This window comes from Pseudomonadota bacterium (assembly GCA_018823285.1).
Lineage (GTDB): Bacteria > Desulfobacterota > Desulfobulbia > Desulfobulbales > JAGXFP01 > JAHJIQ01.
In genome coordinates, this window is record JAHJIQ010000066.1 from 57,672 (window position 1) to 110,538 (window position 52,867).

The 52,867-nt window shown below is 54.0% G+C and carries 41 protein-coding genes and 4 tRNA genes (1 of these 45 running past the window's edge); 22 read left to right on the forward strand and 23 right to left on the reverse strand.

Annotation, left to right across the window (positions count from 1 at the left end):
• A protein-coding gene (locus KKG35_15010) for a tandem-95 repeat protein (protein MBU1739440.1) crosses the window boundary here: on the forward strand, positions 1 to 1,593 show its 3' portion. 1,092 nt of this gene lie to the left of the window's left edge; the window shows 1,593 of its 2,685 coding nt (coding positions 1,093-2,685); its start codon lies off the left edge, out of view; it ends in the stop codon at positions 1,591 to 1,593.
• Positions 1,594 to 1,815: 222 nt separating this feature from the next.
• On the opposite strand, the gene KKG35_15015 is transcribed toward KKG35_15010, so the two are convergent.
• Positions 1,816 to 2,457: a hypothetical protein gene (locus KKG35_15015; protein ID MBU1739441.1), complete on the reverse strand. Its 642-nt coding sequence runs from the start codon at positions 2,455 to 2,457 to the stop codon at positions 1,816 to 1,818.
• A 207-nt stretch (positions 2,458 to 2,664) separates the two neighbouring features.
• Positions 2,665 to 2,952 carry a hypothetical protein gene (locus tag KKG35_15020; GenBank protein ID MBU1739442.1) on the reverse strand — a complete coding sequence of 96 codons (288 nt, stop codon included), beginning with the start codon at positions 2,950 to 2,952 and terminating at the stop codon, positions 2,665 to 2,667.
• 200 nt (positions 2,953 to 3,152) lie between these two features.
• Here KKG35_15020 and KKG35_15025 point away from each other — a divergent pair, with 200 nt between their 5' ends.
• The 5 genes from KKG35_15025 to KKG35_15045 all read left to right on the forward strand — a co-directional run bounded on the left by KKG35_15025 (position 3,153) and on the right by KKG35_15045 (position 9,051).
• Entirely contained in the window at positions 3,153 to 4,802 is a 1,650-nt protein-coding gene (locus KKG35_15025) for a response regulator (GenBank protein ID MBU1739443.1), read from the forward strand.
• A gap of 339 nt (positions 4,803 to 5,141) precedes the next feature.
• Complete coding sequence (locus tag KKG35_15030) at positions 5,142 to 5,702, forward strand: hypothetical protein (GenBank protein ID MBU1739444.1); 561 nt, start codon at positions 5,142 to 5,144, stop codon at positions 5,700 to 5,702.
• A gap of 502 nt (positions 5,703 to 6,204) precedes the next feature.
• Positions 6,205 to 6,942, forward strand: a complete 738-nt coding sequence (locus KKG35_15035) for a PilZ domain-containing protein (GenBank protein ID MBU1739445.1) — start codon at positions 6,205 to 6,207, stop codon at positions 6,940 to 6,942.
• A gap of 559 nt (positions 6,943 to 7,501) precedes the next feature.
• Complete coding sequence (locus KKG35_15040) at positions 7,502 to 7,759, forward strand: helix-turn-helix domain-containing protein (protein MBU1739446.1); 258 nt, start codon at positions 7,502 to 7,504, stop codon at positions 7,757 to 7,759.
• Positions 7,756 to 9,051 carry a HipA domain-containing protein gene (locus tag KKG35_15045; GenBank protein ID MBU1739447.1) on the forward strand — a complete coding sequence of 432 codons (1,296 nt, stop codon included), beginning with the start codon at positions 7,756 to 7,758 and terminating at the stop codon, positions 9,049 to 9,051. Before KKG35_15040 ends, KKG35_15045 begins: the two co-directional genes overlap by 4 nt.
• Before the next feature lie 75 nt (positions 9,052 to 9,126).
• Here KKG35_15045 and KKG35_15050 read toward each other — a convergent pair.
• The 8 genes from KKG35_15050 to KKG35_15085 form a co-directional block, all read right to left on the reverse strand.
• Positions 9,127 to 9,220, reverse strand: a tRNA-Ser gene (locus KKG35_15050).
• Positions 9,221 to 9,235: 15 nt separating this feature from the next.
• Positions 9,236 to 9,321: transfer RNA gene (locus KKG35_15055), tRNA-Ser, on the reverse strand.
• Positions 9,322 to 9,925: 604 nt separating this feature from the next.
• On the reverse strand, positions 9,926 to 11,284 hold the full coding sequence (gene radA / locus KKG35_15060; protein ID MBU1739448.1) for a DNA repair protein RadA: 1,359 nt from the start codon (positions 11,282 to 11,284) through the stop codon (positions 9,926 to 9,928).
• 392 nt (positions 11,285 to 11,676) lie between these two features.
• Positions 11,677 to 12,834 carry a radical SAM family heme chaperone HemW gene (gene hemW, locus KKG35_15065; protein ID MBU1739449.1) on the reverse strand — a complete coding sequence of 386 codons (1,158 nt, stop codon included), beginning with the start codon at positions 12,832 to 12,834 and terminating at the stop codon, positions 11,677 to 11,679.
• Positions 12,827 to 13,546: a DNA repair protein RadC gene (radC, locus tag KKG35_15070; protein ID MBU1739450.1), complete on the reverse strand. Its 720-nt coding sequence runs from the start codon at positions 13,544 to 13,546 to the stop codon at positions 12,827 to 12,829. Before radC ends, hemW begins: the two co-directional genes overlap by 8 nt.
• Positions 13,547 to 13,727: 181 nt before the next feature.
• Entirely contained in the window at positions 13,728 to 15,158 is a 1,431-nt protein-coding gene (gene gatB, locus KKG35_15075; protein MBU1739451.1) for an Asp-tRNA(Asn)/Glu-tRNA(Gln) amidotransferase subunit GatB, read from the reverse strand.
• An 85-nt stretch (positions 15,159 to 15,243) separates the two neighbouring features.
• Positions 15,244 to 15,783: a hypothetical protein gene (locus KKG35_15080; GenBank protein ID MBU1739452.1), complete on the reverse strand. Its 540-nt coding sequence runs from the start codon at positions 15,781 to 15,783 to the stop codon at positions 15,244 to 15,246.
• Between the two features lie 13 nt (positions 15,784 to 15,796).
• Positions 15,797 to 16,402 carry a recombination-associated protein RdgC gene (locus KKG35_15085; GenBank protein ID MBU1739453.1) on the reverse strand — a complete coding sequence of 202 codons (606 nt, stop codon included), beginning with the start codon at positions 16,400 to 16,402 and terminating at the stop codon, positions 15,797 to 15,799.
• A 254-nt stretch (positions 16,403 to 16,656) separates the two neighbouring features.
• Between KKG35_15085 and KKG35_15090 the strand changes: the two genes are divergently transcribed.
• Together KKG35_15090 and KKG35_15095 are read left to right on the forward strand one after the other, a co-directional pair.
• Positions 16,657 to 16,732, forward strand: a tRNA-Lys gene (locus KKG35_15090).
• 25 nt (positions 16,733 to 16,757) lie between these two features.
• Positions 16,758 to 16,835 (forward strand) — tRNA-Glu (locus tag KKG35_15095).
• 121 nt (positions 16,836 to 16,956) lie between these two features.
• Here KKG35_15095 and KKG35_15100 read toward each other — a convergent pair.
• Positions 16,957 to 19,314 (reverse strand): hypothetical protein, encoded by a 2,358-nt coding sequence (locus tag KKG35_15100; protein ID MBU1739454.1) that lies wholly within the window; start codon positions 19,312 to 19,314, stop codon positions 16,957 to 16,959.
• 376 nt (positions 19,315 to 19,690) lie between these two features.
• Between KKG35_15100 and KKG35_15105 the strand changes: the two genes are divergently transcribed.
• Positions 19,691 to 20,722, forward strand: coding sequence for a hypothetical protein (locus tag KKG35_15105; GenBank protein MBU1739455.1), 1,032 nt, complete (start codon positions 19,691 to 19,693; stop codon positions 20,720 to 20,722).
• On the opposite strand, the gene KKG35_15110 is transcribed toward KKG35_15105, so the two are convergent.
• Both KKG35_15110 and KKG35_15115 read right to left on the reverse strand, forming a co-directional pair.
• Positions 20,719 to 21,543, reverse strand: a complete 825-nt coding sequence (locus KKG35_15110; protein MBU1739456.1) for an MORN motif-containing protein — start codon at positions 21,541 to 21,543, stop codon at positions 20,719 to 20,721. The two genes, KKG35_15105 and KKG35_15110, sit on opposite strands and share 4 nt — an antisense overlap.
• A 90-nt stretch (positions 21,544 to 21,633) precedes the next feature.
• Positions 21,634 to 22,419: a DUF3108 domain-containing protein gene (locus KKG35_15115; protein MBU1739457.1), complete on the reverse strand. Its 786-nt coding sequence runs from the start codon at positions 22,417 to 22,419 to the stop codon at positions 21,634 to 21,636.
• Between the two features lie 346 nt (positions 22,420 to 22,765).
• Here KKG35_15115 and KKG35_15120 point away from each other — a divergent pair, with 346 nt between their 5' ends.
• The 3 genes from KKG35_15120 (at position 22,766) to KKG35_15130 (ending at position 25,328) form a co-directional block, all read left to right on the forward strand.
• The gene (locus tag KKG35_15120) at positions 22,766 to 24,148 is read left to right on the forward strand and encodes a hypothetical protein (GenBank protein ID MBU1739458.1); all 1,383 of its coding nucleotides are present in this window, start codon (positions 22,766 to 22,768) and stop codon (positions 24,146 to 24,148) included.
• Positions 24,149 to 24,260: 112 nt separating this feature from the next.
• Positions 24,261 to 24,656 (forward strand): GatB/YqeY domain-containing protein, encoded by a 396-nt coding sequence (locus tag KKG35_15125; GenBank protein MBU1739459.1) that lies wholly within the window; start codon positions 24,261 to 24,263, stop codon positions 24,654 to 24,656.
• A gap of 78 nt (positions 24,657 to 24,734) precedes the next feature.
• Positions 24,735 to 25,328, forward strand: a complete 594-nt coding sequence (locus KKG35_15130; GenBank protein ID MBU1739460.1) for an alpha/beta fold hydrolase — start codon at positions 24,735 to 24,737, stop codon at positions 25,326 to 25,328.
• A gap of 288 nt (positions 25,329 to 25,616) precedes the next feature.
• On the opposite strand, the gene KKG35_15135 is transcribed toward KKG35_15130, so the two are convergent.
• The 4 genes from KKG35_15135 to ilvD form a co-directional block, all read right to left on the reverse strand.
• The gene (locus KKG35_15135) at positions 25,617 to 26,606 is read right to left on the reverse strand and encodes a lytic murein transglycosylase (GenBank protein MBU1739461.1); all 990 of its coding nucleotides are present in this window, start codon (positions 26,604 to 26,606) and stop codon (positions 25,617 to 25,619) included.
• Between the two features lie 77 nt (positions 26,607 to 26,683).
• A complete protein-coding gene (locus tag KKG35_15140) occupies positions 26,684 to 27,643 on the reverse strand; it encodes an acetyltransferase (protein ID MBU1739462.1) in 960 nt (319 codons plus the stop codon).
• 199 nt (positions 27,644 to 27,842) lie between these two features.
• Positions 27,843 to 30,191, reverse strand: a complete 2,349-nt coding sequence (gene lptD / locus KKG35_15145) for an LPS assembly protein LptD (protein ID MBU1739463.1) — start codon at positions 30,189 to 30,191, stop codon at positions 27,843 to 27,845.
• 83 nt (positions 30,192 to 30,274) lie between these two features.
• Entirely contained in the window at positions 30,275 to 31,939 is a 1,665-nt protein-coding gene (ilvD, locus tag KKG35_15150) for a dihydroxy-acid dehydratase (GenBank protein MBU1739464.1), read from the reverse strand.
• A 734-nt stretch (positions 31,940 to 32,673) separates the two neighbouring features.
• On the opposite strand from ilvD, the gene KKG35_15155 reads away from it, so the two are divergent.
• The 5 genes from KKG35_15155 to KKG35_15175 all read left to right on the forward strand — a co-directional run bounded on the left by KKG35_15155 (position 32,674) and on the right by KKG35_15175 (position 40,055).
• On the forward strand, positions 32,674 to 33,675 hold the full coding sequence (locus KKG35_15155; GenBank protein MBU1739465.1) for a radical SAM protein: 1,002 nt from the start codon (positions 32,674 to 32,676) through the stop codon (positions 33,673 to 33,675).
• Complete coding sequence (locus KKG35_15160) at positions 33,641 to 35,521, forward strand: Rne/Rng family ribonuclease (protein ID MBU1739466.1); 1,881 nt, start codon at positions 33,641 to 33,643, stop codon at positions 35,519 to 35,521. The genes KKG35_15155 and KKG35_15160 overlap by 35 nt, the downstream gene beginning before the upstream one ends.
• 357 nt (positions 35,522 to 35,878) lie before the next feature.
• Entirely contained in the window at positions 35,879 to 38,620 is a 2,742-nt protein-coding gene (locus tag KKG35_15165) for a PAS domain S-box protein (GenBank protein ID MBU1739467.1), read from the forward strand.
• 231 nt (positions 38,621 to 38,851) lie between these two features.
• On the forward strand, positions 38,852 to 39,610 hold the full coding sequence (locus KKG35_15170; GenBank protein MBU1739468.1) for a hypothetical protein: 759 nt from the start codon (positions 38,852 to 38,854) through the stop codon (positions 39,608 to 39,610).
• Position 39,611: 1 nt separating this feature from the next.
• Positions 39,612 to 40,055 (forward strand): hypothetical protein, encoded by a 444-nt coding sequence (locus KKG35_15175; protein MBU1739469.1) that lies wholly within the window; start codon positions 39,612 to 39,614, stop codon positions 40,053 to 40,055.
• Here the strand turns inward: KKG35_15175 and KKG35_15180 are convergent.
• The 6 genes from KKG35_15180 to KKG35_15205 all read right to left on the reverse strand — a co-directional run bounded on the left by KKG35_15180 (position 40,049) and on the right by KKG35_15205 (position 47,654).
• The gene (locus KKG35_15180) at positions 40,049 to 40,891 is read right to left on the reverse strand and encodes a ribonuclease H-like domain-containing protein (protein ID MBU1739470.1); all 843 of its coding nucleotides are present in this window, start codon (positions 40,889 to 40,891) and stop codon (positions 40,049 to 40,051) included. The genes KKG35_15175 and KKG35_15180 overlap by 7 nt on opposite strands.
• Positions 40,892 to 40,962: 71 nt before the next feature.
• Positions 40,963 to 42,954 (reverse strand): acetate--CoA ligase, encoded by a 1,992-nt coding sequence (gene acs, locus KKG35_15185; protein ID MBU1739471.1) that lies wholly within the window; start codon positions 42,952 to 42,954, stop codon positions 40,963 to 40,965.
• 204 nt (positions 42,955 to 43,158) lie between these two features.
• Entirely contained in the window at positions 43,159 to 44,931 is a 1,773-nt protein-coding gene (locus KKG35_15190; GenBank protein ID MBU1739472.1) for a cation acetate symporter, read from the reverse strand.
• Positions 44,932 to 44,954: 23 nt separating this feature from the next.
• Positions 44,955 to 45,206 (reverse strand): DUF4212 domain-containing protein, encoded by a 252-nt coding sequence (locus KKG35_15195; protein MBU1739473.1) that lies wholly within the window; start codon positions 45,204 to 45,206, stop codon positions 44,955 to 44,957.
• Positions 45,207 to 45,531: 325 nt separating this feature from the next.
• The gene (locus KKG35_15200; protein ID MBU1739474.1) at positions 45,532 to 46,188 is read right to left on the reverse strand and encodes a response regulator transcription factor; all 657 of its coding nucleotides are present in this window, start codon (positions 46,186 to 46,188) and stop codon (positions 45,532 to 45,534) included.
• Entirely contained in the window at positions 46,188 to 47,654 is a 1,467-nt protein-coding gene (locus tag KKG35_15205) for a PAS domain S-box protein (GenBank protein MBU1739475.1), read from the reverse strand. Before KKG35_15205 ends, KKG35_15200 begins: the two co-directional genes overlap by 1 nt.
• 371 nt (positions 47,655 to 48,025) lie before the next feature.
• On the opposite strand from KKG35_15205, the gene KKG35_15210 reads away from it, so the two are divergent.
• The 5 genes from KKG35_15210 to KKG35_15230 all read left to right on the forward strand — a co-directional run.
• The gene (locus tag KKG35_15210; GenBank protein MBU1739476.1) at positions 48,026 to 48,433 is read left to right on the forward strand and encodes a response regulator; all 408 of its coding nucleotides are present in this window, start codon (positions 48,026 to 48,028) and stop codon (positions 48,431 to 48,433) included.
• A complete protein-coding gene (locus KKG35_15215; GenBank protein MBU1739477.1) occupies positions 48,430 to 49,452 on the forward strand; it encodes a hypothetical protein in 1,023 nt (340 codons plus the stop codon). The genes KKG35_15210 and KKG35_15215 overlap by 4 nt, the downstream gene beginning before the upstream one ends.
• Positions 49,445 to 49,675 (forward strand): hypothetical protein, encoded by a 231-nt coding sequence (locus tag KKG35_15220; GenBank protein ID MBU1739478.1) that lies wholly within the window; start codon positions 49,445 to 49,447, stop codon positions 49,673 to 49,675. Before KKG35_15215 ends, KKG35_15220 begins: the two co-directional genes overlap by 8 nt.
• Before the next feature lie 9 nt (positions 49,676 to 49,684).
• Positions 49,685 to 52,396 (forward strand): sensor histidine kinase, encoded by a 2,712-nt coding sequence (locus KKG35_15225; GenBank protein ID MBU1739479.1) that lies wholly within the window; start codon positions 49,685 to 49,687, stop codon positions 52,394 to 52,396.
• Between the two features lie 231 nt (positions 52,397 to 52,627).
• Positions 52,628 to 52,867 (forward strand): hypothetical protein (locus KKG35_15230; GenBank protein ID MBU1739480.1); only part of this gene is annotated, 240 nt, incomplete at its 3' end.

Below are 52,867 nucleotides of genomic sequence, written 5' to 3' on the forward strand. Positions count from 1 at the left end.
GTTACCGATCAGGGCGGACTGCAGGCCCTGGATACCGTGGCCGTCAATGTCCTGTGGGTGAACGAAGCTCCGGTGGCCGATGCCGGAGCTGATCAGAGCGTTCCGGCCGGCGCCACGGTCGTTCTTGATGGGAGCGGCTCTTCCGGAACGGATGATGGGATTGCCTCCGTTCTGTGGGTGCAGACCGCAGGGCCCCAGATCACTCTTTCCGACCCGGCCGCCATGCAGCCTTCATTTATCGCCCCTGTCGATCCGGCAGCAGCCCTGAGTCTGGCCTTTGAACTTATGGTCCAGGATTTTGGCGGTCTGCAGCAAAAAGACAGCTGCCTGGTTGAAGTCCTGCCGAAAAGAAACAATGTCACAATTTCCTGGTCGGCGCCTGCCTCCGGAGAGCCGGTTGTCTCCTTCAGGGTTACTCATAACGGGGTAATGCTTTGTGAAACCTTTGACCCTGCAGCGCGCGAAATCACCTGTCCCGTGACCCTGGCCGATGGCCCGAATGAGTTTGATGTCACCCCGGTTTATGCCACGGCAACGGAAACCGCCCCGGCGGAAGCGCTTCCTGCAGAGGAAACCGCGGTAAGCAGTGAGCCGGTCGCGGTGCTCTTTGCCTCTCTCAGCACGGCAGCCGGGTCCGTGTTCGATTCTCCGGCCGTTGTCAGCGAGCCGGTTGCGGTTGCTTCCGACATCGTGCTCAGCGTGGTTGGCGAGGTCGGTGTGGCTAACAACTCTCCCGTCGCCGATGCCGGACCTGACCAGATCGTAAAAGAAGGCGAAACCGTGATGCTTGACGCGTCAAATTCCTATGATCTTGATGATGATTCCCTGATCTTTGCCTGGACCCAACTGGCCGGCCCCTCCGTCAACCTTTCTGAGCCGTCTGCCCTGCAGCCCACGTTTGCGGCGGTCGATATCGGTATGCACAGCGCCACTCTGGTTTTCCAGCTCAAGGTGACCGATGCCCGGGGGCTGGAGGCAACCGATCTCTCAACTGTCAATGTCGTCTGGGTGAACGAGCCTCCTCTTGCCGCTGCCGGTGCGGATCTGAATGTCTTCGAGGGCGAGATGGTTGTGCTGGATGCATCGGGATCAACGGATAGTGATGACGGGATTGCTGCCTACTCATGGACCCAGATTGGGGGTCCTGAAACACCGCTTTCAGACTACACCGCCATGCAGCCGGTTTTCAGTGCTCCGGCTGGTGGTGATGACGGGGTGAGCATGACCTATGAAGTGACGGTCACCGATTTTGACGGGCTTTTTACCAGGGACACCGTGATTGTCAACAGCTCGTGGGTGAATGAGGCTCCGGTAGCCCATGCGGGTGTAGACCGGAAGGTTTCGGCCGGGGAGATCGTGACTCTGGACGGATCGCTCACCCATGATGCGGATGATGGGATATCCCTGGTCCGTTGGTCGCAGAAAACAGGCGTGCCGGTAACGCTTTCCGACCCGACTGTCCTGATGCCGGTGTTCAAGGCCCCGGCACAGATTACCGAGCCGATGACTCTTGCCTTTGAACTGGCCGTTACCGACCACAGCGGTCTGCAGCACACCGACAGCTGTCTGGTTGAAGTTTCACCCTTGCAGTAAGGAAGGTGGTCACAGGCGGGACGGGAAAGGCTCTTTTCCGGTTCCCGTGAAGAGGGAATACGGCGGAGGGAGCCGATAATCCGAAAAGTCATACTCCGGATGTTTTTCATAATCAACGGCCTGGCCGCGGCAAATAGTCCGCAGTCAGGCCGTTCTCGTTTTATTGCCGGTTCTTACTTGTTCCGGATCAGGGTTCCTGTCCCAATCCGGTTTCTCAACTCCTTAGCAGCAGGAACTCCGTCCCTGTTCCCGGGCTGGTTTGAATGGGAATCCGGTTTCCTGATCCCTGGCAGACTCCGGGGCAGCCGTCAGCTCCGCCTCTATCGTGTACCGGTTTCCCAGGCCGAGATTGTTCTGGATCGTCAATCTGCCCCGCAGTGGAGAATTCAGGAGGCAGATCCAGTATCCCCCAGGGGCGAGTTTGTCGGAGTAGTAGAGCACCCTTTCCGTAAACCGGTCGATGATCGGCCGCAGTGAATCGGCTGAAAGTTGCGGGGTGTTGTCGGTAATGACAACTTTCAGGAGGTGTTTTTCAGGGCGGTCCAGAGGCAGTGTTTTCAGCTGGACAACGAAGACCCCTTCCTTCGGAGTGTTCCAGGAGGAGGTGTTTGCGAAGGCATCGATCATGCGGATCAGGTGCTTCGGGTGTCCTGAAAATACCGAAGGTGAAGAGAGGGCGAGCGAGATATCGCTGAAAAAGCCGTTTTGCCTGGCGCGAAGGGAGATGATGCGATCGATGACGATCGCCAGTTCCCTGATGTCGAAGATTTTCGTATCGGTGGAATTTTTCGCGTCTGGTCCTGCCTGTTGGGTGGGCGGTGATTTCTTTCGTAATGCATACCAGTGTCCAATGGTGGTCTTCATAACGCGGATACTCCCTTGGTGGTGGTGTTTACTCTGTGAACCGGAGTTTTTTTCTGGGGGAAGAGAAATCTGTTCTCCAGGAAAAAGTGTCTCCGCATGGTCCCCTTTCTATATGTACATATAAAAATCTGATTGCCGTCGAATTTCAGCCGAGGACTCTTCGACAGTTCGCCAGGCTCACGGGCAGAGTGAACGGAATCACTTTTTTTACCGGTCTTCCTGAGCCTGTCGAAGCCGGTCATCCTGAGCTTGTCGAAGGATGGCTCCGTTGATGTTCTCCGGCAGGGAGTTTCCCCGGTGCTTCGGACTCGCTTCATTAATAGTAAAGACGGTTCCCCGGCGCAAGAAGGGATTAATGGCCAGCAAATGGTAGGAAAAGTGGTCACTGGCCGGGGAAGCCGAAGATAGAAGGTGTCGCAAAAAGGCGGGACCGGCCCGCAGCGGTGTTCCGGGATTGAAACCGTTTTCCCGGTCAGGGGAGTCTTTTTCCTGCACCTCACAGCTTCTCCGGAATGATATCGGGAAAGGATCGGGTGCCCCGAAACCGCACTCGGCACTCTCCGGGGATTTTTTTTGCAAGAAAATTGGAAATGAGGCCTGAAGCTGTGATAACGTGTTTGATATCAAATGGTGAGAACGTCATAAACCCTCATGCCAGTTAAAAGCAGGCCTGCTCCCCGTAAAGATGAGATGTTATGAGAAATGACAATCAGATTTTATTGGTTGATGATGAGGAGGCGATCCGCAGTCTTCTCAAGGAAATTCTGGAGCCGGAGGGCTTAGTGGTCACGATGGCGGCGGATGGCGAGGAGGCGCTTGCCAAATTCCGGGAGCAGTATTTTGATCTTGTGCTCCTGGATCTGTCTCTGCCCGATATCAACGGCATTGAACTGCTGAAAAGATTCAAAACCGAGCAACCCCTTGTCGGGGTAATCATCATTACCGGCCATGCGGAGATGTTGACCTTTCTCGAGGCATCGCGGCAGGGTGCGGACGATTACCTTCTGAAGCCTTTCGACAGCAAGGAGCTGGTTGTCCGGATCGCGAACTGCATCGAGAAAAAAAGGCATGAGAAGACTCTCCGGATGCATGAAGAGATTCTTGCCGTGAGCGCGGATCTGGTCATCCTGATCAGTCCCGGGCGAAGAATTCTGCTGGCGAACGATGCATTCAGCCGCACAGTACACTGTAGACTTGAAGATCTTGATGCTGAACTGCTGTATGATCTTTTCGGGCAGGAGCTCTATACCCGGGAGATGAAAAAGGCGCTCAGTTATTGTTTCAGGGGCAACAAATGCGAGCACCAGGGGGTATTGGCCGGAAAGGACGGCCGTTCCGGATTTTATCATTTTTCCTACTCACCGGTTGTTGGATCGGACGGCAAGGTGTCCGCCGTCGTCCTCTCCATGAGGGACCTGACCGAATACAACGCGGTGGTGCAGCAGTTGCGGGACAGTGAAGAGCGGCTGCATCTGGCGATGGACATCTCCTCCGACGGAGTGTGGGACCGCAATCTGGTGACCGGCGAGACCGTCTACGGTGAAAACTGGGCCGGACTTCTGGGCTACACCCTGGCCGAGCTGAAAGAGGGCAAAATTACCTTTCAAAACCTGCTGCATCCGGATGACCGGGAAAAGACGATTGCCCTGAGTGAGGAACATATTCGGGGTAAAACCGAGAGGTATGTTGCGGAATTCCGGTTAAGGACCAAAAAGCGGGGCTGGCGGTGGATCCTCGCCCGAGGCCAGGTGGTGGAGAGGGACGCGGGCGGCAAACCCCTGCGTTTCATGGGGACCCACACCGATATAACGAGGCAGAAGGAGCTGGAGTTTCGGCTGCGGGCTTTCGCCGAACACCTGGAAGAGGTGGTTGAAAAGCGCACCCGGGAGCTGGCCCGGAAAAGCGAAAACCTTGAGGAGGTCAACATCGCCCTGACCGTTCTTCTGCGAAAGCGCGACCAGGACAAAAAGGAGCTGGAGGAGCAGATGGTCAGCAATGTCAGGTCGCTGATCGTTCCCTATCTGGAAAAGCTGAAAAATTGCGAACTGTCCGACCGGGAACAAAGTTATCTGGATGCCATTGAAACCAACCTGGACAATATCACCTCTCCCTTCATGCACCGCCTCTCCGTCCATCATCGGGGCTATACTCCGACGGAGATCCAGGTGGCCAATTATATCAAGGACGGCAAGACCTCGAAAGAGATCGCCGAGATCATGAACCTTTCCCCGGAAACGATCAGCAATCACCGGAAAAACATCAGGAAGAAAAGCGGGATCGCCAATAAAAAGGTGAACCTGCGGACGGCCCTGTTGTCGCTGGTTGAATCCCGCTCAAGCCACTGACGTCTTTCAGATCCGGAAGATCAGTCATCGCCTCTTCCCCGTTCGTCCTGCCTCATTTTGCTCCCGGTGGGGAGCGAGTCATGCCCGACGGAGGTGAGCGCTCTCTCCGGAGCGGTTTTTCTGCTCAAGGTGTCCGGTCAATGGTCACTATCCCTCCCCATCACTAGCCAAAAACACCTTCTTATTCTTTCCTTGAAAATCTGTCAGAATGATCACCAAGGTTTCAGGGTGTACTCCGATTTATACGGGGCGCCTGAAACGGGAAAAAAACTGATTGAGGATCAAGCAAAAGAAAAAGGAGAGAAAATGTTACCACACCAAGGAATGCAAAAAAGACGTGTGAAACGAGGATCTGTCCGGAAACAGACGTTTGACATGCGGCAGCTCATTGCCCGCCTCGGTATTCAACTCGGGATGAAAGCGAACGCAAAGGGCTTGTATCTCGATATTTCGTGCGCGGAGAGTATGCCCCGGTATGTCAAGGGAGACCTGCAAAAGTTGCATGACATCATCTCCCGGCTGGGGAACAGCAGCCTTGAAAATACTGAACGCGGCGGTCTCACCATCCGGGTCGAGACCCAGGAGATTCTGGAGGCACAAGATTGCTGGCTGGAGATTTCCCTCACCGATACGAGTTCCGGCCTCATCCATGACCGGATAGAGGACATCCTTACGGAGCAATTGCAGCCAATCAGCCAGGGACGCTCTTTCCTCAAGCAGCCGCAGCATCTTGGGGGACATCTGTTAGCCGATTCCATGGAAATCATTGTTTCCGGCCGCAGTGTTCCCGGCTGGGGCGCCCTGTATCTGGTGCAGGTGAGGTTTCCGGTGGAAGTTCCCTCGCTGAGGCTCTTTGAAGGTCACCATACCTTCAGGGAAGCTGTTGCCGGGCTGCAATGATCCTAAAAAAAAGTGTCCGCGCCGCATCGATTTCCGACTGGAGGCGATGCGGTATCCCGATGATTCACTGACTGCCCTCATTTTATTGTTGCCGGCTCCTGGTGCAGGATGATTTTTTCATTCTGCCTGTTGGCGGGAAAGGAGATGGTCTGTTTTTTTAACGCAACGGGCCGGAGCGGTAAAAGGAGTGAGCTGGTGGAACCGAAAGAGAAGAAAATGTACAAATATCTCGATTCTGAGCAGCATGAGGTTTGGCTTTGCGAGGTATGCAATGAATTGCGGACATTTCTTGTGTTTCGAAGGGATCTGCGTCTGGTTGGCAAGAGTGAACACGCCTCAATCAAGTGTGATACATGTGAAAAAAATGTCTTGGAAGCAGTCCGAAATCCGTGATCGGGATGCGTCGAACAAACTGGTTCTCAGCGGGATGCAGAATCTGATTGCCGCGATGAAAGAGGCCTTTGTGGCTTTTTAATACTTTATCTGTCTGGAGGTGGTCTATATGAGAATGAGGGAAGTCCGGAGCAAAGCAAAAAAGATGGGGATCAACTGTTCAGGAAGAAAGAATGCAGGGATCATCAGGGTCATTCGGAAGGCGGCGGGGAACTCTTTCAGTTTCCAGGGCCGCCCGGCAGAATGGTCTTGGCGTGACTGCCGCCTGAATACACTCAGGGCGGATATGCAGGCGGGTAATTTTCCCCGGCTCAGGAATGACAGGAATATGTATTTCAAAATCAGGACCCCGGTCAAAGATCGGCGTCGTTATCCGCGAGCCCCGGTGAACAACGGCACCGTGGCATTTTACAACAAGAAGGTTCTGGGGCAGATTATTGATATCAGTCTGACCGGGATCTCTTTTTCCTATTATTATGCTGAAGACTCCAGTAGTTCCGGGCCATTTCTACCTCCAGAGGGGACGGTTGACATCGTCAGCATGAATAAGAATTTCTCGCTGTGTGATTTGCCTGTTGCGGTGGCGGTTAATTGTCTGGAGAGCGATCTTCAGGTCCCGGAGTATTCCGTCAGCAAGTGGCGATGTGGCCTTGAGTTTGGGAAAGTCGTCAACGGACAGAAGTTCCAGTTGAAAAATCTGGTGCAGTATTTTACAGGCGCCGATCCGGTCGGGCCGACAAGTGAGCAAGGGGAATTCCCGCCGGGAAATTATGGATACCGCCGCCGCATACATGGCTATGTGACAGATCAGCTTACAGGACGTTGTCGGCGGGGGAAGAATTGCTGAGTCCCGCCTCTCCTTATCATGCCAGAAGATAAGTTTGCCCCCCAAGGGGTGAGAGTGCCCGTCAGGGTGCCTTCCCCGCAGCACGAAGTCTAGTGTCACGTCAACTCTGAACCGTCACATCTTTCTCGTCGTTTTTCGCGCCTCCTGCGTTACCTGTTGGGTTACATAGCGCTGCTATGCAACCCAACAGGTGCCTTGCCGGCACAAAAAATGCCGGAGAAATATTATGACATTTCATCCTTGACGCGACACTAGTGCTGATCTGCTGCGGGGAATCTTCATATGCTGAAACAAAAAAGGCCCGGCAACTTGCCGGGCCTTTTTTTTAAGGAAGTGGCGGAGAGAGTGGCTCTTGTATGTCGAACCTTCATCTCTAACTATCTAATCTGTCTTTTAGTCGGAGTTGAGGAATCGCATATAAATACTATCTTGGCAGTATTTATATGCTGCAATGGCTGGTTCTGGCTATTTATACTGTTTTGGCAGTATTATGGCTTGACATGAAGTGTGTTTGATCTTAGATACTGTCACCATAGTATTTATGGAAATAGGAGGTGCTATGCCTAAAATAGTGAAACCATTGCCGACACCGGTTCAAAACGGACCTTTAGAGGCCAGACTGCTTGGAAAATTCGTCCGGGCCAGACGGACGCAGGCTGGGATGGGAATTCATGAGGCGGCTGCTTTTTGCGGTGTGGCCGTGGATACAATGACCAAGATCGAGAAAGCTTTAGGCGACGTTCAGTTGTCTAGCGTTCTGAAGGTGTGCCGAATGTTGGGAATTGTAATCAAAGTAGAACGGTGGGATGAGAGATGACGGAACAACTTGCCGTATTTATAAATCAGCAGCAGCTCGGCACACTGCTTCTTGAGGGTAAAGAAGACGTTTTCGGATTGGAATACGACCCCCAATGGTTGGCAGAGGGCGGGTATGTTGTTTCCCCGTACTTGAAGCCGGGGAAATGTCAGTCAGAGTCAGTGAAGAGGTTTCTGTCGAATCTTTTGCCGGAAGGGAGGTGGCTGGAAGAACTAGCCGTTGATTGTCGGATTTCGAAGAACAACATTTTTGGCTTGATCGCAGCCATTGGTAGCGAAACCACCGGCGCCCTGACCTTCCATCACGATGGTGGGATTGTTGAACAGGTAGAGACTTCATTCAGGCAGGTTGGAGAAGAAGAGTTGCAGGACAGGTTGGCCAGGCGGCAAGATCTGTCTATAGCCAATTGGGATGGCAAGTCCAGGTTGTCGGTGGCTGGTGTTCAGGATAAATTGCCAATATTGATCAAGCCCGATGGCAAAATGGGATTCGGCGAGGGGGATCTTGCCTCTACCCATATCCTTAAGTTCGGGACCAGGCCGGACATGCATCTGGTGATTAACGAATTTATCTGCATGGAGCTGGCCCGCCTTGTGAGGTTACCGGTAGCCGAGGTTTCTTTGGCCAGGTACGGGGAGCCGGTATTGATTGTCGAACGATTCGATAGAAAATGGACTGGGGATCGGGTAGAGCGGATACATCTGATCGATGGTTGTCAGATGCTCGATTTGCCACCGACATATAAGTACGAGCGCCCTTTTGGGAAAACAGGCGAGGGCGCCAGGATCAGAACCGGGGCGAGCCTCCCTGCTCTATTTAAAGCATGCCGGCTGTGTCGGGTTCCGGCACTCGCCATGAGGGAATTATTAAACTGGGTATTATTTCAATTGCTGATCGGGAATAGCGATGCTCATGGCAAGAATATATCGTTTTTTGTGGGCAGGAGCGGCATGGATGTCGCGCCGGCATACGACCTGGTAAATGTGGAAATTTATGGTGAGCGATATGACCGGGATTTGGCCATGGCGGTCGGTGATACTTTTGATTTCGGGAAGATCCATGCCTACCAGTTGGCTGGGATGTGCGATGAATGCAACCTGCCTCAAAGGCAGATGGCGAGAGCTTTACAGTCTATGGGGAACTTGTTGATCAAGGCTGTTGATGGTTTTGACAAGTTGGATCTGTTTATCGGTGATGAACAAGCATTTGGGCAGGGTTTATTAGATGGTATAAGAACCAACTCTCAGCGTTTCCTGGAAATTGCTCATGAACTTCCGGATGTCCGGCTGTAGGCAATCCCTGGATCTTCATACCGGGCTATAAAAAAAGAAAAGCCCGACGAAAACGCCGGGCCTATCTGGTATACTTGGCGGAGAGAGAGGGATTCGAACCCTCGGTAAGGCTTTTGACCCTACACTCGCTTAGCAGGCGAGCACCTTCGGCCTACTCGGTCATCTCTCCGTTACATAAAAAAAATGGCGGAGGAAGTAGGATTCGAACCCACGGAACTTTCGTTCAACGGTTTTCAAGACCGCCGCCTTCAACCACTCGGCCATTCCTCCGGATTAAAGCATAAAACCATGTACCATTTCCGACCTGGCATGTCAATAATATCGGGCGTGCAAAATGAGCGGAGCGGCGGGATAGTTTTATCACTACAGGGTTTCATTCCCTGCGGCTTGCAATCTTATTCCATTCGCTTTCTGCTGCGGGGGGCATTCCGGCGAATGCCGGAATCCTGATTGAACCGGACACCCGGTCGGATACAGGTGGTATTTCGGATCCGGGATGACGTTTGATCCACCATCTCCCGAAGTCCCGTGCTGTTCGCGTTCTGCTGCGGGGCAGTTCATTTCACCAGTTGGCAGGTTGTGATCTGGGGAAGGTTCGGCAGTGGGCAAAAAGAAACCGGCCAGGGGGGAGACTGGCCGGTTCGGGGGGAAAGAGATAAGAGAGAAATCTTATTTGCTTATATAACTTAGCAAGTGGTGTGCCAACAACGATTTAATATTTTTTATTCAATGATATTAATAGTTTGCACGCTTTTTTGGGGGGGATGCCTCTGTGCTTTGCGGTTCAAAAATTTACACTTTCCTGCTGCTGGCAGGAGAAAGTATAAAAAATTATACTGAGAAGCTGCGATAACACGGGTGAAGTCGGCGCTGATCAGAGAGCGTCGAGAGCTTCCCGGAGAGTGCTCACTGCGAGGACCTCAAGCCCTGCTATCTGTTTTTTCGGTGCGTTTGCCTTGGGTACAATGGCTTTCCTGAAACCGTGTTTGGCTGCTTCCCGCAGTCTTTCCTGGCCGCCCGGGACCGGCCGGATTTCACCGGCCAGACCTGCTTCCCCGAAGGCAACCAGATCTACGGGAAGGCTTTTCCCTTTCAGGCTTGAGACAACGGCCAGCAGCAACGGCAGATCAGCGCCGGTCTCCATGACCTTGATCCCCCCGACGACGTTCACGAAGATGTCTTTGTTGTAGGTGGCAACGTTGCCGTGCCGGTGCAGGACGGCGAGCAGCATGGACAACCGGTTATAGTCGAGCCCCAGCGTTACCCGTCGGGGATTTTCGCCATAACTGTCATCGGCCAGGGCCTGGATTTCCACGAGCATGGGGCGGCTGCCCTCCCAGATAACCATGACCGCGCTGCCCGGCATCTCCTTGTCCTGCCGGGAAAGAAAGATCGCCGACGGATTGGTCACTTCTTTTAACCCCTTGTCGGTCATCGCGTACACGCCAAGCTCGTTGACCGCCCCGTAGCGGTTTTTCACGGCCCGCATGATCCGGAAGCGTGAGTCGGAACTGCCCTCGATATAGCAGACCACGTCAATGATATGTTCGAGGACCCGTGGGCCGGCCAGATCGCCGGTCTTGGTGACATGGCCGATCAGGAAGAAGGCGGTGTTGCTCTGTTTGGCGAAGGCGGTCAGTCGCGCTGCGGAATCCCGGACCTGGGAAACGCTTCCCGGGGCGGAGTTTGAATCCGGCGACTGCATGGTCTGGATGGAGTCGATGACCACCACCCGCGGTTGTTCGGCGACGGCGGCTTCGCAGATTTCCTCGATGCCGGTCTCGGCCAGGAGCAGCAGGTTCGCCTCGGGCAGTTCCAGTCGCCTGGCCCGCATGGTGATCTGCTGCAGGGATTCTTCCCCGGTCACATACAGCACCTTCATTTTTTCTGCCAGGCGGCAGCAGATCTGGAGAAGAATCGTCGATTTGCCGACCCCCGGGTCTCCGCCGATCAGCACCACCGAGCCGGGGACCACCCCGCCGCCGAGGACCCGGTCGAATTCATTAAAACCGGTGGCAAATCTCGGCGCGCTGTCGGTATCGACCTCGGCCATGGTCTTGACCTCGGAGCGTTCACCGGCGTATCCGCGCTTTGCGGGTTTTGCCTTGGTGGCCGAAAAACGGGCCTCCTTGATGGTGTCCCAGGCATTGCATTCCGGGCACTGGCCCATCCAGCGGCCGAAATCGGCGCCGCAGTCGCCGCACATGAAGATGGTGGTTTTGTCTTTTGCCATTTCTTTTTCTGATTACCGCAAGGTTTCTGCCAATGGATCGCGGGGAATTATCCGCCTGCCGGCAGCAAGTTGATGTTCATCACAATCTCAACTTTCTGACTTGTCTAAGATATTGGTTTGCTGTCATAAAATAATCCCAAGCCATGGCGGTATTCCATGATTAGAAGCCAGAATCCAGAAGTCAGGAGCCAGAATGACTGATTTTTTCACCCTTCGGGTATAAGTCTCGATGTCTCACAAGTTCGCTTTCGCCCAGGGGCATAAGTTTCGTATAAGCAGGCACGCTGCTTAACTTAACTAATCGGTACGAGCAGGCCAGCTGCTCAACTCAGCTTTATCGGGAGATTAACCTAACTCAGAAAGTTGAGTCACAATTGTTAATTCTTCATTATTTACACCAGTTCCGCGAGAATCTGGTTCGCGACCGGCAGGGCTTTTGCCGAAAGCCGCAAGCGACCGTTTTCAATTCTTACCAGTTCCTTTGCTAAAAGCGAGGGTAAAATGTCCCGGTAATAGTCGCAGGCATCAATGGCAAACCTGGCTTGCAAGTCTTCAAGATCAATGCCGTCAATAAGCCTGAGGCCCATGATGACCGTTTCCCGGAAAGAGGACTCTCGGGAGAGCGCCTCGCTCTCGATCCAGGCCGGTTCACCGTTATGGAGTTTCCTTATATAGTGGTCCGGGTCATCGCTGTTTCTGATTCTGGTCCCGGAAAGGTACGACACCGCCGCGCAGCCGAGTCCGAGGTAGGGCAGGTTCCGCCAGTAAACGAGATTATGGCGGCACTCCCGGCCCGGTCTGGCATAGTTTGAGATCTCATATCTTCTGTAACCGAATGGGGAAAGCTGCTGCTCAAGAAATTCAGTCATGTCCTGAACTTCATCCTCCGACGGCAGCGCGAGCTTTCCCTGTGCATCGAGTCCGGCAAACGCTGTTCCCGGATCAACGCTCAACTGGTAGAGGGAAAGATGATCGGGAGAAAGTTTCGTGGCGATGCTGACATCTTCCTGCAGGTCGGCAACCCCCTGGCCGGGAAGGCCACAGATCAGATCCAGATTGATGTTGGTAAAACCGTTTTCCCGTGCCGATTTTATGGCGGCAACGGCCTGTTTTGCCGTGTGGATGCGACCGATTTTTTTCAGAATCCGGTCGTGAAAGGATTGCACGCCGATGCTTAACCGGTTGACTCCGGATTTCGTGAGACTTGCCAGCAGATCCGGAGTCAGGGTGTTCGGGTTGCACTCGATGGAGATTTCCGCATCGGATGAAAGTTCGAAGCGGTGTTTTACCCTCTCCACAAGTTGGGCCAGATCTTCTCCGGAAAGTACGGTCGGGGTGCCGCCGCCGATAAAGAGGGATTGGAAGTGAAGGTGCTGCAGCAGCGGGTGATGAGCGTAAAAATCGATCTCCTTTTGCAGAGCCGCCAGGTAGTCGGGGACCAGTTTCTCTCTGCCGGCATAGGAGACAAATGAGCAGTAGCCGCATTTGCTCTGACAGAACGGGATGTGGATGTAAATACCGGCCCATGTCTCGGGAGCCTGATCAGCCATGTTCGGCGACCTTCCGGCATTCCTGGCGGATCTCGGCCATCAGCCCGTGATCGGCGAAGCTGTAAGGTTTTTCCCCGCTGCCGACGATCAGGTGGTCGAGCAGATTGATATTGACCAGCGAACAGGCCATGAACAGATGGCGGGTCAGCCGGATGTCGTCGGTGGAAGGGGAGAGAGAGCCGGATGGGTGGTTGTGGGCGATAATGATTGCCGCAGCGTGGTGCTGTATTGCTTTTTTGACCAGTTCCCGCGGATAAATGGTGTTGGTGGTCAGGGTCCCTTCGGCGACGATTTCGGAATCAATGATCCCATGTGCGGCGTCGAGGAAGATCACGTTCAGGATCTCTTTTTTAAGGCCGCGCATGGAGTGGACCAGGTATTCTGCCACTGCGCCGGAAGAGTGCAGATACTCCCGTTCTTTGATCCGTTCTTTAAGGTAGCGTCGCGATACTGACTGGACAAAGCTCACGGCAAAAGAATTGATCGGGCCGATCCCGTGAATTTCAGTGAGTTCATCGGGAGGGGCGTCGAGTACTCCCTGCAGGGAGCCGAATTTTTCCAGGGCGGCCCGGGCCATCTTTTTGCAGTCCCGACGTGGGGTGCCGAGGGTCAGCAGCAATTCCAGAATGTCGGAATCGGTCAGGGCATCGACCCCCTTTTCGAGAAATCTGTCTCGCAGTCGCTGGCGGTGACCTTCGTTGCTTTCCGGCATGGTTCATTTCTCCGTGGCCTGGAGTCGCGATTGAATGACTCTCAGCCGCTTAAGAGATGGTTCTGTGGGTCCCGGAGGCATATCAGCAAGAGATGAGAGCAACCGGCAATCAGCATGGTAAAGTGAAATTATGTTAATGATCTCAGTCTGTTAAGCTGCCGGTATTCGTCTTCTGCCTTCGTTATTTTTTCAGTTCTTCGGTAAACAACTGGTTGGCCATTTTCGGGTTGGCCCGCCCCTTGGTTTTCTGCATCAGCTGGCCGACAAAAAAGCCCATGACCTTGTCCTTGCCGTCCCTGAACTGCTGGACCTGCTCCGGATTGGCGGCGATGATCTCCCGGACGATCTGCAGCAGGTCGCCCTCATCACTCATCTGGACCAGATTTTTCTCTTTGACCACGGTATCCGGGTCTTTACCGGTTGCCAGCATTTCCTGGAAGACCGTTTTGGCGATCTTGCCGCTGATGGTGCCCTTCTCGATCAGGGTGAGAAGGGCGGCCAGATTGGCCGGGGAGACCAGGCATTGTTTGATATCATTTTCCTCCCCTTTCAGTTCACGGATCAGTTCGGTCATGATCCAGTTGGAGAGTTTCTTGGCATTGGCATATCCGGCGAGGGCCGTCTCGAAATAGTCGGCCAGTTCCCGTTCGGAGGTGAGGATGACCGCATCGTAATCGGGGAGTTCCAGCTGTTCGATAAACCGCTTCTTTCGTTCGTCGGGCAGCTCCGGCTGGTGTTCCCGGAGGTTCTCGATCCATTCTTCCGAAATCTCGATCGGGATCAGGTCGGGGTCGGGAAAATAGCGGTAGTCATGCGCCTCCTCTTTGGAGCGCATGGAGTTGGTCTTGTTGTTGTCCGGGTCCCAGAGGAGCGTTTCCTGGACGATTTCGCCGCCGTCGAGAAGGATGTCGCGCTGGCGGCGCTCTTCGTATTCAAGTGCCTTCTGGACGTTGCGGAAGGAGTTCATGTTCTTCAGCTCGGTCCGGGTGCCGAATTCCTTTTGCCCCCTCGGGCGCAGCGAGATGTTGGCGTCACAGCGGAAGCTGCCTTCCTGCATGTTTCCGTCGCAGATATCGAGATAGCGGAGGATGGCGTGCAGTTTTTTCAAGTATGCGGCGGCCTCTTCCGGCGAGCGGAGGTCCGGTTCGCTGACGATCTCGATCAGCGGGGTGCCGGTGCGGTTCAAGTCAACGTAGCTTTTTGGTTCGTGTTCGTCATGGACAAGCTTGCCGGCGTCTTCTTCCATGTGGATCCGGGTCAGGCCGATCTCTTTTTTTTCGCCGGCCACTTCGATCTCGACCCGGCCGTGTTCGGCGATGGGCAGTTCAAACTGGGAGATCTGGTAGCCCTTCGGCAGGTCGGGATAGAAGTAATTCTTCCGGGCGAACTGGTTGATCCGGTTGATCTCGCAGTCGGTGGCGAGACTCATTTTGATCGCGTTTTCGACGACCTGGCGGTTTAATACCGGCAGGACCCCCGGCATTCCGAGACAGACCGGACAGGTGTTGGTGTTGGGCGGCTTGCCGAACTCGGTGGAACAACCGCAGAAGATCTTGGTTTTGGTATTGAGCTGGGCATGGACCTCAAGGCCGATGACTGTTTCAAAATCCATTGTCTCTCCAGAAATGTGTCAGATGGCTTGTAAACAGAATGATTTCATAACAAATTGTGGTTTTTTGGCAAACAGTTATCCCGGATCAATGACCTTTTTTGATCCAGCTGCGGAGCTTGTCAAGTTCCACCGGCCAGTCTGATCCAATCCGGCGTTTGAGAAACATCCGGAAAAGTTCATCCGTGGTCCGCAGGCAAATCTCGTAGAGTCCGATCTTGTCCAGCAGTCGCCCTTCGGCGGCATCCGGATCATCGCTTTCATCCGCCGAGGCCATGGTCTTCGGCAACTTTACGGAGCGGAACTCGAACACACTTCCCTTTAAGGTGAAGTGGAACTCATGGTCATCCTTAATCATCATGATCCGGGCCTGTTCGATTTTCTTGCCCATGGCCAGGCCGGTGCGCGCCTCATGCAGTTCGGCCTGCAACCCCTGGCAGATCAGTTTTTCATATGATTCGCCTTCTCCCGATTCAAGGAAGATGTGCTTTTCGAACACGAGCTCAATGTCGGTGCCGGTGCTTTCCAGGAAAACGGTCCCGCCTCGCTCTTCGCTTTTGTACCAGAGCCAGGTCAGAAATTCCTGTCCCAGGAAGCGTTTTTCCACCATCAGGTCAACTAAATCCATTCGCAACGCTCCTTCAGATCAGAATTTCCGGGGTCAGGTCCCCGAGTTTGTCGGCATCTTTTTCATCCAGAAGAAAGCCCGCGGTGACGTAAGGGATTTGCTGCATCAGGTGGAGGTCGAAGGATTCCTTGAAAAAGTCCTCAAGCTCGCTGATCGCTTTCTTGCTTGTGGAAAAAAAGAGCACCGTGCCTTCCGCGAGGTTCCAGGCGAGATCGTAGACTACCGGTATCGGCACCGCTTTTTTCATCAGCATGATGTTCATGCTTTCCTTGATTTCCTGGCGATGGTCGCGGGAGAGTCTCGGGATCTGTTTTTCCCGCTTGATCCGCTCCTCTTCCTTGAGGGTGTATTTTTTCAACGCGGCCGAGGAAACCTTCCGTTCATCGATTCTCAAGGAAAGAACTACGTAATCTCCGGCCGAATATGAGGAGTAGGCGAAATCGCTGTCGAACATGTTCATGGCGGAGACCCAGCCGATGGACCGCTCATCATAGTTGTCGTCAATGTCCCGGAAAGCGTATTTGGCGATCCGCTCCGCGGCAAAATCCCAGAAATTGGCGGGCGGTTCTCCCTCCACGCTGAAACGGACAAAACTCGCCGAGTTGGTTAACAGCCCCATATGTTCTCCTTACAGTAAAAATGAAGTGATTACTCCTGCTCCGGAACCATGGAAGATATAGCAGAGAGGGGGGACGAGGACAAGGTTTTTAAAATACCCGGAGCAAGACTTTGCCGGTGGGATATTTGCACGGACTTTCATGTGCTTTGCGGGGAAAGGGGTTCTGCGTCCAGCGTAAATAAAAAGGAAAAAAATTGCTTTGGAGAGTCTTGACAGGCTATTATGATTAGTGTAAAAGACCCTCTTTCGTTGGCGGGTCGTTAACTCAGTCGGTAGAGTATCTGCCTTTTAAGCAGAGAGTCGCGCGTTCGAGTCGCGCACGACCCACCACTTTACGACATGCGCTCAACTTTGTGTCCCTATCGTCTAGTCAGGTCCAGGACACCGGCCTTTCACGCCGGCAACACGAGTTCGAATCTCGTTGGGGACGCCAGTTTTTATATAAGGGGAATCAGCTTCGGCTGGTTCCCCATTTTTTTTTGCGATTTTATGGGAGTTGGAAATTTGTTGATTCTGCTCTGATCAATGCCCCATTCCAAGTCCTGCGAACGATTTCAGATCTTTTCCGTGGGTCCGTCAGGGGATGCCTGGTATTCCGCCCCGGTTGCTTCGAGGAGGGTTTCCGAGAGATTGCTCGGTGACGTGCCCATCAGGTCCGCCAGACTCTTTGCCGGCAGTTTTTTCCATTCCTCTCTGAACATCTTTCGGTTGACCAGAGAATACATGGTTTCGAGAAGGAGGAGGGCGGTTATCTTCGGTGCGGGAGCGTTGAACAGTTGCAAGGTCTGGCCCAGTTTTTCAAGCTCAGCCTTCTTTTCATGCAGTTCTTTTAACATCTGAAGGGTCTGCGGCAGCCGCTTCTGCAGATCTTCCCTGGTTGCGCACAGCTTCTGCCACTGGCCTGAAAAACTTGAGATCTCCTGCGCTGAGGCCTGGAGCAGTTTGTGTGCATCAGCGGGATTGATGGCCTGGCTGGTCACCATTTTCCGGATCGCTTCCGCCAGGTTGTTTTGTTCGACCGCAATCCGTTCTTTGAACATGGCGGCTGCCGGTGAATCAATCTGGATCGTAAGTTCGTCGAGGATTTTTCGTTCTTCGGCTGTTTTCCGATAAAACTCGGCATCGGCGGTTCTCCAGAAATAGCAGCTTGCATCCATCGCGAACCTTACAACTTCTTCCGCCACCTTCAAGGCGTTCAGCTTTTGGGCAATCGGCGGGAGGGTTATGGCCGCTTCTTTAAAAAGATAGCGGGCGGTGATCACCTTGAAGATCACGGCGATCGTGCCATACCAGTCCTGGAGATGGAGGATGTCGGCAATTTCACCATAGAGATGGAGGATCAGGTTGTTCTTGAAGAAATGGGAGGGGGTCGCGTAGCGGGGAGTCCCTCCCGACTGGGGCTGGCTGATGATTTTCCGGGGCGGGTTTCCGTAGACGACAGCGGTTTCGATATCGATCAGGCCGATCACATACTCTGCCGGCCGGTTCAGGAAGCCGGGATAGTTGTTGCGGTCACCGGCAACCAGCAGATTGTCCGGCTTCAGATCACGCAGGGCGACTCCTTTATTGCTGATCCGGGCCAGGAGGTTCAGGAGGTTCCCGACGATTCCTTCGAGGGAGGGCTTGATCCGGAGGAACGGGACCCTGCCGCCCGAAGCTGTTGTTTCATGCAGGGTCGTGATCACCTTCTGGAGGAAATAGTATTTCGACATGTCCATGAAATAGGCGAAGGACTCACCGACCTTGAGAAAACGGTAATGTTCCGGATGCCGCCGGAGGGAGATCCTGGCGATTTCCTCCGGGGTATCGATACTGTTCCCGGCCTCCATCGACGGATCGACATATTTCAGGATGACCGAGATTGAGGGGATGATGCATTCATCCATGTCGACCTGCTTGGCTATGGCTGCCTCATGTTTCAGGCTTTCAAGATACTCGGTCGGGTCGGTGATCGGTTCCGGGGGAATTTTGACGACCAGGTATTCATTGTAGATCACAAAGAAGCAGGTGCTCCTGCTCCCGGAATCTGCCGCCAGTCTGCCAACGGTGATTCGTCTTTTTTTCCAGATGCTGTGCAGGGGAACTTCAAGCTCGAAAAGATATTTGGACCTGGAGACGTCATGTTCAACCATGGTGAACCGGCACGGGGCGTCTTTCCCGGCGCCGAGATGGTGTTTTACGATGTCGAGAAAAAGGGAGACGATGTCGAGGATGATCGGGAAATTCTGATCCTTCCCTGACATGGATTCAAGTAATTCAAGTTCGTACGAAGATCTGGCGATCTTGTTGACCGGTGGGGAAACCACCTTGTTTTTCTGTAATGCGGTGGCGGCAAAGGAGAGGACCAGTGCATTGATCAGAAACAACAGGGCGGCTCCGTAGAGGATCTCCTCTTTCGGGAGGGTGAGGTCCAGTTCCGGCAGAAAGATGAGAACCCCCAGGGGGAGGAGGAGAAGGTTGTTCAGGGTGCGGGTCTTTCGGATCGCAGCTTCCACCGGATTTTTTTTGTGGTGGCGGTCACTTTTGGGATTGTCGCGGTCCTGACGGTTTATGTGCTTTGTTGCCCAGGCAGTAAAGCCGGCCCTGGTCGTGGCGATCAGTCCGAAGTACAGGAAAAGATTGCCGATCAGGGCGAGCGAGGTCCTGGCCGCGGCAGCCAGTTCAAGGGCGGCCGGGTCGACCCGAAACAGGTCGAAGGTGAGCAGACAGCCCCGGATCAGGATGAAAAGGCGGAAAAATCCCGGAATCTGCAGAAGGCTTTTCGTCTGTTCAGTGGTCGAGGTCCCAAAGCGGCTCTTTTCAATCATTCCCCGCAGGGTATGATAGAGGAATTGGGCGGCCACGATGCTTGCAAGCATAATTACCGCCGCGATAAAAAAATCCTCAAGGGTGTTTGTATGTGAAATGTCCATCAACTGGTTTTTTTCCCCGGTGCGCCCAAGGGTTTTGCTTCCTTGCTAAAAGTCACAATTCGTCTCTGACTCTATCATCTCACGATTAAGACGTCAAAACGAATAGAGCTGGTTATGTTTTGAACTTGCATAGCGGAAAAGAGTTCCCGGATCCCGAGGCACAGATCTTTTGCTGTCTGCGGAATGCATATCCGGTGAGTTTTGATTAGGCATCCAGGAAACCTCCCACGGACAGGGGTAAAAAAAGATTCATCGGCTGAGTTTCACATAGAGCCACTTTAGATTATATAACCGGAGTGTCTGTTCAGCTGCCGATGTTCAGTATGGGAATCGTTTTCATTTGCTGCGGGATTAATATCGATATATGGAAATTCCGATGAGTAAACCGGTTATTCTGCTTGTTCTGATCTTTTCTCTGCCGATCAGGGTTGACGCAGTTGCCGGAGATGATGCCGGGGTGGGCCGTAAAGAAGCCTGGCTGCAGAGTTATGAGCCGAACCGGATCGGCTGGACCTTCGACGACAATGATGTCGGTTATATGGATTTTACCGTTTCGTTGCAATATCCGTTTCTGAGTCTGGAAAGTGCGAAAGCGGCCAAAGAGGGTGCGGCCGGCGGAAGGACCTTATCCGAGCTGAGCACAAGATATCTGCGTTCAATCCCGTACTTTGCTTTTACCGGCAGATTTGGGCAGTACATCGGCACCCGGGAGTCATCGCCGGTGATCGGGAAACGGTTTAATCCAAAACTCTTTCTCCGGTTCTTTACCAGGGACCCGGAAAAAAGCTTCATTGACCTGGGCTATGGTCATGAGTCCAATGGGCAGCGGACAAACTCCTTTGCCGCGTATCAGGATCTCAGGAGCGACTTTATCCGGGATGGGGAAGACCCGGAATTTGCCAATGACTATATCAGCCGCGGCTGGGATTACTGGGAGGTGGTTATCTTCAGGAACTTTGGTGGAATTGAGAAAAATGAGGGTGCGGATTCAACTGGAGACGACGGGGGATCAGGCGAAGGATTCTCATCGCTTCTCAGTTTGAAATATTTTCTGGAGAAGGGGGCTTTGCAGGGTGAAGCAGAGGAATACAACTCCTGGGAGAACGACAGCAACGGAAGGCCGCGGAAAGAGGTTGACGGAATAACCGTCAAAATGATGTATAAGACAAAGGAATATCCAATTGAGTTTGAAAAGTTGACCTTAAGTCTCTTCGGGGGATTCTCGATTGTCTATACAACCGGATATAAAAGTGCTTTTTCCAACAACACGGTCAGGCTGGAGTCGTTGATCAAGATCGGTTCCTTTCCGCTGATGGTCTGGTGGTCGGATGGCTACAACAGTGATCTGGTGGACTATTACCGGCGGGTCAGAAGCGGCGGGTTCGGTCTGGATCTGACAACCTTTTAATCAAGATTCTCCGGTCTTTTTTCCCCGACATATTCATCGTTCTGCCAGTAACCGGACTGCACCGAGCCGTCCGGCAGGGTTTCGGTGCCGAAGCCGTGGGGTTTGCCGTGCTTCCAGCCCCCTTCATATTGATAGTCTTCGGCAAAAACAAATATCCCCTGCCCGTGGAACTGACCATCCTTGAACGTTCCCCGGTATGTTCTGCCGTCGGGGATGGTCATCATTCCTTGTCCGTTTGAGGAGCCGTTCCGCCATTCACCCACATAGCGGACACCGTCGGGATAGGTCATGGTGCCGCTGCCGTTGGCCAGACCTTCGGCAAATTCACCAGTGTATACCGAGCCATCGGGCAGTTTCACCTCGCCCTGGCCATCTCGCTTGCCGCTCCGCCATTCACCGGTATACACTTCACCGCTGGCGTGGGTCATGGTTCCTCTGCCTCCTGAATAACCGTTTTTGAATTCCCCGATGTATCTGCTGCCGTCAGGGTAGAACATCGTGCCCTGGCCGCTTGACAGACCGTTCCGCCAGGTGCCGACGTATTCCCTGCCATCCGGGTAGGTGATGGTGCCCTGTCCATGCTCCCGGCCGCCCCTGATCTCGCCTTCGTATCTGCCCCCATCCGGGGTGGTGTAGACCCCCCTGCCTTCCGGCAGGTCCTCCTGCCAGCCGCCGGAATGTCTGCGACCATCATAGAAGGAAAATGTGCCCTGGCCGTGCTTGCGGCCGTCAAGCCATTCGCCTTCATATTTTGAGCCGTCGGCATAGACATAGGTTCCCTGACCCTTGATGCAGTCACCCAGAGTGCAGCTGCCATTCATTGCAGCCCCTGAGGAAACAAGAAGGAGGGTGGCAAAAGCTATGAAAGGGATAGTATGTAAGGTTTGGGAGCGATCCATACCCAGAGTGTATCAGTTGATCAGGGTCCCTGTAAAGGAGCCGACCACAACTTTGCTTTTGATCTTCACCACCTGGCGGCGGTCGTCGGCGGAAATCCAGAGCGTGAGCTTTGATTTGTCGCTTTTTTCAAAAACCCCTCGGACATCCTTCAGGTCGGGTTCCACGACGAAGGTGTCGTACTCGATATCCCCGACCTGGATCTTTTCCCGCTTGATGACTCGGGCGACCCCGAGCACGTTCTTTTTGCCGTCGGTGACCGGTCTGGTTATTTCCAGGCCTTCGCTGAGGGGTTGATTGCGGACGTAAAAGAGGGAGGCAAGGGGGTCGAGGGTTTTTTCACTGATGGGAATCGGTTCCCTTTTCTCCCAGCTGTTGATGTGCGTTGCAGTATGGTTTTCCAGGTCGAAGTTGACCGAAATATTCCGGATGGTCTTTCCTTCGTGCTGGTTTTTGATGTAGAGAAGTGAATTGTCAAGTTCCAGATCGGTGAAGGATTCGATCCGGTCCCGGACCTTGTAAATATGGTCCATGAAGGAGTTTGTTCTGATGGTCAGGAGGAAATGGAGGGCGGTTTCGCCGTCCAGCTCTTTGGGCGGTTCGACGGAAAGCTCCGCAAATCCGGCCGGAATGAGCCCCCAGCAGAGTTTGTAGGATAGTTTCTCGCCGGGCTTGAAGCAGAAATTGTTTTTGGGGTTTGCGGTTATTTCTGAAAAAGCGGGAGTGCAGAAGATGGAGAAGAGCATCACGAGGATGATCGGCAGTCCGTTCTTTCTTTTCCTGAAGGTTGTTTTCATCATCCTAAGATAGTTGAAAAGGGGAAAAAAGATAAATGTTTTTTATGGTGATCGGGCTTTCAGTATAAGTCGTGCTTTCTCCGTCGGTTCCGCCGGATATATGGTCTGGGGTGTTGTCCTGTCAGGAATTGTTTTTTTCTGCGCCGGATACTACGGGGAAAATACTTGGTTGTATGGGGAGCAGCGAGGCGAGAGTTGACTGAAACGCTTGTGCCCCATGAGAAAAACAACTTGTTGTGAAGTCGTTATCAATAAGCGGGGTTTGGTTTTTCCCTTCCATTTTCATTCATTTTGTATTTCTGTGTGGAGCAGAGCGTCAAGGGGGAGCGAGCTGTGTTCAGGGGGTTCGATGCTGAAAAAATATCTGAGATTTTCTGCAGCTGCGTTAGTTCTCCTCTTCTCTATTGACCGGTTTGTCGTTTCCGGCTCCTGCGACCTTCTTTCCTGGGCGCTTCTTTTCCTGGCGGTACTCTCACTGATCCATGCCTTTTTTCGGGAGCGCTCGCCATCATCAATGGGGAAGCTCGTCAGTATTCTGCTTGTCCCGCTGACGCTCCTGAGTAACCTGCTCCTTTTGATCGTGCTGGTCCTGATCGCCTTTAATTATCCCCCTGCAAAACCTGTGGCACCAAGAATCAAGATAGTTCAGCCGCCACCGGATCAGGCAGCCGGGTATGCCGAGTTGTTCACTCTCCTGGAAAATGGTGAGCAGGCCTGTTATTCGCTGCCGGGTGGTTTTTCGTGGCAAAAAGACAGGTATGATTATGCCTATCAGGGCATGGCCGAAATATTAAACGAAAGGTGCGGCGCGGAACGAGGCAGGCTGCTCGATTTTATTACGGCCGGTGTGACGGGGAAACCTTTCAGCGAAATCGAGGGGCAACTCGGTCTTCCCATGTCCGAACCGATACCACGCTATAAAAATCTCGTTGATCTCTACCGGATCGAACTGCTGGATTTGACTCGGATGATCGACGAGGGAAGATCTGCCGAAGCATTTGCCGGATATCTGCTCCTCTGGCGAGGTGTCAGAAACCGGCTCGATTCACGAGACGGGTTGGTCAATGCGATGGCGAGCATTGCGATGGCGGGTTTTCTGGCGGATTTTTTTGAAACCGGGATTCTTGCCCTTGACCAGGGCATGGCTGAAGAGCTTCTTGAGAGCATGGATAGAATGCCCGCGCTTCTCGACAGCTCTCTGGCAGGGGGGCTGATGATCGAGTGTGCCGCAATCAGCAGTTTCATGCTGCAGGATCAAAAAGGAGCCGTCCCCCTGATTGTCGCCGGGCCCGGCAACGATCTGTATCGCAGTCTGGTTGCACGCTTTCTGCGCTGGCCCTTCTTCGATGTCAATGCCAATCGTGACTTCATCGATGGTCTCTTTGCCGAACAGATTGATATCGTCTACCTGCCGCGGGAACAGAAGGGAAAGAAAGCAGAAAACCTGAACGCCAGACTGCAGGAGATTGCGGACCACCCTTTTTCGCTGGTCAATCCAACCGGGCGTTTCCTGAACGCCATCGCGATGCCTGCAGTCGACAGCTATGACGGGAAAAAGGAGGCGGTGAAAGCCAGAATAACGGCCCTGACCTGGTTATTGAAATCGGTTGCCGGAAAAGACCCCGGGCTGTTGCCGGAAAACAGCGTCAACGGGGAGCGATTTGTGGTCGAAGAGCAGGACGGCTTCCTGAAGATCAGTGGCGGTAATTTCTTTTTCAGGGTAAGGAAATAGAGTGTATGTGACAGAGATGGTCTGTGGGCAACAAATCAGGCTTAAGTTGAGCAGTTTGCCTGCTCGTACGAAGCGTATACCCGTAGGGTGAAAAATTCAGGAGTCATCGAGGATGAGTTTGCAGGAAAAAATCAGAAGCGATCTCAAAGAGGCAATGAAGAGTAAGGACGAGGCCAGGACATCTGCCTTGCGGGTGCTGATTGGTGAGTTCGGCCGACAGGCCAGCAAGGAGCTTTCCGACCAGCAGATCCAGGGAATCATCCGCAAGCTGGTGAAATCCGAGCTGGAAATCCTTGAGAAATCCGGGGGGGACAGTTCCGATTACCTGGTCATTCTTGAAGGGTATCTTCCTAAACAACCGACCGAAGCGGAAATACGCGCCTGGATCAGTTCGAACATCAAGATGGACGAATTCAGGAACAAGATGCAGGCCATGAAACCGATTATGGAACATTTTGCAGGAGCAGCGGACGGCAACATGGTCAAAAAAGTCCTTGAAAGCCTGTAGCGGCTCGGTGTCGAGTCTCTCGGGTGGTTTATGCTGACGAGTTGATTCGAAAAGAGGGGGCTGCACTGGAGGTGTCTGGTGGGTGGAATCAAAGAGCTTAGGATTGAGGTTGCCGATTGCGGGGTGCATGCACTCCTGGCAGGCGAAGGTGAAGGCAGGGATGTCATCCTTCTCCATGGCATGAAATTTCAGGCCGAAACCTGGAAACAGACCGGCACTCTTGAAATACTTGCCGGAGCCGGATTCAGGTGTCTCGCCCTTGATATGCCGGGTTTCGGAAAATCGCCGGCGGCCGAGTTGGCGCCGGCAGAAGTGCTGGTATCGGTGATTTCCCAGATGGGGATGGCCCGACCGGTTTTGATCGGGCCTTCGATGGGTGGCAGGATTTGTCTTGAGTTCTGCCTGTCTTGCCCGGAGCAGGTTGGGGCTCTGGTTCTGGTTGGTCCGATCGGGATTCCTGAAAACAGAAGGCGTCTCCGGGAGATCCGGATTCCGGTTCTTGCCATCTGGGGGGGAGAGGATTCAGTGTCACCCCTTGAATATGGCCAGGTTCTGGAAAGAGAAATCCCCGGCAGCAGGCTCAAGGTTATTTCCGGCGCTCCTCACCCCTGTTACCTCGAACATGGTGATGTCTTCCACGAGGAGGTTCTCGATTTTCTCAAAAATCTGTGAAACAGAGACGGCTGAAAAATTTCCGCCAGAGTGAGATGATTGTCTGTTCAAGATGCGGCAGGGGGATATGCGGCAGATTGGAAAACTCAGGCTTTCAATATCTTCGGGGGGAACTGCTGTGTCCGGAATGTCTGGCCGAGGAAAATAGCTGCGGCTGTTCAGACCCGGTTGATGAGTAGCATGATCTGCATTATCCCCACCGGGATCTCGAAGAAATATGCTGATAGGAGCCTTAAGGTAACGGGGTTCCTTGATATCCGGAGAACCCCCGGGAGCGTATCGTGCTGATTACTGGTCCCTGAAACGGGCCGCCAGCTCGGTGACCGCCATTGCGTATCGGTTGGAGTTGTTCCACTTGGTAATGGCCTGAAAATTCGGATACCCGGCCAGATAGCGCATTCCGCCGCCATTCAGTTCCAGACCTACAATGGTGAGGTCGCGGTTTTCCGGAGGTTGCGGCAGATCAATGCCCTGGATTTTTGCCACGACCTGCCAGTTTACCAGACCCTTTCTCCCTTTTTTGTAAGCCGCCTCAAGCTCTTCCCCTTTGAGGACCGGGCCGAGGTCCTGATACACCGGACTTCCCGCTTCCCAGTTATACCTGTGCAGGTAGTTTGCGATACTGGCGAGAATGTCGGGAATTGAGGCCCAGACATCCCTCCGTCCGTCCTGGTCGTAATCAACGGCGTATTCCCTGAAACTCGATGGAATGAACTGGGTCTGGCCAAATGCTCCGCCATAGGACCCGGTGATCGAGAGGGGGTCGACATTGTTCTCGCGGCAGAGCAGCAGATAGTGGATCAGCTGGTCCCGGTAGAACTTGCTGCGCCGGGGGTAGGCGTCAAACATCGTATTCAGGGTGCGAAACATGTTGAAGGCGCCCTTGTGTTTGCCGTATTGGCTCTCGATACCCCAGATCGCGACCACGATCTCCTTTTCAACCCCCAGATCTTTTTCGATTCGGGCAAGGATGTCCTTGAATTTATCGAGATTCTTTCGGCCTTCGGAGATGTTTTTGGCAGTAATGAACCGGGGGTAGTAATCATACCACGGACGGGCTTCCCACTGGGTGTCCATCAGTTCCAGAACCCTTCTGCGGATGGTGACGCCTCGAAACAGTTTTTCCAGTTCCCGGCGGCTGAAGTTGTGTTTCACCTGCAGTTCGGCAAAAAGCTCCTGGTATCGCGGGGAGTTCAGGTTGATGGTCTGGCCGTCCTTGACGAGATCGGCGGCCAATGGTTTTTCGGCCTCAGCGGCAGCGGACGGTCCGGAGGACAGGACGAGGGTTAATAACAGAATGGGCAAACACCCTCGATTGAAGAAAGTATGCAATTGTTCTCTCCCTGTGAATTAAATCATGCGCTGAAGGTTTCGCTGAAGGCGGTGATGAATTCCTCCAGCATCCGCTCCGGGAGGCTGTTGACTCCCGCGGCAGCCGCTCTGCCCCCGCCGGTTGGAAACTTGCGGCACAGGGTGTCGGCGCCTGTTCGGTTGGCAAGGGGGGCCCTGATGCTTGCCAGCAGGGTCCGGTCGCCGTTGTCAACCAGCAGGGCATGGGCCTGGTTCTCTCTCTCCCTGGCCTTCTCATTCATAAAAACCCCGGCAACCCTTCTGCTCCAAGACTCATCCGGCATCAGATAGATCCTGCCGGCGGCGGTTTCCCGGAACAGGTCGGTTTGGCGGGCTCTTTCCATATCGTCCTTGAACCCGTCGCGAAGTTTTTTCAGGACTTCGGAGTCGCGGTGGAATTCCAGCGGGTTCCGGTATGGCTTTACGGCATTATACAACTCAAGCGGATGAAAATAAAGGTCGGTCGGCGTTTTCCCGTAGCTGTTGTAGTTGAGCAACTCACCGACCTCCCGGAGATTCGTGGTTTCCTCCCCGGAAAGAGAGAGGCTTTCTGCGGCAAGTTGGGCGGGTGCATGCAGGTTGTCGCCGAACGCGCCGACAATAGCCCAGGGCCGGTGTCGGCCGGCGAGTAAATTGTCGACGATCAGGGAGGTGCAGAGCTCGGGGGCGGGGAGAATCGTCGCTTCCAGGTTTGCCGAAGTCGGGATCTCTCCGGCGAAATGATGATCAATGTATCGCACTCGGTTGCCGGCGAGAATCTGCAGCAGGGATGCGCGGTTGCTGTCCAGAGAGATGTCGAGCACGGTGATGGTTGCATTCCGGACTTCGACAAGCCGGTCGAGGAGCCGGATATCCCTTTTCACGCCGGTGACGAGGATTGCCCCGGGTTCCGGTCCGGCCAGCCGGAGCTGGTGCAGGGCGCAGATGCCGTCGGCATCACCATTAAACACATCATAGACCTGCAAGGGGAGATCTCCATTTTTTCATGTCGGCATCACTCCGGTTAACCTCCGGATGTGGCCGAAAAATATGTTGACAGCAGTTTTCAATACCGGCATTTTTTTTTCACTTTTCACTTTTCACTTTTCACTTTTCACTTTTCACTTTTCACTTTTCACTTTTCACTTTTCACTTTTCACTTTTCACTTTTCACTTTTCACTTTTTTAAAGGTTTGATCGATCCCACTCCCAGGCCTTGCCGATTCCGGTCAGGGTGATAGTCGCCATGACTTTTCTGTCTTCAGAATTTTCCGAAACTGAAATTTCCAGGTCCCAGCATCCCGGGGTATAGATCAGGCCCAGGGATTCGTTGGTTTTATGGTCGGTGAGAAACGAACGCGTTGTGCTGTAACTTGCCGACAGCAGCCGGTGGAGCTTTGTCCGGGCGGTCGTGGTCAGGTCCCGGGCCGAGCCTTTGCGGTAATTATAGTCGATTGAAAAAATGTCGTTGCGGGTATTGCTGTAATTACTGCTCAGGGTATAGCCGGTGACGCCGTTTCCGTAAACGTTCAGGGTGGTGTAATAATGGAGGTAGAGGTTCGCCAGCGGGTAGACTTCAATGTCGAGCAGCAGATCGGATAACGGTCTGCGCTTATCTTCCGGGCCAGTGGAGGCACGTCGGGCTTCCCTGATGTTGAACGACTGGCTCAGCTTGATACTGCCGAGGTTTCTGGAGTAGGAACTTCCCTCGCTGTTCAGGCCGCTGAGCAAAAAATAATTATTCAGCTGCCAGGTGGCGTGGTTGATCAGCTGCAAACGGTCAGTGTTGTCAAGATCAGGCAGGTCGCTCTGATCTTCGGTGTAGAGATAGTTGTATTTCAGATTCGGGCGGAAGGTGTGCCGGATGAGTTCAAGGCTGGCGAAATCAGGCCTGAAGTCCCGGGAGAGAACTCCCGCCGCATTGGCCGATATCTCCCAGCCGGTGCGGTTGTTATTCCGTTCAGAATTCCAGCTGGCAGAGCCGGTGTCGCCATAGGTTTCGATCCGGTAAAAAGTTTCACGGAGCCCGGCCGAAACCACGCCTTCAACACTCCGGCCGAGAGGTATGGGCAGGATCAGGCGCGGAGTCATGTCGAGGCGGTGGTAACCAAATCCCTCTTTTTGATAATAATTCAGGTATTCGGAATCCCAGCCGAAAGTGACCGGCAGGGAGGCGATCGGCAGACGGCTCTTCAACATGATTCTGGGCAGGGTCTGGAGAGGGGGGGAAGGGTTGTAATCTGCCAGGGCATTGTCCGTATAGCGTAATTCCATTCCGCCGGTGGTCTGTTCGCCCCGGGTGGAAAAATGCAGGATTGATTCCCGGAAATCGAGGCTTGCTTCCTGGAAGCCGCGATTGAAGTGGGTCACCATCTCCCGGTTGGTCTTGTCGAAGCCGTTGACGGTTTCCCGGAATTCGTGCAGGAAATCCTGGTCCGAAACACTATCCAGATCGATTTTCAGGGCCATCTTTCCGGAAAACTCATGATCCAGCATGCCCCGCAGCCAGTAGCGGTCTTTTCTGGTCCGTAAATAGCCGTCTTTCCGGTAGTCGTCGTTGCTGAGAGGCGGTCCCTGGTCGACGGTCAGGTCGCCGAGGTAGCTGGTGCCGATTGAAAAGAGCGAATGAAAATCAGAAACATGACGGATGTCGATTCCGGTGAGGGCGCCTCGCCTGCTGTAATACCCAGGGTAGAGGGTCATGTCGCTGCTCGGTGAGAGGTTGATGAAGTATGGGGCCACAAGACCGGCGCCGTCCCGGCTGGACATGGAGATTTCCGGGAAGAGGAATCCGCTCGCTCTGCTGACCTTGGCCGGAAGGACCATGAACGGCGAGTACAGGATCGGCAATTTTTTGGCGCGGAGGGATGAGTGTTTCAGATAGGCCATGCCGTCGATTTCAATGGTTGCCTCGCTGCAGCGGATCGACCAGTCGGGGGACCTCCCTTCCTTGATGGCGCAGGCGGTGATCAGGCCATCGGTCAGTCTGAAGGTGTTTTCCCCGGTTTTTTCCACCAGGGCTCCTGTGAAACGGAGGGTCTGGCCGGCCATGGTGACGGCTGATTCCTTCAGGCTGCCGGTCTGGTCCTTTAAATTTATGCGGGCTTCACTGGCGGTGATCTTGCTGTCACGATCATTGATCGTCACCTTGCCCTTTGCTTCAACCAGGGATTCGGCGGAAAAATAAGTGACTGAATCAGCGCTGATTCTCACCGGGTCGCGGTTCGGGGTGTTGAAGTATTCCATCAGCACATTGCCGTCGGCAACGGTTCTGGCGGGGTTGTCAAAAGAGATCATCCGGTCGGAGGTGATGGTCCAGGCCCCGGCCTGCATTTCCTGAGCGCCGATCCGGTGGGCAGACAGAAAAAACAGCAGCATGACCAAGGAAAGGGTGGTTCGGAACCCGATCCTGCATGGGAGGCTGTATATGCCGGTAAATTCCAAATGCAAGGCTTGAGAGAATCCCTTGAGATAAATTACCGACCGGGCATGAAGGCGTAAAATCCTCCAGCCCGGCCAAGGTTGGTTGAGCATGCGCTGCGTTCCGTCACCCCGCACCAAGGGGTGCAAATGCCCGCCAGGGATGTTTTCCTACTTCAGGCAGAGTTTCCCCCGGATCAGGCTTTCAGAATCGCGCCGGTGCTTCCGGAGGTTACCATCTTCGCGTAGCGGGCGACGTAGCCGCTGGTTATCTTTGGCGGCGGCGGTTGCCAGCCGCGTTTTCTCTCGGCAAGAATCTCGTCGCTGACTTCAAGGGCAATCAAGCGTTTCGGGATATCAATGGCAATCGTGTCACCCTCTTCAATGAGCCCGATAGGCCCACCCTCGGCAGCTTCGGGGGAGATATGCCCCAGGCATGCCCCTTGCGTGCCGCCGCTGAAACGACCGTCGGTGATAAGCGCCACACTGTTGCCGAGACCCATGCCGATGATCGCGGAAGTCGGAGAGAGCATTTCCGGCATCCCGGGCCCGCCTTTTGGTCCGCAGTAGCGGATGACCACAACGTCTCCGGCCTTGATTTCGCCGCCGAGGATGGCTTTCTGTGCCTCTTCCTCTGAATTGTAGACCCGTGCCGGGCCTTTATGGTTGAGCATCTCCGGCAGGACGGCCGATTGTTTGACCACCGCCCCTTCCGGCGCCAGATTGCCGTAGAGTACAGCGATGCCGCCTTCCTTATGATACGGATTGCTGACCGGTCGGATGATTTCGTGGTCCCGGACTTTTGCCTTGGCAAGATTTTCACCGAGGGTTTTTCCGGTAGCGGTCATAACCTCAAGATTGAGGCCGGACCCGGTGTTCAGGAGTTCCTTCATGACTGCCTGAACGCCGCCGGATTCGTCCAGCTGCTGCAGGCTGTGTGGTCCGCCCGGAATCAGACTGCAGATATGCGGGGTCTTCAGACTCACCTCATTAAAGGAAGTCAGGGGCAGCTCAATGCCCGCTTCATAGGCGATTGCCGGGACATGCAGGACCGTGTTGGTTGAACAGCCGAGGGCCATATCGACCGCCATGGCATTTTCAAACGCTTTGACGGTTGCGATGTCCCGCGGCCGGATGTTTTTTTCCAGCAGACCCATGATTGCCATCCCGGCCTGTTTGGCAAGACGGATTCTGGCTGCGGACACCGCGGGAATGGTGCCATTCCCCGGGAGGCCGAGTCCGATCGCCTCGGTCAGGCAGTTCATGGAGTTGGCGGTGAACATCCCGGCACACGAGCCGCACCCCGGGCAGGCTGAATTTTCCAGCTCGTTTAAGTCTTCCTCGCTCATGGTCTTCGCCTTGACCTTGCCGACCCCTTCAAAAACACTGACCAGGTGTACATCTTTTCCTTGAAAACGGCCGGTAAGCATCGGCCCGCCGCTGACCATCAGGGCGGGGATATTGACCCTGAGCATCGCCATCAGCATCCCGGGAGTGACCTTGTCGCAGTTCGGGATCAGAACAAGCCCGTCAAAAGGATGGGCCTGGGCCATGATCTCAACCGAATCGGCAATGATCTCGCGGCTGGCAAGGGAATATTTCATCCCCTGGTGATTCATGGCGATCCCATCGCAGACGCCGATGGTCCCGAACGAAATCGGAGTGCCGCCGGCCATCCGGATACCGGTTTTGACCGCTTCCAGAATTCTGTCGAGATGGATGTGCCCGGGAATAATCTCGTTGTGGGCATGTCCGACACCGATCAGGGGACGCTGGATCTCTTCGTCGGTGTAACCCATTGCTTTCAGAAGGGAGCGGTGCGGCGCTCTCTCAAGCCCTTTTTTCATCAGATCACTGCGCATTGTTTCCTCCAGAGGATGTGTCCGGTCAAATGGTCTGAAAATTCCGAGAAATTCTGGCGCCCTGAACCGGGTGTGTTTGCGGGCATCAGACAGGGTCGGAATTTTATTCTCGGTGAATCAGGCCGGGATTTCAGTCGGTCGTGTGAAAAGTCACAAGACGGACGGCCAGTGCCATCCAACTCGTTGATTGAACGATATCAAGATTGGCCGGTTATGGTTTTTATGAAGTTGTCTCTCTGCTGCGATTTTTTCAAAAATACGCCCCGGTCCGGGCAGTGTCAACCCATATATTTAGAACCGTTGCGGAAATCATTAACGCAAAAGCGGAGATGTTGCACGCAGTAATAGATTCCTCCGCCGGGGACCATCTCTGGAACCCTGCGGCGCATGGCGATCCGTATATCTTGTAAAATATAAATATTATCAATATGTTACGATGGGGTCTCCGCTCTTCTCCAGGTTCAGGATTCCTGATGCCGGGCAGGTTGCCGGTGATCGGTGTTCGGAAAGAATAAAAGCTGAGTTGAGCAGCTCGTCTGCTCGTACGAAACTTATCCCCGCAGGGTGAAAATAATATGAAATATCCTGAACAAAAGGGATTCATTTCTTGCCAACTTATTGAATTTGTTATAGATTGGCTGCATGAAGCAATCGTCTCAGATATCCGGTCAGGGCGGCATGTGTCCGGCCCGTCTGCCATGCCCTCCAACGTATCCAGCCGCGCAATTCCATTGATGGTCAATCCGGTGAAATCAGGCAGTCCTCACGCTTCCTCCCCATGCCGGAGGAAGTATCTTTTCGGTCCGGTCAATTCGCGCCGACTGGGTCTGTCTCTGGGGGTGGATCTTGTTCCGGTAAAGACGTGCAGTTACGATTGTCTGTACTGTGAGGTGGGGCTCACCACGAATCTTACCTGCGAGAGAAAAGAGTATGTCCCGACCCGGGAAATAATCGAAGAGCTTGATTGCTTCTTGCAGGAACTTGTTCCTCACGGTAATAGAATACCGCCTGATATAATTACAATCACCGGGTCGGGAGAACCGACTCTGCACACCGGAATCGGCGAGATCATCGCTTTCATCAAGAACAGCACGGATATCCCGGTTGCGGTGTTGACCAACAGCTCGAAGCTCTCTGACCCGGCGGTCAGGCTGGCTCTGCTGGCGGCGGATGTGGTGATTCCTTCACTTGATTCGGCTCTGCCGGCAAGTTTCAGGAAAGTGAATCGTCCGGCCCGGGAATGTGCTGATCCCCTTGAAATTATCGACGGGCTCAGGGCATTTACGGAGGAATTCGGTGGCAAGATATTGCTTGAAATATTGCTGGCGGAGGGGATAAACGACAGCGAAGAGGATATTGTTGCCCTGGTTGAGGCCGTGAAGTGTATCCGGCCTGAAAGAGTTCAGCTGAACACGGTTGTGAGACCTCCCGCCGAGGGATGGGTCAGGCCGCTGACCGCTGATCGGCTTTCTGAAATTGCCGGCAGGATACAGTCCTGTCCGGTGGAGATCATAGCGGATTTCTCCGGCAGCGGGAATAGAAGAAGCGCCGATGCCGGAGGTCAGGAAATTGAAAAAATGTTGAAACGACGGCCATGCACTATGTCGGACATCTGTGAAGCCCTGGGCCTGGGGCCGGATGAGGCCGGGATACTTATTGAAGAATTAATCGAATCAGGTCGCATAAGAGAGAACATATACGATGGCAGAAGATACTACCAACCGGAAAACGGCTGATAATCAGGAAAAAAAGAACAAACCTTTGTCGGTGATCTCCAAGATCAGCAAATGGCTGACCGGAAAGAAAGATGAATCTGTAAATGCACCGCCGGCGACTGAAGGGGGAAATCCCGGATCAGCCGGGGAGAATAAACCCCCGGCAAGGAGTCGGAAAAGGAGTCACTCCGGCAACCGGCGACGGCCCGGCAAAGGTGGTGCGGCTAAGCAGGGGCAGAGCGAAAAGGAAAAAGAGGGCGGCGGCGCGCCTGAACAGCGGACCAAGGAACCGGCAAAGCCCGCGGCCGCCAGGAAACCACGACCGAGGCCGGGTGTGAAAAGACAGAAAGAGGAACCGGTCGAAGAAGTCGTGGATGAAGTTGTCTCCCGCAAGCTTCTGATCAACACCCATGAACCGGAAGAGTGCCGGATCGCCATGATTGAAAATGGCCGGGTCGAGGCCTTTTACGTGGAAACCATCCTTCATGCCCAGTCAAAAGGGAATATCTACAAGGGGCGGGTTGAAGCGATCGAGCCAAGTCTGCAGGCGGTTTTTGTCGATATCGGTGAAGGCAAGAACGGTTTTCTGCCATTCAGCGAAATCCATCCGGAGTATTTCCGTGGGGATGTGTCCGCCGACACCCACTGGAAAGATGTCAATATGGAAAAAGCGATCCAGAAAGGTGACGAGGTCCTGCTGCAGGTCGTGAAAGAGGCGCTGGGGAACAAGGGTGCCAATATGACCACCTATCTGTCCCTGCCGGGACGGTATCTGGTGCTGATGCCCGGAAGTGACAGTGCCGGAATATCCAGAAAGATCGAAAGTGAATCCCAGCGTTCCAAGCTTCGTACGCTGGTCAACAGTCTCAAGTTGCCGGAAGGCATAGGGTATATCGTCAGGACTGCCAGCAAGGAGATTACCAAGGCTGCCGTCACCATGGATCTGAATTATCTTCTCAATCTCTGGGATGAAATCAAGGAGCGGGGGCAGAGGATGTCGGCGCCTGCCTTGATCTATAAAGAACAGGATATTATCGCCAGGTTCCTGCGAGACCACTTTACTTCTGATATTGAAGAGATCCTGGTGGACAGTGAAGACGCCTATGAGAAGGTGCGGAAATTTCTCAAGCTTCTCCCGGCCGGGCAAAATAAAACCGTGGCCAGACTTCATGGCGGAACCAAGCCGATTTTCAATCATCATCAGGTTGAAAAACAGATCGAGCAGATCTACCAGCCGACGGTCAGCCTGCCCTCCGGGGGGTCAATTGTGATCAGTCCCACCGAAGCTTTGGTCGCCATAGATGTCAACTCCGGCCGGACCGCCAAGGACAAGAATTTTGAGGAGATGATCTTTCAGGCAAATATGGAGGCAGCTGAAGAAATGGCGCGGCAGCTGCGTCTCCGGGACCTTGGCGGGCTCATCGTGGTGGATTTCATCGATATGCGCAGCTCCAGAAACATCCGGGAAGTCGAGAAACAGGTCAAGGTGAGCATGAAGAGAGATAAGGCCAAGGTCGACATCAGCCGGATTTCCAAGTTTGGCCTGATGCAGATTTCCCGGCAGAAAATGGCCTCTCCGGTGCAGAGGGGAATCTATACCGTCTGTGAGCATTGTCAGGGCAGGGGGCTGGTCCGCTCGGTGGAGACTCTTGCCTTGTCATATCTGCGCAGAATTCAGACCGGGATCACCAGAAAAAACATCAGGAGGATTGATTGTATCCTGCCCGAGGAGGCGGCCAACTACCTTCTTGACAACAAGGGGGAAGAGATCAGGGAGTTGGAGGGGCGGCACGGGGTTGCGGTAAAAGTTATTGCCGATCGTGAAATTACTGCCGGAAATGAGAAGTTCGAGTTCGTCAAGAATTAGCCATACTTTGTGGTACAGGGCGGAGTGGCGCAGAACGGAACAAATGCTTGATTGTCGCAGGTAAAAGGCGTATAATGAAATATCGCTGAATTGCCTAACGATGCGGCTTTGCGGCGAATGTGTGCGAATTTTCAGGGGGCGTGCCAGGGGAAATATCAAGCGGTTTCTGTTGAGTGTCCGGCCGGGTTATTTGCGGATCATTTCGGTTGCGTTTCTGTTATTTCAAACCTCCTGTAAGAAGTCGCGGTTCAGCGGTCTGTCGGCATGAATTGTCCGGGTGACCAGCAAATGAAAGTGGTATGAAATGATATCCGTCCGGTTTTAAGGACGGAGAACCGGATACATCGGCAGGGGGAAATGTTTAATCTCAAGTTTATCAGAGGGCTTGTTGTTCTTGCGGTGATCGCGGTTCTGATCCTGCCCGCCTACGCCTATTTCCTTCTGGCGCCTTCACTGAAAAATTTCGTTGTCCACAATACCGAAGATGAGGCGGTCAGGGTTGCCACCCATCTGGCAGAGATGTTTGTCACTTCCGAGCTGATTGCCAGGGAGAATCTGCCGCAGAATATTGATCAGATCATCAACAACGCCAAACAGGATTTCGGGATCCGTAAAGTCAAGATTTTCTCACCTCTTGGTGAGATCCTCTATTCAACGAGCCCGGAAGATGTCGGCCAGATCAATCGCAAGAATTATTTCCATGAGATTGTTGCCACCGGCAACAAATTCACCAAACTGGTCAAAAAGGATACCGCATCCGAAGAGGGGCAATATTTCCTGACCGATGTGGTTGAAACATATGTTCCGATCATGCGGAGCAATGCTTTTGCCGGGGCTTTTGAGATTTACTTTGATGTTACCGAACATGTCTCCCAGCTGGACAAGCTCCTTGGGAATTTCAACATCACCCTGCTGCCGATTGCCGCCTGCCTGATAGCGGCGATGCTTTTCACGCTGCTCCGTTTCCGGGAGAGTTTTATCGAACGGCTGCGCACCGAGAGGAAGCTCAAGGAGAACGAGGAAAGGTACCGCTCTCTTTTTGAGCAGTCAAATGACGCAATCCTGGTCAGCAATGATAACGGGCGGATTGTGGAGGTCAATAAGCGGGCCTGCAAAATGCTGGGGTTGGAAAAAGACAATCTGTCGGGAATGAATGTTCAGGATCTCATCAATGACCGCGACCGTGATCAATGGAGCGTGGTCCTGCAGAGGACCCTGGCCGGAGAGAACCCCAAGATGGAAACAAGGGTGAAAACCGCAGATGACAGAACCCTTGATCTGACCATCCGGGCCAGTGGGATCAGCAGGAAGAGGGGGTTGGTGCAGATTATTCTCCGGGATGTTACCGAATACCGGCAGGCCGAAAAAGAAGTCAAGCGCGGTTTTCAGACCCAGACGGTTTTGAACAAGCTTCTCCATCTCTCCCTTGAAGACCTTTCGCTTACCGAAACACTTGAACTGTTCATTTACTACATCACCTCTTTTCCCTGGCTCGAACTTGAGCCCAAGGGAGCAATATTTCTGGTCGACGAAAAACCCGGCACCTTGAAGCTTCATGCCAGCAGGGGGCTGAACGAGGCGCTGCTCAATATTTGTGACACCGTTCCATTCGGCAGGTGCCTGTGCGGCAAATGCGCCCTGTCCGGCGAGGTTGTTTTTTCAAACTGTATAGACGCCCATCATGACAACAAGTATGAAGGGATTCAGCCCCATGGACATTACTGTGTGCCGATCCTCTCCGCGAACAAGCGGTTGATAGGTGTTTTTACCCTGTACATCAAACATCTGGCAGTTCGTGACAAGCTGGCGGAAGAGACCCTGCAGGCTGCGGCCAGTGTGATTGCCGGTGTAATACAGAGGAAAAGGGCGGAGGAGGAACTGCAGAAGGCCAAGGACAAGCTGGAGATCAGGGTCCAGGAACGTACTGTTGAACTGGAAGAGACCAACGAACAGCTGGAGACGGAAATTCAGGAGCATCGGGAATCGGAAAAAGCGCTGGCCATTGCCAACAACGAAAAGGATGAGCTGATCATCAACCTTTTCGAGATCATGTATGAAATGCTGGCCAACCGCGATCATTCTACCTTCGAACATGCGCTTCGCGTTTCCGAGATTTCACGGCGGATCGGCCTTGAGCTAGAACTTTCGGCAGAGGATATGGAGGTGTTGAAGCTCGGGTGTCTGGTCCATGATATCGGCAAGGTCGCTATTCCCGATGATGTGCTGCTGAAACCAGGTCTTTTCGACAGAATGGACCGGAATATCATGCAGGTCCATACTCTTGTCGGTGCAAGTCTCTTCGCCAAGCATCATCACGATTACCGGATCAGGCGGATCATCCTGCATCATCACGAACGGCTCGACGGGAGCGGATACCCCTATGGGCTCAAGGGGGATGAAATCGGTCTCCTGGAGCGAATTGTCGCGGTTGCCGATGTCTATGAAGCGCTGGTCTCCCGTCGCCCCTACAAGAGACCGATTTCCAGACAGCGGGCGATCGACATTCTCTGGTATGAATCCAGAGAAGGGCGGCTTGATCCCGATATTGTCCGGATTGCGGAGATGGTCACCGAAACCTGGAGCCCCCTCGACATTTCCTGTGAATTCAGGGCCGATTACAGTCAGGACCTTGAGGTCTTCCGGCAGATGTCATATTTCCGCGAGCCCCTGAGCGACTTCTACAATTACCGTTATCTGCTCTATCTTGATGATGCGCGATTGCTGGCCAGGGACGACAAGCCCTACCATCTCATTCTGGCTAACTTCCCGGAGATCAAGAAGTTCAATAAAACCATGGGGTTTGTCAAGGCCGACCAGGTCCTTGATGAGATCGGCCAGAAACTGCACCAGACCTCCGAAGAGTTCGATGCCAGAAACGGCAATCGGGACAACACGGTGATGCTGCTCCGCAAGGGGTCTGATTTCCTGATCTACAGTGAATGTTCCGATGAAGAGGTTGAAGATCTGCTGGAAGATATCAGTTTCCACCTGGAGAACGCCAAGCAGGACTGGGGGCTTGACTCCAAATACCATCATTATAAATTCGACAATGGCTATCCAGCCGACAAGGCCCTGAACCGCATATTCTCCGTGCATTAGGTTTTTTTCTTTCCCGTTCTGTTTCGTTTCCCTCCCCCTCCTTCTACCGGGGCAGAATAAAATTCTTGACGCCCGGATTCAAGACCGGCAAATTTCTTCACTCTTCACTCTTCACTCTTCACTCTTCACTCTTCACTCTTCACTCTTCACTTTCCACTCTCCACCTTTCTTCAAACTTTTTCTGGTGGGGTTCCGGTAAATGTTATTATGATGGATGTGAAAGGAGTTCCTATGGGGCATAAGCATAACCAGCACCGGAAGGTGAAAAGAAAAATCAGGGGTGGAAAACCTCAGCCTCATGAAATGGCTGAAAATGCAGGTGGAGAAGCCCGGAAGCATCTTGAACTGGTCCTGAAATGTGGCTCTGAAGGCAGTCGAGGGGCACTGCTCAAGGCCATCGGCGAGATAAAAATTCCCGGCATTGACGTGAGGGTGATTTCCTCCGGGGTCGGTGGTGTTACCAAGTCCGATCTGCTTATGGCAGGGACGGGAAGCAAGCTCATTATTGGATTTGAGATTGAGGTCAATAAGGCTGTGGAGATGGAGGTTCACAACAGCGATGTTGAGGTAAGGCTTTACGATGTGATCTATAAGCTTGTTGACGATCTGAAGGCAATCGGGGCAAGCCTTGTGAGTAAAATGGAGAACGAGAGGATTCTGGGAAAGGCGAAGGTGGTGGCCCTTTTCAAGAGTTGTCGCAAGGGGATCATTCTTGGTTGTGAAGTGCTGGAGGGGAGACTTGCTCTTGGTGACCGATTCACGGTCATCGGGGCGATGGGCCAGCTCTATAACGGCAGGATACACTCATTGCACATTGAGCGAGATGCGGTGGAATCAGCAGGTGCGGGCAGAAAGGTTGGTTTGAAGATCGAGGATTTCAACAGGGTTGCGATTGGTGATTATGTAGAATGCACAAAACATGTGTCGGTGCATCATGTTGCATGGTCTCCGGTTCCCGGAGTAATCCGGATGCAGGGGAATCTGGTGTGATGTGTATTCTGCGGAAAAGGGCGGGCTGATGGGAGTGAATTCTTTGTCTGCCGGATCAGGATTTCTGCAGCCCGCCAGGTATGTGCCGGCGCTTTCCATGATACTGCTTGTGCTGATGGTTGTCGGCGCAGGAGCCATGGATAAACCTGCCGGAAGTGCAGGGCAAGCTTCCCTGCGGCGTTTTGCGGTGTCTTCCTGTCTCGCGGAGGCATACAAGGGAAGGGATGTCGCAGTCGATGCGCTGGCCGCAGCGGGAGGATATTTTGAAACAGGCACGATGAGTGGTGAGCGCTACGTTTCAGTCCAGGAGTATGCAGAGAAATGGGTGCGGGAAAAAAAGTATCAGAGCAAGCATGGCGCCAACCTGTCGATTATGATATGCCTCGATCTTTACGATGACCCGGGTTTGTTGGGGATTATCAAAGAAGAGGTCCCTGGTCAGTAACGCAGGAAGGATGTTTGGCGATCAAGCAGTTTCCTTAAAAGTTCCAGGTCGGGCTCCGGACCGGAAATGACCGGCACGGGGACGGGGATCTTCAGGGTTGCATAGAAGGGCGTGGCCTGCAGGTGTCGGTTGAAGGCTTCCACCATCAGGGTTTCAAGATTGGCGCTGTCTCTGATGTTGTATGCAATCAGGGTCTCCAGAGCTTTCCGGTTGCCGGTTTCCCGATAGGTGTTCCAGAGGATCACCGCAGTATATCCGTCAACGCCGTCAAGATCGCCCCGGTCAAGGCCGAGCATCTGTTCACACTTCTTCAATCCCCCCTTGAAACCGAGACTGTTCAGAATGTATCGCAGGTCAATATGTGCCTGGGGCAGGACCATGTCGAAGTATTGTTCAATCACCGGCACGTCAAAGGTTTTGCCGTTGTAGGTCACCAGAACGTCATACTCCATGATGTCGGCGGGGAAGTCGTCGAGATTCTCCCCCTGAACATAAACTCTGGTTTTGCTGCCGTCGTAAACGGCGATGGTGGTTATATAGGAGGAGGTGCCCAAGCCGCTGGTCTCGATATCAAGATACGCGGTCACCGGACGGAAATGGGGGAAGATCCGCCAAAGTTCTCTTGCCGGCAGGGTTTTACTGAAAAATGATGGCTTTGCCGATAGTCTGCGACGGGATTCCGCCAGCCCGTCCTTATAATATTCCCATCGTGCCGGGGAGATGAACGGTGGTCTCGACTCAATGAGTTCGTCCCAGGTATGGAAACCGCTATGCCAGAGTTCCTGTTCCGAGCGGTTTCCTATTCCCTGAAGGTGAATGAAGGTTCTGGTCAGCATGCGAAAAAAGTGAAGGGGAGCCGGAAAGCCCGGCTCCCCCTCGTGGAGTCCTTGTTACAGTTGATAAAAGGTTATTTGACGAATTCCTTGCTGCCTGTCACCAGGTTATCGACCACCGATGGATCGGCAAGGGTTGAAGTGTCGCCGAAATCGTGCGCTTCAGTCTGCCCGGCAGCGATTTTGCGGAGAATCCGGCGCATGATCTTGCCGCTTCTGGTCTTCGGCAGCCCCTCGGCGAACTGGATGAATTCCGGGGTGGCAATGGGCCCGATTTCGGACCGGACATGCTTGACCAGGGCGGCCCGGAGTTCGGCCGACCCTTTCACTCCGGTCATCGGGGTGACAAAGGCATAGATCGTCTGCCCCTTGATCGCGTGCGGGGCGCCGACCACGGACGCCTCGGCGACATCGGGATGAGCGACCAGCGCCGACTCGATCTCGGCGGTTCCCAGGCGATGGCCGGATACGTTGATCACGTCATCGAGCCTGCCCATGATCCAGAAGTAGCCGTCTTCGTCGCAACGGGCGCCGTCTTCCGGATCGTAAATGCCGGGGAATTTCTCGAAGTAGGTTTTTTTGAACCGCTCCGGGCTCTTGTAAACCCCTCGCAGCATTCCCGGCCAGGGCTTCCTGATCGTCAGCCGGCCGCCCTCATTTACTGCGGCGGGCTCGCCCGCATCATTGACCACCAGCACATCGATGCCGGGGAGCGGTCGGGTGGCGGAACCGGGTTTGAGCGGGGTGGCATAGGGCAGGGCGGAGATGAGAATGCCGCCGGTTTCGGTCTGCCACCAGGTATCGACGATCGGCAGTTTGTTATTACCGATGTTCTCGTGATACCACATCCACGCCTCAGGATTGATCGGCTCGCCGACCGAGCCAAGAATTCTGAGCGATGACAGGTCATGCCGTTGGGTGGGTTCTACGCCGTCTCTCATCAGCGCCCGGATAACCGTGGGCGCGGTATAGAATATATTGACCTTGAACTTCTCGCAGATCTGCCAGAACCGGGCTGAATTGGGGTATGACGGCACCCCTTCAAACATCAGCGAGGTCGCGCCGAGCGCCAGCGGGCCATACAGAATATAAGTGTGGCCGGTGATCCAGCCGATATCGGCGGTACACCAGTAGACATCGTCATCCTTCATGTCGAAGACCGTCTGGCAGGTATGGGCGGCATAGGTAATGTACCCGCCGGTGGTGTGGACAACACCTTTCGGTTTTCCGGTGGAACCGCTGGTGTAGAGGATAAAGCTTAGGTCCTCGGAATCCATGCTTTCCGGCGCGCATTTGTCAGTGATGCCTTCGGCGTTGACTGCATCGTGCCACCAGAGGTCACGACCTTCTTTCATCGGCACCTCGTTGCCGCCGCGTTTGACCACGATACATTTCTCCACACTGGGGGCCTCGGCGAGAGCGGTATCGGCGTTTGGTTTCAGGGGGATGGTCTTCCCGGCCCTGATCACCGCATCGGCGGTTACCAGAACTTTGGCTTCGCAGTCCTGAATCCGGCTCATCAGCGCCTGCGCGGAAAAACCGGCAAAGACCACGCTGTGGGCGGCGCCGATCCGGGTGCAGGCCAAGAGGGTGATGGCGAGCTCGGGGATCATCGGCAGGTAGACGGAGACCCGGTCGCCTTTCTTGACCCCCATTTTCTTCAGCATGTTGGCGGCGCGGCAGACTTCGGTGTGGAGCATCTGGTAGGTATAGACCTTCACATCTTCATCCGGCTCGCCCTGCCAGATAATCGCGGCCTTGTTGCGACGGCCGTCGGTCAGGTGGCGGTCGAGACAGTTCGCGGAAATGTTCAGCTTGCCGTTTACGAACCAGTTGATCTCCGGCTTGAACAGGTCGGCATCGAGAACCTTGTCCCATTTTTTATCCCAGGTGATGAGTTCTGTAGCGCGGTCGCCCCAATATCCTTCAGGGTCTTCCATGGAGCGTTTATACTGGGCCTCGTATTCGGCCATGCTTTTTACATATGCTTTGTCTTTGCCCTCGGTGGGTGGCTGAAAGACCCGGTGTTCCGTCGACAGACTGGTGATCTTCTCGTCGTTACTCATGTGTCCTCCTGAAATCTCATAATAGTTACCAAGTTTTATCAAATGTCGGCCTGCACTGATTCCTTCACTGGCCAGAGCGCTGAGCATGGGAAAGAGTCAGTAAAATACAGGTTACTACAAACAGGCACTACAAAGTAAATCAAAAAAACGGCGTGACTGCCGCAAAGCAGTCACGCCAGGTGAATCATTCGACCCGGAGATCGATTAATGGTCGGTTGCAGCGGCAGCGCCTTTCGGGACGCGAATATCTTCAACCATGTGCTGGATGTGTTCCGGCGGCGGTGCGGTGAATTTGGAAACCACGGAGGCAACCGCAAAGTTGACCAGCGCGCCAACGGCGCCGAAGGAGCCGGGAGAAATGCCCAGCCACCAGTTGGCGGCGTTGTCCGGAGCCATGGCGGTGCCTTTGATGAACAGCCAGCCCTTGAACCAGAAGATGTAGATCAGGGTGCTGCCGAGGCCAGCCAGCATGCCGCAGATGGCGCCGGTGCTGTTCATCCGTTTGTAGAAGATGCCCATCATGATTGCCGGGAAGATCGATGAAGCGGCGAGTCCGAAAGCGAGGGCGACAACCTGGGCGGCAAAGCCCGGAGGATTGATGCCGAGGATCCCGGCAACGATGATCGCGCCGGCCATGGCGATCCTGCTGGCCAGGAGTTCCTGCTTCTCATCGATATTCGGCATGAAGATGCCTTTCAAGAGATCATGGGAAATGGACGAGGCGATCGCCAGCAAAAGACCCGCAGCGGTGGAGAGGGCGGCGGCGATCCCACCGGCGGCGACCAGGGCGATAACCCAGTTGGGGAGCCCGGCGATTTCCGGATTGGCAAGAACCATGATGTCGTTGTCGACCTTGACCATCTCGTTGCCTTTCCAGCCGAATCCTGCAGCTTTTTCGTCAAGTCCCGCGCCATAGTACTGGATTCTGCCGTCACCGTTCTTGTCCTCGTGTTTCAAGAGGCCGGTGGCCTCCCACTTGGTGAACCAGGTCGGGGCTTCGGAGATCTTCATGTTCCCGTCGGCTGCACCGACTTCACCGGTCTGAATGGTCTGCATCAGGTTCAGACGGGCCATGGCGCCGACTGCCGGCGCGGTGGTGTAGAGAATCGCGATGAAGACCAGGGCCCAGCCTGCGGATGAACGGGCGTCGCGGACTTTCGGCACGGTGAAGAAACGGGTGATGACGTGGGGCAGTCCTGCGGTACCGATCATCAGGGACATGGTCAGCAGGAAAATGTCGAGCGTCGAGCCCTTTTGCGTCGTATAGGCGGCAAACCCGAGGTCCTTACAGATCAGGTCAAGCTTGTCCAGCAGGTACATGCCGCTGCCGTCGCTCATGGTGCTGCCGAGTCCGAGCTGTGGAATCGGGTTGCCGGTCAGCTGCAGGGAGATGAAGATTGCCGGTACGGTGTAGGCGAAGATCAGAACACAGTACTGGGCGATCTGGGTGTAGGTGATGCCCTTCATCCCGCCGAAAACCGCGTACACGAAAACGATGGCCATGCCGACGATAACACCCATGGTGAAGTCGACTTCCAGGAAGCGGGAGAAGGCGACGCCGATTCCCTTCATCTGGCCGATAACGTAAGTGATCGAGGCGACGATCAGGCAGAGGATGGCCACCATCCTGGCGGTGTTTGAGTAAAAGCGGTCGCCGATGAACTCAGGTACGGTGAATTTTCCGTATTTTCTGAGATACGGGGCGAGAAGCATGGCGAGCAGCACGTAGCCGCCGGTCCAGCCCATCAGGTAAACAGAGGCATCATAGCCCTTGAAAGCGATCAGCCCTGCCATGGAGATGAAAGAGGCGGCGCTCATCCAGTCGGCGCCGGTTGCCATGCCGTTCAAAACGGGATGAACGCCCTTGCCGGCCACGTAAAATTCAGAGGTGCTGCTCGCCTTGGCTTTAATGGCGATCCAGATGTAGAGGGCGAAAGTGGCGCCGACTACCAGAAAAGTGAGTGTTTTAAGATCCATTTTAATATTCCCCTTTCAGTGATTTAGTCTTCGTGAACGTCGAATTCTTTGTCGAGTTTGTTCATGTTTTTGGCGTAGATGAAGATCAGGGCGACAAAGATATAAATGGACCCCTGCTGGGCAAACCAGAAGCCCAGTTTGTAACCACCCAACTTGATCCCGTTCAGGGCGTCGACCATAAAAATGCCGGCCCCGAATGAAACCGCAAACCAGATAACCAGACTGATAATGACCAGTCGCAGGTTTCTTTTCCAGTACTCTGCAGCGCTTTTCATCAATTTTTCCTCCTCAAGACTTTAACTTTGGAAATCCAAAATATACATTCAGGCGAGCAAACCTGGTGCGGCTTTGATATTTCGTACGCCGCGCCACGAGCTAACCCGCCGTTTCACGCACCCAAACTACCACAATGTATTACATTGCAGTATCGGGGTTCCCCTGATTTTATCCGGGAGAAACCCTTATTTGTGGGAACGCCCTCCTTTGGGCAAAGGAGCAAGGCGACCGTGATCTTTACAGTTTTTGTGAATTAAACCTATCGGGGAAAACCTGATATTGAACCGCTGAACCCCTGAATTGTATCGCGAGGTGGCGCCGTTATTACAGGTTTAGAGAGGTGAGGCCTTCTCTGACTGCATATTTGGTCAGATCGGCAACGCTGTGCAGGTCGAGTTTTTTCATGATTTTCCGCCGGTGGGACTCCGCCGTTTTGATGCTGATATAAAGGTGGTCAGCGATATTCTTGGTCGACCATCCTTCGGCAATAAGTTGCAGGACTTCCCGCTCCCGGGTGCTCAGCGCCAGGGCGGTGTCGGCCGGTTTGCTCTGGAAGCGGTCCATGTAATCATCCAGCAGCACTCCGGCAATTTCCGGGCTCAGATAGCGCTTGTTCCCGGCGACCGTCCTGACCGCCTGCTCGAGTTCTTCTGCGGCGCAGTCCTTCAGGAGATACCCGACCGCCCCTGCCTGGTACATCTCGACCAGAAAACGTTTGTCGGAGTGCATCGACAGGGCGATGATCTTGGTCTCGGGGAGATCGGCCATGATCTGGCGGGTTGCCTCGATGCCGTTCAGCTTCGGCATGGAGATATCCATAATCACCAGGTCCGGCCGGAATTGGCTGGCCAGTTTCACCGCCTGACGTCCGTCCTCGGCTTCGGCAACTACCGAGACTTTTGCACTCTTTTCCAGGATCGACCTGAGTCCGGCCCGCATAATTTTATGATCATCCGCCAGTAACACCGTAATTGTGGACATTATTCGAAAACCTCTACTGTGTTTTTTCCGGAGGGAAGGGGGACTTCCAGGGTAACGGTTGTGCCCTTGCCAAGTTTGGAATCCACCTGCATCTTACCACCCAGATGAGATAACCGCTCCCTGATACTGAACAGCCCGTAAGCATGGCCGGTCACCCGCTTTTCAACGGCGGCTATATCGAAACCGATACCGTTGTCTTTTACCCTTACCTGAAAACAGCCTCGTTTCGGGCTGGTGCTTACCTTTACCAGCCGGGCCTCGGCATGCTTATAAACATTGAACAGGATCTCCCGCACCGACCTGAAGAGCACCCCGTTGATGTCGTCGTTTAAGTTGGTTCCGCATTCTGCCCGAACCTGGCAGCTGATCCCGGTCTTTTTCCGGAAACCCTCGGCCAGCCATTCCAGGGCCGCTTCCAGCCCCAACTCGTAAAGGATCGGCGGGCTGAGTTCCAGGGTCAGGGAGCGAGTATCACGGATGGCCTGGTCGAGAAAGCTGCGGGTTTCGTCAAACTCCTGCCGGATTTCTTCGTCGGCCAGATGACCGCGCAGGTTGTGCAGTTTCATCTTGACCAGGGACAAGGTCTGGCCGATCTGGTCGTGGAGTTCTGCAGCGAGGATGCGTCGCTCGCGATCCTCGGCAAGTGAGAGTTCCGAAGCGAGTGCTTTGAGCTGCTGTTGATAGAGAAGCAGTTTCTCCTCGGCCAGTTTGCGCTCGGTGATATCATCGTAGACATTCACGATCTCACCGGAGGGGAGTTTGTAGATATAATGCTCTTTCCACATGCCGAGGCGATCATCCCGGTAGATGGTCACCGGGTAGTGCTCGGGAATTCCGCTCTTCCAGACCCTTTTATAGATTGACTGGAGGCCGGGGGTGACCGTTGAGGGCAGGGCCTCGATGATGTTACGGCCGATCAGGTCGTTGCGTTTTTTTCCCTCGATTCTTTCGGCGGCCCGGTTGAAATTGACCACCAGGAAAACCTCGCCGTTTTCCGATGGTTTCAGGACCATCACCCCGTTACTCATGTTGTCGAACAACTCACGAAAACGCGCTTCGCTGCTGGCCAGCGCTTCCCTGGTTTTCTTGAGGGCGTCCAGGTCACGGATCACCAGGAGCAGATGCGGTGTCGACTGGTGTTGCATCTGCATGGCCGATAATTTACCAAGCAGCGGCTGTCCGAACTTGTCCTGAAAGGCTACTTCCAGATCCATCACGGAGCGTTTTTTGGCCAGTTCGTGCAGTATCCGGTCGCAGATATCATGCTTGTACCAGATCGGCAAATCCGGCATGCGTCTGCCGACCAGCTCCTTGCAATCAAAACCGGTGAACCGGGAAAAACTCTCGTTGCAGTCCACAACCTCGGCAGTCTCCAGTCTGCAGAGACACACGGCGTCTTCGCTGGTCTGAAAAGCCGTATAAAAACGCTGGCGGCCCGCCTGTAATGTTTCCTGTTCCACCCCCAAGGTTCGGACTCCTTATCTATTGTGTCGCTCAGTTGCTGCATGGTATATCGCAACCGGCCTGGCGGGGACAGAAGCGATGCTGTTTTCTAGATACCACAACTTTCCGAGTTTGGCCAATCTCCCGATAAAGCTTAAGTTGAGCAGCTGGCCTGCTCGCAAGAAACTTAATACCCGAAGGGTGAAAAAATCAGTCATTCCGGCTTCCGGCTGCCGGCTTCTGAATTCTCATCATGAACTGTCCGGGGGTGCTGCCGGATCAGGTTGCGGTGGGGCGAAACGGGGTGTGGATTGCTTGCGCTCGCCACTTCGATCGGGTACCATTGCTGACACATCTTAATCTGGTAAATACTGTTGATGACGGGAGAAAAGTGATGGTGCCAAAGGTTCTGCTGGTCGATGATGAGCCTAATATCCTCTTGTCGCTGGAATTTCTGATGCAGAAGGAGGGATACGAGGTGCTGGTCGCCGAAAACGGCGATGAGGCTCTTGCCGTTGCCCGTCGGAGTATGCCTGATCTGATTATTCTTGATGTCATGCTGCCGAGTCCCAATGGGTATGAGGTGTGCCAGTCCCTGCGTGCCGATCCGCAATTGAACGGGATCCATATCCTGATGTTGACCGCGAAAAGTAATCCCGCAGAGCGGGAAAAGGGGTTGGCCATGGGAGCTGATGATTATGTCAGCAAGCCCTTTTCCAACCGTGAACTGGTAGACAAGGTGCGGCTGATTCTGGGCTCGAATCGTGCCGTTTCCCGGGACGATGAAGTAAACGGGCCATGACCGCAATATTCCCTTTAACATCTCTTTCAGGCTTGCTCTGCGAGTTATTTGAGCAGGTTCGGGAGGGGGTGCTGCTCTGTGATGCGGCAGGTGGAGTGATTTCCGCCAACCGATCTGCGGGCCGGCAGCTGGGCAGGGGCTCATTTGCGGCGACCGGGCTTGGCGACCTCTTTGCCGAACCCTGCCTTTCCCGGGCTCGCGCCTGCGTTGAGGAGTCTTCCGACAGGACAATAGATTTTCTGTGTCCGGACCGGGACGGGACGCATCTTTTCGATTGTCGTCTCTACCGGTATGGGAGGTCGGATGTTGATTCCCCTTTTTACCTTCTCTCCTTCAGTGAAGCATTGCATTCGGAAAGTCATGAAGCCCCCGAAGGCGGGCGGTGTGATTCCATCGGCAGATTGCGCCAGCCATTGGCGAATTTGAAGGCGGCGGCGGAAAACCTGCTGACCTACCCGGATATGTCTACGGTCATGCGGAGTGCTTTTGAAAATATCATCGCTCAGGAGAGCGACAGTCTGACCCGGACCGTTGATGGTCTTGCAGGTCTGTGCACGGAGAGCCTGACCGGTAATTTTATTCCCGTGCCCTGCAACGCGATGGTTCTCGTCGGCAGGGTGTTGTCTCTGGCTGGTTCTCCACTGAAATTGGCCCCGATGAGCCCCGTTGATTTGCAGGAGGTGCTGGTCGATGGTCGATGGATGCAGCAATTGCTGCTCTCGCTCTTCGAGTTTCTGCGGGAAAACAACATAGATCTCTCAGCGCTCCGTTTTCATCCTGAAGCAACGGGACGTTTTATCTACCTGGATATGCTCTGGGAAGGTTCGCCATTAAAGGCAGCCGCCATCGAGGAATGGCGGCGCCTGCCCTTGAGCCGAGTGGCAGGTTCCCCAAGTGGCGCTGATGTCCTGCGAGGGCATGGCAGTGATTTGTGGAGCCAGAAATCCGAGAAGGCGGGGTTTGCACTGATTCGCCTTCCCCTGCCGCTGGCTTCTGCGGAGAGGAATACCAATGGCTGAGCAGAAAAAAATCAACGAACGGCTGATTGCCCTGGTCTGCCTTGGAATTGTCGCGTTCAACTACCCGCTGCTGGGTCTGTTCAGCAAAAAATGGTTCTTTTCCGGTGTGCCTTTACTGTACCTCTATATCTTTTCTCTCTGGTTCCTGTTCATCATTGTCCTGGCCCTGATTATCCGGAAACGACCTTCGCCGGCTTCAACGTCGGGAAAAAGGGTTTTGTAGGGGGATGCCATGCTGCCGGAATGGCTGATTCTCCTGATTTCGCTGGTCTACCTGGGCGGCCTGTTTGCCATTGCTTCTTACGGAGATAACCGGGCCGATCTCGGGCGTTCCATTATCAGCAACCCTTATGTTTATACCCTCTCGATTGCCGTCTATTGCACGGCCTGGACCTATTACGGAAGCGTGGGCCGGGCTGCGGCTACCGGCATCGGCTTTTTGCCTATCTATTTAGGCCCTACCCTGATGGCGGCGCTGTGGTGGTTTGTGCTGCGAAAGATCATCCGCATTGCCAAGGTCCATCGAATTACTTCCATCGCCGACTTCATCGCCTCCCGATACGGCAAAAGCGCTCTGGCCGGTGGCCTGGTAACGGTGATTGCCATGGTCGGCACCGTTCCCTACATCTCATTACAACTGAAGGCCATTTCCCGGACCTTTACGTTCATGCATGTTTACCCTGAGCTTGAACTGCTCCAACAGCACTCACAATCCTTCTGGTACGATACCGCTTTTGCGGTGGCCATCATTCTGGCGGTCTTTTCGATATTTTTCGGAACCCGGCATGTCGATGCCACTGAAAGGCACGAGGGGATGGTGGCCGCCATTGCCTTCGAGTCGGTGGTCAAGCTCCTGGCCTTCAGCATTGCCGGAATCTATGTGACCTTCTTCCTGTTCAGCGGCCCTTTTGATCTGTTTGAGCGGATGGCCGGGGTCCCTGAACTGGGAAATCTGATGACCTTTGACGTTCTTCCCGGAGGCTATGTAAACTGGTTTACCCTCACCCTGCTGTCGATGTCCGCGATCATGTTTCTGCCCAGGCAGTTCCAGGTGCTGGTGGTGGAAAATGTCAACGAGGAGCATGTCAGAAAGGCGGCCTGGCTTTTCCCGCTGTATCTGTTTGCCATCAATCTTTTTGTCTTACCCATAGCGATGGCCGGGATCTTGCGGTTCGGCACAACCGGAGTTGACCCGGACATCTTTGTCCTTATGCTGCCGATGGCCGCCCAGCAGAAATTCATCAGCATCCTGGTTTATCTCGGCGGTCTCTCGGCCGCTACCAGTATGGTGATTGTTGCGACCATCGCTTTATCCACCATGATCTGTAACCAGCTGGTGATGGCGACTCTGTTGCGTATTCCATTGCTCAGGCAGAGAGATCTTGGCGGAATGGTGCTCGCGATTCGACGGGGCTGTATTATTGTGCTGCTGCTCTTCGGGTACATCTATTACAGGATTATCGGCGATTCGGTTGGGCTGGTTTCCATCGGCCTGGTTTCTTTCGCCGCCGTTGCCCAGCTTGCGCCACCGCTGCTGTTCGGCATATTCTGGAAGGGTGCGAGCTGCCGGGGGGCGATTTACGGGCTGGCGGCCGGTTTTCTGGTCTGGGCCTACACTTTGTTCATCCCCACCTTTGCCGGTTCGAATGCTGCGGTCGCCTCTTTCCTCACCCATGGCCCTTTCGGGATCGACCTCCTTCGCCCCTATCAGCTCCTTGGTCTTGATATGTTCGACCCGATAACGCATTCGGTGTTCTGGAGTATGCTCGCAAATTTAAGCCTCCTGGTGGGCCTGTCGCTTCTCGACAGTCAGTCGACCATGGAACGGATTCAGGCATCCCTGTTTGTTGACGTTTACCGCCACAGCGGAGGGCCCCATATCTGGCACGGCAAGGCCATGATCACGGAACTGAAGAAACTGCTGGCCCGCTTTATCGGCGACCCTAAAGCCGACCGGGCCTTGCTGGATTACGGTCGCAGCCGCGATATCGAGCTTGCGGCAGGGATGCAGGCCGACACCGATCTGGTTGAATATGCCGAGAAGCTCCTGGCCGGCGCCATTGGGGCCGCATCGGCCAGGATCATGGTCTCTTCGGTGGTCAAGGGGGAGGAGATCAGCCAGGAAGGGCTGTTGAGCATTCTCGATGAAACCTCGCAGGTGATTGAATACAGTCATCGTCTGGAACAGAAGTCGCTGGAGCTTGAGGAGGCGACCAATAAGCTGCGGGAAGCAAATTTGCGGTTGAGGGAACTTGACCGGTTGAAGGATGAGTTTGTGTCAACGGTCAGCCACGAGCTCCGCACCCCTCTCACCTCCATTCGCTCCTTTTCAGAGATCCTGCAGGATAATCCGGAGCTCAATCAGTCGGAACGACGAAGGTATCTGGGCATCGTGGTCAAGGAAACCGAGCGGCTGACGAGGTTGATCAATCAGGTCCTGAATCTGGCGAAAATCGAGGCGGGGCAGGCAGACTGGCAGATGCAGGACCTGGATATCGTCGAGCTGGCCGGTGAGGCTCTGGAATCCACCAGCCGACTTTTTTCCGACAAAGGAATCGCTTTAAGTATCGAACTGCCGGACCATCCGGTCCTGATTTTTGCCGATCACGATCGTTTGATGCGCGTTTTTATCAATCTTCTGTCCAATGCGGTCAAATTCTCTCCGGCGGTTGGCGGTCGGGTTGAGGTTGCGCTGAGGCATCAGAACGAAGGTGTGTATTGCGAGATTGGTGATAACGGGTGCGGGGTCCCTCCCGGCGACGAGGAGATCATCTTTGAAAAGTTCCACCGGACCAGTACCTCCAGGGACGGCAACCCGCAGGGTACGGGGCTGGGGTTGTCGATCAGCCGCCACATCATCGAATACCATAACGGCCGGATCTGGGTGGAACCGTCAGCACAGACCGGCGCCCGGTTTATCTTCTTTATCCCTTTCGGGATTTAGCCAGGATATTTGCCCGGCAACGATCAGGTATTCAAGAGGTGTATTGACTTTGATCCGGCGTATTTTTCCCATCAAAAGTCAAAAGCAGACTTGACCCCTCGCTCTCGCCACATCTGACCCCTCGCCAAAGATCAGTCACATCTTAATTTTGTTACGTACAGTCAAGAGGTGTATTGACTTTGATACGGCGTATTTTTCCCATCAAAAGTCAAAAGCAGACTTGACCCCTCGCTGGAACAGAAGTCGCTGGAGCTTGAGGAGGCGACCAATAAGCTGCGGGAAGCAAATTTGCGGTTGAGGGAACTTGACCGGTTGAAGGATGAGTTTGTGTCAACGGTCAGCCACGAGCTCCGCACGCCTCTCACCTCCATCCGCTCCTTTTCAGAGATTCTGCAGGATAATCCGGAGCTCAATCAGTCTGAACGACGAAGGTATCTGGGCATCGTGGTCAAGGAAACCGAGCGGCTGACG

What these genes read in the sequence shown, in the direction of transcription:
- KKG35_15015 (MBU1739441.1), bottom strand. Translation starts at nt 2,457, where the DNA reads ATGAAGACCACCATTGGACACTGGTATGCATTACGAAAGAAATCACCG.
- KKG35_15025 (MBU1739443.1), top strand. Translation starts at nt 3,153, where the DNA reads ATGAGAAATGACAATCAGATTTTATTGGTTGATGATGAGGAGGCGATC.
- KKG35_15035 (MBU1739445.1), top strand. Translation starts at nt 6,205, where the DNA reads ATGAGAATGAGGGAAGTCCGGAGCAAAGCAAAAAAGATGGGGATCAAC.
- KKG35_15040 (MBU1739446.1), top strand. Translation starts at nt 7,502, where the DNA reads ATGCCTAAAATAGTGAAACCATTGCCGACACCGGTTCAAAACGGACCT.
- KKG35_15045 (MBU1739447.1), top strand. Translation starts at nt 7,756, where the DNA reads ATGACGGAACAACTTGCCGTATTTATAAATCAGCAGCAGCTCGGCACA.
- radA (MBU1739448.1), bottom strand. Translation starts at nt 11,284, where the DNA reads ATGGCAAAAGACAAAACCACCATCTTCATGTGCGGCGACTGCGGCGCC.
- hemW (MBU1739449.1), bottom strand. Translation starts at nt 12,834, where the DNA reads ATGGCTGATCAGGCTCCCGAGACATGGGCCGGTATTTACATCCACATC.
- radC (MBU1739450.1), bottom strand. Translation starts at nt 13,546, where the DNA reads ATGCCGGAAAGCAACGAAGGTCACCGCCAGCGACTGCGAGACAGATTT.
- gatB (MBU1739451.1), bottom strand. Translation starts at nt 15,158, where the DNA reads ATGGATTTTGAAACAGTCATCGGCCTTGAGGTCCATGCCCAGCTCAAT.
- KKG35_15080 (MBU1739452.1), bottom strand. Translation starts at nt 15,783, where the DNA reads ATGGATTTAGTTGACCTGATGGTGGAAAAACGCTTCCTGGGACAGGAA.
- KKG35_15085 (MBU1739453.1), bottom strand. Translation starts at nt 16,402, where the DNA reads ATGGGGCTGTTAACCAACTCGGCGAGTTTTGTCCGTTTCAGCGTGGAG.
- KKG35_15100 (MBU1739454.1), bottom strand. Translation starts at nt 19,314, where the DNA reads ATGGACATTTCACATACAAACACCCTTGAGGATTTTTTTATCGCGGCG.
- KKG35_15105 (MBU1739455.1), top strand. Translation starts at nt 19,691, where the DNA reads ATGAGTAAACCGGTTATTCTGCTTGTTCTGATCTTTTCTCTGCCGATC.
- KKG35_15110 (MBU1739456.1), bottom strand. Translation starts at nt 21,543, where the DNA reads ATGAATGGCAGCTGCACTCTGGGTGACTGCATCAAGGGTCAGGGAACC.
- KKG35_15115 (MBU1739457.1), bottom strand. Translation starts at nt 22,419, where the DNA reads ATGATGAAAACAACCTTCAGGAAAAGAAAGAACGGACTGCCGATCATC.
- KKG35_15120 (MBU1739458.1), top strand. Translation starts at nt 22,766, where the DNA reads ATGCTGAAAAAATATCTGAGATTTTCTGCAGCTGCGTTAGTTCTCCTC.
- KKG35_15125 (MBU1739459.1), top strand. Translation starts at nt 24,261, where the DNA reads ATGAGTTTGCAGGAAAAAATCAGAAGCGATCTCAAAGAGGCAATGAAG.
- lptD (MBU1739463.1), bottom strand. Translation starts at nt 30,191, where the DNA reads ATGCTCAACCAACCTTGGCCGGGCTGGAGGATTTTACGCCTTCATGCC.
- ilvD (MBU1739464.1), bottom strand. Translation starts at nt 31,939, where the DNA reads ATGCGCAGTGATCTGATGAAAAAAGGGCTTGAGAGAGCGCCGCACCGC.
- KKG35_15155 (MBU1739465.1), top strand. Translation starts at nt 32,674, where the DNA reads ATGGTCAATCCGGTGAAATCAGGCAGTCCTCACGCTTCCTCCCCATGC.
- KKG35_15160 (MBU1739466.1), top strand. Translation starts at nt 33,641, where the DNA reads ATGGCAGAAGATACTACCAACCGGAAAACGGCTGATAATCAGGAAAAA.
- KKG35_15165 (MBU1739467.1), top strand. Translation starts at nt 35,879, where the DNA reads ATGTTTAATCTCAAGTTTATCAGAGGGCTTGTTGTTCTTGCGGTGATC.
- KKG35_15170 (MBU1739468.1), top strand. Translation starts at nt 38,852, where the DNA reads ATGGGGCATAAGCATAACCAGCACCGGAAGGTGAAAAGAAAAATCAGG.
- KKG35_15180 (MBU1739470.1), bottom strand. Translation starts at nt 40,891, where the DNA reads ATGCTGACCAGAACCTTCATTCACCTTCAGGGAATAGGAAACCGCTCG.
- acs (MBU1739471.1), bottom strand. Translation starts at nt 42,954, where the DNA reads ATGAGTAACGACGAGAAGATCACCAGTCTGTCGACGGAACACCGGGTC.
- KKG35_15190 (MBU1739472.1), bottom strand. Translation starts at nt 44,931, where the DNA reads ATGGATCTTAAAACACTCACTTTTCTGGTAGTCGGCGCCACTTTCGCC.
- KKG35_15195 (MBU1739473.1), bottom strand. Translation starts at nt 45,206, where the DNA reads ATGAAAAGCGCTGCAGAGTACTGGAAAAGAAACCTGCGACTGGTCATT.
- KKG35_15200 (MBU1739474.1), bottom strand. Translation starts at nt 46,188, where the DNA reads ATGTCCACAATTACGGTGTTACTGGCGGATGATCATAAAATTATGCGG.
- KKG35_15210 (MBU1739476.1), top strand. Translation starts at nt 48,026, where the DNA reads ATGGTGCCAAAGGTTCTGCTGGTCGATGATGAGCCTAATATCCTCTTG.
- KKG35_15215 (MBU1739477.1), top strand. Translation starts at nt 48,430, where the DNA reads ATGACCGCAATATTCCCTTTAACATCTCTTTCAGGCTTGCTCTGCGAG.
- KKG35_15220 (MBU1739478.1), top strand. Translation starts at nt 49,445, where the DNA reads ATGGCTGAGCAGAAAAAAATCAACGAACGGCTGATTGCCCTGGTCTGC.
- KKG35_15225 (MBU1739479.1), top strand. Translation starts at nt 49,685, where the DNA reads ATGCTGCCGGAATGGCTGATTCTCCTGATTTCGCTGGTCTACCTGGGC.